Raw genomic sequence first — 43,734 nt, forward strand, 5'->3', positions numbered from 1 at the left:
TTTTCTATGATGATATTTTCTCCGCGATTAACAATAAAAGTCAGCTTAAGTGAGTTTGAGTTGCTGAGTTTTTCATTTTTGATTTCTACGATGGTATCGTAAAAACCTTTGGCTTGATAAAATAATTTAATCTTTTCAGCTGATTCTTTAGCTGAATTTTCATCATATAAAATTCCAGGTCTTAATCCAACAAGAGTTTCTATTTGTTTTCTATCATTACTTGCGATACCTTGAATATCAACTTTACCAATAGATGGTTTTTCTACTACTTTGAAAGTTAAAATGCCATTTTTTTCATTGACAACGATGTCTTTAAAATAATTTCTTTCAAAAAGATTTTTAATCGCCATGTCTATATTGGCATCATCGATTTTTTGTCCAATTTTTAATTTTGAAATCGCAATAGCGCTTTCTTTGGAAAGTTGCGATAAGCCTTCAAATTTGATATCTTTAATTGTTGTTGCACATAAAGAACTTGAAAGTGCAAAGAAAACAAACCATTTATTCATCATATTACCTAAATTTTTATATACAAAATCGTTATAATACCAAAATATTTTTAACTAATGCTTTTTAAGGAAAAATTATGGTAGTAGGGATAGTTGGGCTTGGTTTAATAGGCGGATCTTTAGGCTTGAGTTTAAGGGATAATAAGCTGATTGATCAAGTCTATGGATATGATATCAATAAAGCTTTTGAGCAAATTGCATTAGAAAGACAATTAGTAGATCAGATTGTCTCATTTGATGAGTTGAAAAAATGCGATGTGATATTTTTAGCAATTCCTGTAAGAGCCATAGTGAAAATTTTAAAAGATTTTCAAGATTTATCTAAAAATACGACAATCATAGAACTTGGAAGCACCAAAGCAGAGATTATTAAAAACTTACCTTTGGCTTTAAAAAGTCAATTTATCGCAGCTCACCCTATGGCAGGAACTGAAAATAGCGGACCCACTGCTGCGGTAAAAGATTTATATAAAAATGCAGTTTGTGTTTTGTGTGATGTGCAAAATGCTGATCATATTCATCAAAAAAGAGCTATAGAGCTTTTTTCTGATTTGGGAATGAAGCTTGTATTTATGGACAGCAAAGAACACGATCATCATGCTTCTATTATCTCGCATTTACCTCATGTGATTAGTTTTTCTTTGGCAAATTTTGTTATGAAAGAAGAAAATAAAAAAAATATAGCTCATTTAGGTGGCCCTTCTTTTAGGGATATGTGCAGAATTGCCAAATCAAATCCGCAAATGTGGAGTGGAATTTTTGAACAAAATAAGCAAAATTTGCTAAATTCTATTGATTTGTTTCAAAAAGAACTGCAAGAATGTAGAAAAATGATAGAAAAATGTGATATAGACGAGCTTGAAGCTTGGATTAAAAGCGCTAATAAATTAAGAGAAATTTTATAATTTTATGTATAATTTACTCTTAATTTGCCATAGCATAATATATTTTTAAAAAAATAGATTGAAAGTGATGAATTATGGTTTTTGCACGTAGAAGATCGAATAAAAAATGGATTTTTGTACTATTTTTAATTATTTTAGCCTTTTTAGTGTTTGTTTTAAATACAAAGTTGTTTGAAAAAAATCCTCCTGTGATAGAAGTTAAATCAGATGTTATTTATAGCAACTTAAATGATCCTGTTGCGATAGAAGTAAGCGATGAAAGTGCTTTGAAAGATATAAGAGTAACTTTGTTTAAGGCAAATGAGCTAAATGGTGAAGTGCTTGTGAATGAGCAAGTTAGAGGAGGAAAAAAGAATATCCATTTTGATCTAAAACTACCAAAACCCGCTTTCAAAGAAAAAGTAGATTTTTATAAGCTTATTATTGAAGCAAGTGATAGTAGTTTTTGGAATTTTTTCTTAGGTAATCAAGCTACCAAAGAGGTAAAAGTTATTATCGATACCAAAAAACCAGTGGTTGAAATTTTAGACAATTCATATCAGATTGAACAAGGTGGTGTTGGTAGTGTAGTGTTTAAGGCAAGTGATGAGAACTTGCAAGAAGTTTATATCACAACAGATAAAAATAAAATTTTTAAAGCAACTCCTTATGTAAAAGAGGGCTATTATGCGGCTTTGATTCCTTGGGAGGCAACTGATGAATATTTTAGAGCTTATGTTGTGGCAGTAGATAAAGCAGGAAATGTAAACAAACAAAGAATTCGATACTATTTTATCAATAAAAAATACCGTGTTTCTAAGATTAAAGTTAATGATAGATTTTTAGATGGAAAAATAGAATTCTTGGCTCAGCAATATGCTCCAAAAGATAGAGATTTAAGTAGACTTGAGAAATTTAAATTTGTAAATGAAGATCTAAGGGCTTCTAATGAAGTGATTATTCATGATGTTACTAGTAAAGTACCTGATAGTATGATTAATCATTTTAAAATCAATCTTTTCAAACCTTTGAAAAATGGACAAAAAGTAGCCGATTATGCCGATCATAGATTTTATTCTTATAATGATCAATCTTTTAGCAGTTCTTATCATATGGGACTTGACTTAGCTAGTGTTAAAGAAGCTCCTATTATCAGCAATAATGATGGCGAAGTCGTATTCATGCAAGAAAATGGAATTTATGGATTGAATATTATTATCTATCATGGTTTTGGGATTTATACCCTTTATGGGCACTGCACTAATTCAGATGTGAATGTAGGTGATAGGGTAAAAGCAGGTGATGTTATAGGCACTACGGGAACGACTGGGTTGGCACTTGGTGATCATGTGCATTTTGGTGTTTTGGTGCAAGGTGTTGAGGTGCGTCCTGAGCAATGGCAGGATGCAAAGTGGATAAAAGAAAATATCTACAATGTATTAGAATCAGGTAAAAAAAGAATTTTAAGCGAATAAACATGAATCAAACAACAATAGCAAGAGAAGTTAAAGGCGTTGGTATAGGTTTGCATAAGGGTGAGCCTATTAGTATAAAATTAGAGCCATTAGAGGCTGATAGTGGTGTAGTGTTTTATAGAAGCGATTTGGGAATTTCTTATGAGGCAAAGCCTGAAAATGTTATTGATACGCAAATGGCTACTGTGATAGGAGATCATAGAGGTTATGTTTCTACTATAGAGCATTTAATGAGCGCTATTAATGCTTATGGTGTTGATAATGTGCGTATTGTCTTAGATGCTAATGAAGCACCGGTAATGGATGGTAGTAGTATAGGTTTTTGTATGATGCTTGAAGAAGCAGGTATGAAAGAACTCGATAGGGCTAAAAAAATCCTAGTGGTAAAAAAACCCGTGGAGGTAAAAGAAGGTAATAAATTTGTACGCTTAAGTCCAACAGATATGCCTGTGATTAACTATACTATAGAGTTTGACAATCCTATCATAGGTAAACAAAATTATTGTTTTGAATTTAGTAAAGAAAATTATATCAACGAAATCGCAAGAGCAAGAACTTTTGGATTCTTAAAAGATGTACAAGCTTTAAGAGCTATGAATTTGGGTCTTGGAGGGAGTTTGGAAAATGCGGTTGTGATTGATGAAAATCGTATTTTAAATCCTGAAGGTTTGCGTTTTAAAGATGAGTTTGTTCGCCATAAAATTTTAGATGCTATTGGAGATTTGACTTTGCTTGGTTGTAGAGTTTTTGGAGATTATACCTCCTATGCGGGCTCACATAAACTTAATCATCTCTTGACTAAAGAACTCTTAAAAGACCCAAGCGCATATGAAATAGTAAGTCTAGAAAAGAGCGCGCATAAAGTCTATGAAAAGGTTTTTGCATAAAAAAGGTTACTTTGCTTTTAAATGCCATAGCAAAACCTTTAATGCTTGGTATTTATGAAGATGATAGATTGTTAGAAGTGATTGAGAGTGATTTAAAGGTAAGCGAAACCTTGCCTTGTATCATTCAAAAATTGTTACTGAAATACGAACTGCAAAAACTTATTTACGTACATGGTCCAGGTTCTTACATGGGGATAAAGATTTCATATGTATCTTTTCAAACCTTAGCCATAGTGAAAAATATTCCACTAGAAGCAGTGAGTGCTTTTGAGTTAAACAATAACACCCCTATACCTGCAAATAAACATTTGTGTTTTGTAAAAAAAGAAAATGATGAAATTGTACTTGAAAAAACACAAGCAGGGAGTTTTTTTATGCCACAGAGTTTAAAGGGCTTGGGTTTAAGTAAAGACAATGCACCTTTTTATGTTTTAGATGCGATTAATTAAGATAATGAATGAAAATTTTAATTCCTGCAACAAGTGCAAATTTGGGTCCTGGTTTTGACTGTTTAGGGTTGAGTTTAAAGTATTTTAATCAAGCCATAGTTGAAAAGTCAAAATTTTTTAGTATTAGCGTGCATGGAGAAGGTGAAAATAATATTTATCTTAAAAAAAATAACACCTTTGTTAATATCTTTTATGAAGTATATCAAAGACTAAGTAGTAGAAAAGATAACTTTCGTTTTGTTTTTCAAAACAATATTCCTTTGGCAAGAGGCATGGGGAGTTCTTCTGCTGTGATTGTTGGGGCAATAGCTTGTGCATATGAGTTAAGCGGGTTTAAGGCAGATAAAAATACAATACTCAATGAAGCTTTAAAGTATGAAAATCATCCTGATAATATAGCCCCTGCGGCATTAGGTGGTTTTGTGTGTGCGCTAGTCCATCAAGATAAAGTTTTGGCAATTAAAAAGAAAATAGATAAGAATTTAAAAGCTATTATCACAATCCCGAATGTACCTATGAATACACAAAAATCACGATCGGTTTTAGCAAAAAAAATCAACTTAGAAGAAGGGGTTTTTAATCTTTGCCATGCTTCATTTTTGACTGCATGTTTTTTAGAAAAAAAATATGACTTGTTAAAATACGCTAGTTTAGATAAATTACACCAATACCAAAGAATGAAGCTCCTACCAGAACTTTTTGAAGTACAAAAACTAGCATTAGATAATAATGCTCTCATGAGTACACTTTCAGGATCGGGTTCGAGTTTTTTTACTTTGGCTTATCAAGATGATGCTAAAAAAATCAAAGAAAAAATCAAAAATAAATTTGCTAAATTTAGAGTCGAGCTTTTAGATTTTGATGATGAGGGCTTTAAAATTTGCTAAAAATTCCAAAAAAAAGATATAATTTTGAAAAATCATATACCCATTAGAATGTGCATTGTTTGCAAAGGTCGTTATGAAAAGCAGAGTTTGCATCGATTTCAGATAAAAAATTCTCAAATTATCACTAAAGTGGAATTTGGTAGAAGTTTGTATATTTGCAATCCGTGCTTAGATAAAGATGAAAAAACACTGCAAAGAGCTTTTATGAGAGCTTGCAAAGGCAATTTTCATGGCAGTATAAACCAGCAGGATTTAAAGGAGATATTTTTTAATGGCAGATGTAAAAATTAGCGAGATCGCTCAAGAGTTAGGATACACTAGCAAAGAAATCATAGAAAAAGCCAATGAAATAGGCCTAGAAGATATAAAATCACCTAACAAAAAAGTATCTTCTGAAATCGCAGAAGCGATTTATCAATACGTTCAATCAGGCGAAATACTAGATGTGGTTAAAAAAGTAGCAAAACCTAAGAAAGAAAAAACAGTAAAAAAAGCTACTGTTAAAAAAGAAGAAGATAAAAAAGAAGAGAAAAAAATCACAGTCAAAAAAGAAAATAAAATCAATACAAAAACAGCAATTGAAAAAAAAGAAGAGTTAAAAACTCAAGAAAAACAGCCTGAAAATCCTATTAAAAACGAAACTATAGAAGCAAAAAAAGAAGAAGTAAAGTTAGATGAAAAACTAGGTTCTAATTTAAATTTAGCCAAAAGAAGAGGCTTGGTTATCGTTAAAAAGAAAAAAGAAGAAAACAAAGAAAATTTTGTCAACAAAGAAGAAAAAACTGATACACAAAGCACGCAAGGCTTAAGTCTTAGCATGATTTTTTCAAATTCAGATGAGAGTTTAAAAAGAAAGAAAAAAGAGAAGAAAAACCACCCTGTGGCAAGCAAAAAAGAAAACACCACTAAAATGGATCTTTTAGGAGATAAAGATTTTGCTGATATTTCTTTAGAAGATGATGATATGGTGGTTTTACCTGATTTTAGCGTTAAAGAAAACAAACCAACACAACCGGTCAATAAAAAACAACCAAGTATTTTAAAACAGTCTTTAAATAACTCTATCAACCCATTTGGTGAAGGCGGTATACAAAGAAGAAGTCGCAAAAAGCCACCTAAAAAAGTAGAGAAAAAAGAAAGTGAAGCGATCACAAGCGTGAGCATACCTAAAGAAATTCGTGTGTATGAATTTGCCGAAAAACTTGGCAAAAACACCGGTGAAGTGATCTCTAAACTTTTCATGCTTGGTATGATGACGACTAAAAATGACTTTTTAGATGAAGATGCTATTGAAATTCTTGCTGCAGAATTTGGCGTGGAGATTAATATCATTGATGAAGCTGATGAATTTGACTATGTAAAAGATTATGATGAAAATCAAACAGAAGAGAATTTAAGCCAAAGAGCTCCGGTCATCACGATCATGGGGCATGTGGATCATGGTAAAACTTCTTTGCTTGATTATATTAGAAAATCACGTATTGCAAGTGGCGAAGCAGGTGGGATCACTCAACACGTTGGTGCTTATATGGTAGAAAAAAATGGTAGAAAAATTACCTTTATCGATACTCCAGGCCATGAGGCATTTACTGCTATGCGTGCAAGGGGGGCTAGTATAACGGATATTGTTATTATCGTAGTGGCTGCAGATGATGGGGTAAAACCACAAACCAAAGAAGCGATCAATCACGCAAAAGCAGCTAATGTGCCTATCATCATTGCTATCAATAAAATGGATAAAGAAAACGCAAATCCTGACATGGTAAAAACCCAACTAGCGGAAATGGACATCATGCCGGTAGAATGGGGTGGAAGCCATGAGTTTGTACCAGTTTCAGCTAAAAAGGGTGATGGTATAGAGGATTTACTTGAAATTGTATTATTACAAGCTGATATTTTAGAGCTTAAAGCAAATCCAAAAGCCCATGCTAAAGCAAGCATTATAGAATCTTCAGTGCAAAAAGGTAGAGGACCTGTGGCTACTATCATTGTGCAAAATGGTACTTTAAGAGTGGGAAATACAGTCGTAGCAGGGGAGGCTTATGGTAAAGTACGTGCTATGAGTGATGATCAAGGCAAAACTTTAAAAGAAATAGGTCCAGGTGAATGCGGGGTGATCATAGGTCTTAGCGAAGTAGCTGATGCAGGAGAAACTTTAATAGCTGTAGATAGCGATAAGCAAGCAAGAGAATACGCCAACAAACGTCATGAATACAACCGCCAAAAAGAATTAAGCAAATCCACTAAAGTAAGTATAGATGAGCTTGGTGCTAAAATCAAAGAAGGTAACTTAAAAGCCCTTCCTGTGATCTTAAAAGCAGATGTGCAGGGTTCACTTGAAGCGATTAAAGCGAGTTTAGAAAAACTCAAAAATGATGAGATCAAGGTTAATATCATCCATAGTGGGGTGGGTGGTATCACTCAAAGTGATATAGAGCTTGCAAGTGCGAGTGAAAACTCTATCGTTTTAGGCTTTAATATACGACCAACCGGTGAGATCAAAGAACGCGCTAAAGATAAAGGCGTAGAAATAAAAACTTATAATGTTATTTATAACTTACTCGATGATGTAAAAGCCTTACTAGGTGGTATGATGAGTCCTATCATCTCTGAAGAACAACTTGGTCAAGCTGAAATTCGCCAAGTGATCAATGTGCCAAAACTAGGACAAATCGCAGGTTGTATGGTAACAGAAGGCACGATCAATCGTGGCGCGAAAATCAGACTTATTAGAGATGGGGTCGTGGTATTTGAAGGTAATGTAAGCTCACTTAAACGCTTTAAAGATGATGTAAGAGAAGTTGCAAAAGGCTATGAATGCGGTGTAGGTATAGAAGGTTGTAATGATATGAGAGTGGGCGATTATATAGAAAGTTACAAAGAAGTTGAGGAACAAGTAAGCCTATGAACCCAGCTGAGATCAAAAAGCTACGCACAGAAAGTATTTTAAAAGAGCTTATACCGGAAGCTTTAGCAAATTTAGACAACGAGGCTTTAAAAAACTTGTGCGTAGTGGATGTAGAGTGTAAAAAAGGCAGATATGATGCTTTTGTGTATTTAGATAAAATGTTTTTTAACACCCAAGAGCAAGAAATCATACTTAATCAACTTAAAAAAGCTGCCCGTGCTTTGCAAAATTACTGCATGAGTGAGCAAGGGTGGTATAGATGTCCGAATTTTCACTTTAAGTTTGATGATAGGTTGGAGTATCAAAACCACATGGATGCTTTGTTTGAAAAAATCAAAAAGGAACAAAATGAATCTTGAAGCACTTTGTAAAGAAGTAGGACTTAGCTTTTATGATGATGAGCTAACAAGTGAAAATGGTAGAAAGATTTATAGAATTTATGTGCAAAAAGAAGGCGGAGTAAATCTTGATGATTGTGCTAGGCTTAGTGAGATTTTATCGCCTATTTTTGATGTAGAACCACCCGTGAGTGGGGAGTATTTTTTAGAAGTATCAAGCTGTGGGCTTGAAAGAAAACTTAGCAAAATCGAGCATTTTGCAAAAAGTATTAATGAACTTGTAAAAATCACAACCAATGAAAAAGAAAAAATCGAAGCAAAAATCATCGCTGTAGATGGTGAAAATATCATTTTAGAAAATTTAGAAACTCAAGAAAAAACTACTATAAATTTTAGCGACATAAGAAAAGCTAAAACCTTCATACAATGGTAAAAATTTAGAAATCTAAATTTTTACTCATCTTTTGTATAATTGAATTTAAACATAAGAATAAAAAAGGCGTATAATGCTTGAAAATAAATATGATTATAAAATCAGTAAAGCAGATAAAAATGGTAATGTGTATTATCATTTTCCAAAAGATGAAGATGAATTTAAAGAAGCAGTTGTAAAAAATGGCGGCATGAGTGTGTATGTTTATCAAGATGATAAGTTAATAGATGAATTTCATACAAAAAGTCAAGGTTATAAATGGACTACACCTATTTTTACTTATTTGAAAAATATGAACAAAGATAGAGAATATTTTCGTAGATATTATAAAAATTGTAAATTTTTTGCAATTGTGGATTAAAGGAAAATAGTATGAATATTAATTTAAACGAAGAGCAAAAGAAAAATATAGAGAATAAATTTTTAGAATTTCAAAAAATTTGGACTTTAGAAAAAGTTAAAAGTATGAGTCTTGAAGAATATACTAGTATTAAAAAGGATAATCCAGATAGGAACGATTTTACTTTTTGGCTGGAAAATAAACTTGATGATATAGGAAGTATTTGGGGTGGTTCTAGTTTCAAATTTGGTATATATAAAAGAAATTTTAATGATGATAAAGAAAAATTAAAAGGTAAAATTTACAATGATAATTATGCTTGGCTATCCAAATATGGAAATAATCAAGATGAAGCTTTTGATAAAATAAAACAAACAATTGTAGATATAATACATGCAAGTAAAAATAATGACTTTGAAGCTATAGAAAATATAGATTTTGGAGATGCTACTAAATGGAAAATAGCTTTTCATTATCAAGATGTAAATAATATAAAAATAGTTGATATTTTTTCTAAAAATGTTTTAGATTTAATATCTTTGAATAAATTTAAAGAAAAATTAAAAATATATCAAATTTATGAGAAATTGTTGGAAAATAAAAATTTATCATTAATCAAAATGATAGAAAATATAGCTATTCCTTTATGGGTTGAGTATGGAATAAACATAAAAAAAATGAAAAAATTATTTTGTGAATATTTAAGTAAAAGAAATATAGATACTTCTAGCATAAAAAAATATGTTTCAGCTGTAGAAAATATATCTAATGAATTTTTGAAAGATAATTTATATAGTTGCAATTTGTATAATTTTGATCAAAATATAGAAAAATTAAATAAAAATAATAAATTTGTATTAAAAAACAATAATGGAAATAAAATGTACTCTATTGCTTTAAAGCATTATAGAACTTTTTTATATGATTTTGAAAGACAATTTTTAAATAATGAAATAATGGATAAGGAATTAAATATGAAAAATCCACCTTTAAATCAAATTCTTTATGGGCCTCCAGGGACTGGAAAAACTTATCATACTATAGATAAAGCTTTAGAGATTATATCAAAAGTAGAAAAAATACAAATTCCAAGTGAAGATGATAGAGCAAATAGAAAAAAGTTATTTGATGAGTATGTAGAAAAAGGGCAAATAGTTTTTACTACTTTCCATCAAAGCTATGGATATGAAGAATTTGTAGAAGGTATAAAACCTATAATAAATAACGATGAAAATTCTCAAGAATTAAAATATGAGATAAAAAATGGTGTTTTTAAAGAATTGTGTGATAAATCTTTGAAAAACTATATTTCATCAATACAAAATGAGAATGAAACTGACTTAGATAAATTAATTTTTGAATTTGCTAATTATATTAATCAAAATTTTCTAGACAAAGGAAATGAATTTCCTTTAGAAAATAAAGTTAATGTTAAAAAAATCCTTTTAAATTCCAAAGATGAATATCGTTCTTTTTTATTGGGCGGCTCAATTAAAAGTCCTCAAAGATTGACTATTGATGTTATAAAAAGAGATTATTTAGATTTTATAAATGGAAGAATTTTATCTTTTAAAGATATTAAGCCAAAATATGACAGTCAAAGTGATTACCATGGTAATGCAACTTATTATTTTATGTTTTATAAAAAATTAAAAGAATTTGAAAGTTTGCAAAATGAAAAATTTAAAATAAAAAAAGATAACTTAAAACCTTACATAATCATCATAGATGAGATTAATCGTGGTAATGTAAGTAAGATTTTTGGTGAACTTATAACCTTGATAGAGCCTAGCAAAAGAATAGGTGAAAAAGAAGAGTTGAGAGTAAGATTGCCTTATAGCGGTGAAGAATTTGGAGTACCTAAAAATGTTTATATCATAGGTACTATGAATACAGCTGATAGAAGTATAACTTCACTCGATACAGCTTTGCGAAGACGTTTTGAATTTGCCGAGATGATGCCTAAACCTAGTAAACTATCTAAAATTGAAGATATAGATTTACAAGAATTATTAAAAGCTATCAATATTCGCATAGAATACTTACTAGATAGAGAAAAGACTATAGGCCATGCATTTTTTATAGGTATTGATAGTTTAGATGACTTAAAAAAAGTTTTTCAAAATAAAATTATCCCGCTATTGCAAGAGTATTTTTACAATGATTATGCTTTGATAAATGCAGTTTTAAATGATAATGGTATGATTTTTGAAGATAAAAAAGATGATAAATATCTTCAAAAAAAGAATTTATATAATGTTGATAATGAGAGAAATATTTATACTATCGCTCCATTTGATGATAAAATTTGGAACGATATAAAAACATATCAAGCAATTTATGATGATAAAATAACAAATAAAACAAAAAACGAAAATGAATAACACCTTTTCTATCATTGAATACCAAGATTTTTCTAAAGAAGATTTAAAAGAAATTTTTAAAGAAAAAGCTGAAATATTTTATAAAGAGCTAGAAGACTTCGCAAAAAACAATGAAAGCCTTCTAGGCTTTAAAAACAAAAACACTTTAAAAGCTAAAAATTATGTCGGCATTATACAGACTAAAAGCGGTGTTTTAGAAATCTTGCCAAAATGCACAAATTTGGATAGCTATAAAGAAAAAAAAGATAAATCTTTGAAAGTTTCAAAGAGTAAGTTAAATTACGCCTATGCGATAAGTAACAACAATAAATTATATACTAATTTTAGTTATTTCCAAGAATATAAAATTGTGAAAAACATTAAAGTAAAGAAGTGGTATAGTATAAAAGAAATAAATTTCAACCCTAAAAATCTTTTAATCAATATGCTAAAAACCTTAAAAAATTCTTCCTTTAAAAAATCTCAAATTTCATCTTTACAAATTGCCAAAATGCCTTTGTTTGAAGTATTTATCACGATGTTTTTAGATGAATTTGATAGTGTGTATAAAAAAGGTTTGATGAGATCTTATGTAAGTAGCGAAGAAAATAGAACTTTTTTAAAAGGAAAATTACTTTTTAATGAGCATATAAAATCAAATTTAATACACAAAGAAAGATTTTTTACAAGTAGCGATGAGTTTGTTTTAGACATAGCTCCAAATCGCTTGATAAAATCAACGCTAAATTTTTTAAAATCCAAAACAAGCTTGAATAAATTTAAAATCATCAAAGCTATGCAAATGCTTGATGAGGTAGAATTTTCTAAAAATTATGAAAAAGATTTTAGTTTTAAAATTTCAAGACATTTTGATTATTATGAAAATATACTTTCTTGGTGTAAGATATTTTTGCAAAATAAAACTTTTACTCTATATAAAGGCAAAAACGAAGCTTTTGCTTTGCTTTTTCCTATGGAAAAACTTTTTGAAAACTATGTGGCTTATATGTTTAAACTTGCTAATCCTAATGAAAATATAAAAACTCAAAGCAGTGGAAAGTATTTAATCTCAAAAAATGATGAAAAGTGTTTTATGTTAAAGCCTGATTTATATATAGAAAATAAAATGATCTTAGATACCAAATGGAAAATTCCAGATGATAGTGAAGATGAGAAAAAACATGGTATATCGCAAAGTGATTTATATCAAATGTTTGCTTATGCAAATAAATACGAGATAAAGGAAATTTATCTTATTTATCCTCTATGTGAGAGAACTTTTGACTTAAGAGAGAAATTAAAAACTAAAGATATTAAGTTTTTAGCACAAGGTTTTTTAAAAGCTTGCGATGAACATGTAAAGCTTAAGGTGTTTTTTGCACCTTTGCCTTTTTAGGAAGTAACATGAATCACGAATTTTATATGAATTTAGCTATAGATGAAGCTTGGAAATATCAGCTTTTAACCTACCCAAATCCAGCCGTAGGCTGTGTGATCTTAGATAAAAATGGCAAAATTTTAAGCATAGAAGCACACAAAGAAGCGGGCAAGGCTCATGCAGAGCTTGAAGCAGTGAGTAAAGCCTTAAAAGCACTTAATCCAAATTTAGATTTACCGCAAAATGCAAACGATTTACATGAGTTTATTTGTCAAAATCATCGGGGGTTGTTAAAAGGTGCTAGTGCTTATGTGAGTTTAGAACCTTGCAATCATCAGGGCAAAACCCCACCTTGTGCGAAACTTTTTAGCACACTTGGCTTTAGTGAAGTTTTTATCGCTACTAAAGATGAGCATAAACTCGCAAGTGGTGGAGCAGGGTTTTTAAAAGATCAAGGCATAAAAGTTCACATGGGAATTTGCGAGCAAAGAGCCAAAGAGCTTTTAAAACCTTTTTTAAAATGGCAAAAGTCAAATTTTAAATTTTTTAAACTAGCCCTTTCTTTAAATGGCTCTGCTTATGGTAAAATCGTAAGTTCTAAAGCAAGTAGAACCTATGCTCATACATTACGTTCAAAGCTCGATTTACTTGTAGTAGGTGGAGAAACTATAAGACATGATAGGCCTATTTTAGATGCAAGGCTAGCTCAAGCTAAAGCACCAAATTTATGCATACTAAGCCGTCAAAATTTAGAAAGTTTTGATCCAAACATTCCTTTATTTAGCGTGCCTGAGAGAGAAATTTTTACAAACATTCCTAGTGAGGCTAAGCTCATCATGTATGAGGGTGGGGAGAATTTTTTAAAAGCCTTTAAAGATGAGTTAGATATGCTTTTGATTTTTTCAAGCTCAAATTTAAACACCTTTGAAAATGTTAAGTTAGATCTAAAGTTAAAGCCTTTATACAAAGGCTTTTTAGAAAATGATATTTATGGATTTTATGAGATTATTAAATCTTAGTAGATTTTTTGTGAGCTTACTTGTGTGAAAAACTGTGCTAAAGTGTTAGCAAAAAAGCTAGCGCTTTGCTCTTCTAATCGTTTTAAAAATTTATCGATAGCATCTTCTTTTTGCCAGATAGGATTTTGCACTTTGGCTAGTTTTTCTAACTCTTTTTGGCTTGCTCATAATTACCTATTTTATCAATGAGTTTTAATTTTAAAGCCTCGTTTGCTAAAAACACTTTTGCATCAGCCCATGAGTTTGTTTGATTTAAGTCTAATTTGCGATTTTTAGCAACAAATTGCGTGAAAAGCTCATAGCTTTGATTGGCTAAATTTTGTAAAAAGTCTTTTTCATCTTCGCTCCATTTACGCATGAAAGTTCCTGCTTCTTTATAGCTTCCTGCTTTGATGGTTTGTTCACTTATGCCAAGTTTTTGTGCAAGCTCACTTAGCTCAAAGCCTTGCATGATTACCCCAATAGACCCTACAAAGCTAGCAGGATTAGCGATGATCATATCAGCTCCCACTGCACTTAAATAACTCCCACTTGCTATAGTTCCACCTGCATAGACTACCACAGGTTTTTTGGCTTTAAGATCTTGTATAGCTAAAGCTATTTCCATGCTTGGCGCAAAAGCTCCACCAGGGCTATCTATAAAAAGTAAAACTCCTTTTATAGCTTTATCCTCTTTGACTTTGTAAATTTGTTTTAAAAGATTACTTGCATCGCTAATTTCGCCTTTAAGATTAATTTGTGCTAAGTTTGCGTTAGAAAGTTTGGCATTATCCCCGCTTGGAGCAAGGATTAAAAACACGATAAATAAAAACACAAAGGTTTTAAAATAAGTATTGATATAAGAAATGATTTTTCCAATTCCTTTAAAAAATGATTTTATAGCTTGCATTCTTTTCCTTCTATAAAAAGTTTTAACACTTCTTTGCTTTGTAAGATAAACTGCAAAGGAAGTTGTTTTAAATTCACACTATTTGGCAAAGCAAAAAGACTAAAATCAGCTATCTTGCCTTTTTGAATTTGCCCTAGGTTTAAATTTAAAGCTTTTGCGGCTTTGTTGGTCGCCATTAAAAGCAATATTTTAGCAAAATTTTCTAACTCAAAATCATCATGTATAAGTAAATTTGCTCTCATTTCATCAAGCATACTTAAAGAGGTATTTGAACTTAAACCATCAGTTCCTAGGTGGATATTAACACCATTTTTTAAAGCAGATTTTAATTTAAAAGTATTTTTACTCAAAAGTCTGTTTGAAAAAGCACAATGCGTGATAGAGTGTAAATTTTTATCTAATAAATCCCATTCTTTAAAATACACACAATGAGTAAATAAAGTCCTTTGATCTTTAAAAAGCTCTAAAAAGCTTTGCGGGGTGTAAAATGGCGTAGGATTTTTACTAAATTTAGCCAAGCTTTTTTTAAAACCGCCTTTTTTAAACCTTAGCCAGTTGTTTTCGTGATTGCTTTCAAGAAAATGCGTGCTTAGCAAATGATCATTCTCTCTAGCAAGTTTTATGGCAAATTTGGCAAGCTCTGGGTGAGTTGAATAAGGTGCATGCACTGAAATAGCAGGGATAAATTTAGAACTTTTAAAACTCATGCTTTTTTCATAACGAGTTAGAAATTCCTCTTTTTTGGCTTGGATAAAATCCTCACTAGATCCTAAAATTTCATTGAAAAATACCACTCTAGCTTGTGAGTTTACACAAGGAGTTAAATCACTTCCAAAGCTTGAAATTTCACCTACAGTAGAAGTGCCGCTTTTTAGCATTTTGTGGATATTTTGAGAGATTAATTTTTCTTTGGCTTTTTCATTGAGTTGTTCGCGGTTATTAAAAATACTATCAAGCCATTTTAAAAAATCTCCAAAGGATAAATTCCCATTATTTGCGCTAAATTCTAAATGTGCATGTGGATTGATAAATGCAGGCAAGAGTAGCGTATCTTTTGGGGTTGATATGAGTTTGGCTTGCGGGTAGTTTTTTTGTAAATTTTCTAAGCAATCAATTTCTAAAATCCGATCACCAAAAAGAACTGCCTTGTTTTCCAAAATGCTAAATTCATCATCACAAGTGAAGATAATCTTGGGTGCTATGATAAACATCTTACTTCCTTTAAAAAAGGTAAATTGTAGCTAAAATTTAGCTTTAAAATGCTATAATATAGTAAATTTTACTAAATAAAGGTTAGATTATGAAAGTTATGGTGATACAAGGACCAAACATTAATATGCTTGGTGTAAGAGAAACTCACATCTATGGCAATATGAAAATGGAAGATATCCACGAACAAATGAAAATAGCAGCAAAACAGGCTAATGCTGAGATTGAATTTTTTCAAAGTAATTTTGAAGGTGAATTAGTTGATAAGATTCAAGAATGTTTAGGTAGCGTAGATGGAGTGATCATTAATGCAGCTGCTTATGCACATACTTCTATAGCAATTCGTGATGCGATTGCAGCGATTAATTTACCAGTGATTGAAGTGCATATTAGCAATACCCACAGAAGAGAAGAATTTAGACAAAAAAGCATGATAGCACCAGTTTGTGCGGGTAGTGTGGTAGGTTTTGGTCCTTTTGGTTACCACATGGCTTTAATGGGACTTTTTCAAATTTTTGATCAAATCAATGCGTATAAAGCAGCTCAAGCAAAAGCACAACAAGCAAATCAATGAATTTTATCTTAAAAAACGAAAATGCACTTTTTTATGAGTGCGGCTATTCTTGTGATAATGCTTTATTTTTAAAACTTGAAGATGAAGCATTTTTCATCACCGATGCAAGATATAGTTTTGAAGCTAGCGAAATGATCAAAAATGCTAAAGTAGTTTTAGCACAAGATCTTTTTGCTAGCACTAGAGAGCTTTTAGAAAAAGCGGGGGTTGATAGGGTGTGTTTTGACCCAAAAGACTTTAGCTATTTTGAATTTAAAGAGCTTAGTAAAAGTGCAAATATCGTTTTTGAAGAAAAATTAGATCTAAGCAAAAATAAACGCATTGTAAAAAATGCTAAAGAACTACAGCTTTTGCAAAAGGCTGTAAATTTTGGCAAAGAATGCTTTGAAGAACTGGCTAAATATATCAGCCAAGAGGGCTTAGGTAAAAGTGAAAAAGAGCTTCATTTTAAAGCGTGTGAAATTTTTCAAAAAAAAGGCGCTTTGGGGCTTTCTTTTTCACCTATTGTGGCTATTAATGAAAATGCGGCTAAGGCACATGCTTTACCTAGTGATAAATGTTTAAAATATGGAGATTTGTTACTAGTTGATGCGGGTGTGGTTTATCAAAGGTATTGTTCTGATCGTACAAGAACAGCTTGCTTTGATGAAAATGGCATAGTCTTTGATAAAAATAAGCCAAATTTTAAAGACAAAGAAACGGCACAAATTTATGAAGTAGTTAAGCAAGCCCAGCTTCAAGCTATTGAAAAAGCACGTGTTGGTATGAAAGCAAGTGAGCTTGATTTGATTGCACGCGATGTGATTAAAAATGCAGGTTTTGAAAAAGAATTCATTCATAGCTTAGGGCATGGAGTGGGACTTGATATACATGAATTACCAAATATTAGCCCAAGAAGTGATTATGAGTTAAAAGAGGGTATGGTTTTTACCATTGAACCTGGAATTTATATTAAAGATAAACTAGGCATTAGGATAGAAGACATGGTTTATCTTGACAAAGAAAAGGCAGTGGTATTGTAACTTGCTGATTAAAGGAGCTAGAAGGGTAGAAAAAATTCGTTTTTTTCCTTTTTATTCAAAGGCTGATAAAAAAGGAAAATATATAGCCATTATAGGACTTGGAAGCAATATAGAAGATGAAAAAAAACGCTTTCGAGCTTTGTTTAGGCATTTGATGCAAGATAGACGCTTGCAAGTGTTGCAAACATCGCCATTTTTGATTAATAAGGCTTTTGGTTTTGAAGATCAAAAAGACTTTACCAATGCAGTGATGGTTGTAAGTACAAGCTTGCACGCAAGAGCACTTTTAAAAGTTTTATTTTTTTATGAGTTTAAATTCAGGAGAAAAAGAACTTTTAAAAATGCTCCTAGAACGCTTGATTTGGATTTGTTGTATTTTTCAAAAAAAGCGCGTAAAGATGAGTATTGTACAGTACCTCACGTAGGGGTAAATGATAGAATTAGTGTAACTTTGCCTTTGGGCTTATTAAGATAAGGAAAAATATGGGACAATTGATTCATACTTTTACAGTTGAAAGCACAGATGAGATTATACCTAAGGTTAAGCAAGATTATGGCGATAAAGCTTTAATCGTAACCAATAAGCAAATTCGTCCAAAAACTATTAACCAAAAGCCTTTGTATGAGGTTATAGTAGCGATTGAAGAAGCTGATTATGAAGAACATTTAAGACAAAACAATATTGCTAAACCAGCGAAGAAAAAACCAAGCACCGCGAGTTTTCCTGAGGCTAAAATTCAAGCTCCCCAACAAGAAGAAGGAAAAAAAGAAGAAGATGTGGTGCTTGAATTTTCTTCAAAAGCCAAGCAAAAACCTATTAATCCTTATTTAAATGCAAATAAAAAAGATGATAATTTCTTAAATTTAAAAAATAAACTTTCTCAAGTAAGTTCAGAAATTAGCAAAGTTTCAAATTATCAAGATTTTTCTATGCCAAGCCCAAATTATGATAAAAAAATCGAAGCCTTTGAAAAACAAATGAATAAACTCAATGATAAAATGAATTTATTAGTAGATATGATGTGGGATGATAAGGCAGATTTACGTAAGGAACTAGCTATACCACCTGAATTTGCAAGTATTTATAAGCAAGCTAAGGCAAGTGGCATGCAAGAAGCACATTTAGAAGCGATTATGAAAGCGACTATTGAAAATATGCCAAGCACTATGAAAGCAAATCAAGAAGCAGTGCAAAGATATTTTTACTCGCTTTTGCGTAATATGCTCCCTTGTCGCTTAGAAAGCGAAATTAAAAAGCAAAAAATTATGATGTTGGTGGGTCCCACAGGAGTAGGTAAAACTACCACTTTAGCTAAACTTGCTTTTCGTTACGCTTATGGAGATAGACGCTATAAAACAGGCATTATTACGCTTGATACTTATAGAATAGGCGCAGTAGAACAGCTTTTCCAATACGCTAAGATGATGAAGCTTCCTATTATTGATAGTATAGAACCAAATGATTTAGATGATGCGATTAGAAGCTTAAATACTTGCGAGGTTATTTTAGTCGATACAACCGGAAATTCACAGTATGATAAAGCAAAACTTGAAAAAACAAAAGAGTTTTTATCGCATTCTAATGCACAAATTGATGTAAATTTGGTACTTTCTGCCAATACAAAATATGAAGATTTGTTAGAAACTTATAATAATTTTTCATTTTTAAATATAGACACTTTAATCATTACAAAATTTGATGAAACTAAAGTGTTTGGAAATGTGTTTTCTTTGCTTTATGAAACTAGCACTCCGATGAGCTTTTTTTCCATAGGTCAAGAAGTGCCTGATGATATAGAAGTAGCAAATAGTGACTTTTTAGTACGTTGTGTGTTAGAAGGTTTTAGAAGGGATGAGAATGAGTAATCAAGCAGAAAAATTAAAAGATCTAGTAAAAAACGAAAATTCAAACACAAAACATACTCATTTTATCGCAGTTACTAGCGGTAAGGGTGGAGTTGGAAAAAGTACTTTTAGTGCAAATTTAGGTAATGTTTTAGCTCAAAATGGTTATAAGGTTGGACTTTTTGATGCAGATATTGGATTGGCTAATTTAGATGTGATCTTAAATGTACGTGTAGAGAAAAATCTTTTGCATGTTTTAAAAGGCGAATGCTCATTAGAAGATATCTTGATAGAAGTAAAACCTAACTTATGGCTTATTCCGGGTGAAAGTGGTGATGAAATTTTAAAATACAATGACAAAAATATCTATGAAAGATTTTTAAACCAAACAAGTATTTTAGATGATTTAGATTTTTTGATCATCGATACGGGGGCAGGTATTGGCGGTAATATAGGAAATTTCTTGGAAATGTCTGATGAGGTTATTGTTATCACTGTGCCTGATCCTGCAGCGATCACTGATGCATATGCTACTATCAAAACTACCTCAAAAACTAAAGAAAATTTATTGATGGTGTTTAATGTTGTTAAAAATGAAAATGAAGCAATGAGAATTTTTGATAATATTAAAAAAGTTGCAGATATCAACATCAAACATCATTTAAATTTGGAATTTTTAGGATTTTTAGGTCAAAGTAAAGATATTAGTTCTAGTATAAAAAAGAGAACTTTATTTAGTGATGAGGATACAAACTCAAGCGATGAGCTTAAAGCTATAGCCTCTAAGCTTTTGTATAGGTTGGAACAAAAAGTGCTTAATAATGTAGGAGATAAAAGCATTATGAGTTTTTTCAAAAAGCTTTTGGATCGTTTTTAGATTGAAGGAAAAAGATGAGACCAGAGAATTTTGTTGCTTTTTTTACTGTTTGTGGATTTTTTATAGGATTAATGTTTACCATAGTTAATATAGAAGATGCAGTAGAAATAGTCGTATACACTTGCTTGATTACTTTTGTGTTTTATGTGTTAATTCATATTGTGATTATGATCTTTGTAGATGTGCATAAAATTAGCGGAAGAAGCTTTAATAAAGAAAAATACGAAAACGAAAATAATAGCTTTATTGCAGAATTAGCTGCAAGAGAAAAGAAAATGGATTATTTACTTGAAAAACTACAAGAAGAGCGTGAAGATGTTAAGAAAGCTGAAGGCTCGGTAAAGAGAAAAGTAAAACATGCAGCCGCATAATGCCTACGCTTCTACGCTAAAAAAAGAACAAGATGGCTTAGTTATCTCTTATATGCCTGCATTAAGAGCTATGGCTTTTAGACTCAAAGAGCGTTTGCCGGCTAGTATTGATGTGAATGATTTAATCAGTATAGGCGTAGAAGAGATGATCAAGCTTTCACGTCGTTATGATAAAGAACAAAATGATAATTTTTGGGGTTTTGCAAGAAAAAGAGTTAATGGAGCTATGCTTGATTATCTAAGAAGTCTTGATGTGATGAGTAGAAGCAATAGAAAAATTATCAAGGATATTGATGCTATTGTGGATGAGTTTTATCAAGACAATGAAAAAGAACCCGATGATGAATATTTAGCAAAAAGACTTAATCTAGAAGTAGAAAAGGTTAAAGAAGCAAGAGCAGCTCATGCTATATCGCTTGTAATGCCTTTAGATGAGCAGTTAAATTGTTTTAATGATAGCAATATCATAGAACAAATAGAAAAAGAAGAATTGATCGAAAAAATCAATGCGGTTTTAAATGAATTTAAAGAAAGAGAAAAGCTAGTGATTCAACTTTATTATTATGAAGAGTTAAATTTAAAAGAAATTGCAGAGATTTTGGAGATTAGCGAGTCGAGAATTTCGCAAATTCATAAGCGTTTGCTTAAGAAGATTCGAGAAAGGCTAGTTTAATGGCTGAGATACTTTCACAAGAAGAAATTGATGCTCTTTTAGAAGTTGTTGATGATGATGGCGATGATGGAGCAACGTCTTCTAAATTAGAAGATATAGAAGATAAAAGAGATATTGTCGTATATGACTTTAAGCGTCCAAATAGGGTTTCAAAAGAACAGCTTCGTTCGATTAAGGGTATTCATGATAAATTAGCAAGAAACCTTGCTTCACAAATTTCATCTATGATGAGAAGTATAGTGGAGATCAAGCTGCATTCGGTGGATCAGATGACTTATGGTGAATTTTTGATGTCTTTGCCTTCGCCGACAAGTTTCAATGTTTTTTCGATTAAACCTTTAGATGGAAACTGTGTTTTAGAGATCAATCCAAGTATCGCTTTTCCTATGATAGATAGGCTTTTAGGTGGTCAAGGGGAGAGTTTTGATACTTTAAGAGAACTAACAGAAATCGAGCTTAATTTGCTTGATTCTATTTTGCGTATTATTATGCAAAGACTTAAAGAAAGTTGGATGAATGTTACAGAAATTTATCCAAGCGTAGAAGCAAAAGAATCAAGCCCAAATGTCGTGCAAATTGTTTCTCAAAATGAAATTGTTATCATGGTGGTAATGGAGATCATCATTGGAAATTCAAGCGGTATGGTGAATATTTGTTATCCGGTTGTACATTTAGAGAGTATTTTAAGCCGTTTGGCAAATCGTGATATTATGATGGGTGAAACTTCGGCTAAGAAATCAAGAAATAAAGAGCTTAAAACTTTAATCGGTCGTGCTGAAGTGATTTATGAAGCTATGCTTGGTAAGACTTTTATCAATGTAAATGAATTTTTGGACTTAAAACAAGGAGATATTTTAAAGCTTGATAGAAGCGCAGATGATAAAGCCATAGTTGCTATTGATAAAAAAGAGGTATTTTTAGCTCAAGTGGGGCTTCATAGATTTAGAAAGTCAATTAAGATCTTAGAACTTATCAAAACCGATAAAGATGAGATCAAAGAAATGCTTGAAAAATATGAAGATGAAAGAAGAGCAAAAGCAAATTCGTACGATGATAATGAAGAACTAGAAGAGGAAGACGATGATCAATGATTTTTTAGGCATATTTGTCAATGAATGTGTAAGTACAATAGAGGGTTTAACAGGAAAAAGTGCTGAATTTAGCGAGTATTATGAGTATGATGTAAATTCTCAAGACTCTATGACTCCACCATTAGTAAGTGCTACTTTTAATGTAAACAATGAAATGAAAATCAAAATCCTAGCTAGTGCGGTTTTAATGAGTGCAATTGGCGAATGGATGATGGGAGAAGAAGAGATCTCTAAAAATAGCGAGCTCAATGAAGATGAAATGGATGCGGCTAAAGAAGCTATACAAAATATCGTTTCAGCTTTTTCTACTACTTTGGGAGCGCAAAAAGAAATTCCTAAAATGGATTTTAGTTTAGAAAGTTGTGAATTTATCGCAGATACTTTAGAGCTTGGCGGCTTTCATAAATTATATTTATACAATGTACAAATTGCAGATTTAGAAGAAAAAGTTGCTTTGGTTTTTGATGAAAAAATTTATAAGGTTTTAACTAAAACTGATCTAGAAGAGATCGTAGCAACGAATGAAGATCACCCACAAGATCATAAAGCTTTAGCTAATGTTGAAGAGTTAAGAAATATCGGTTTGATCATGGATGTGCGCTTACCTATAAGGGTGCGTATTGGTAGTAAAAAAATGCTTTTAAAAGATGTTTTGACTATGGATATAGGCTCGGTTATCGAGCTTGATCAATTAGCTAATGATCCTTTAGAAATTTTAATAGGCGACAAAAAGATTGCCTATGGGGAAGTGGTTATCGTAGATGGAAACTTTGGAGTGCAAATCACCGAGATTGGATCTAAAAAAGAAAGATTAGAACAATTAAGATGAAAAAATGCATTATCGAAGATGTCGCGCAGCTTCAAGCTTTAGACAAAATTCAAAATGCTGTAACTTTTTTTGGTTCAGCTAGGTTAAAAGAAGAAAATGAGTATTGTATTTTAGCTTCAAATTTAGCTACCAAGTTAGCTGATAAAGGGTATAGTATCATTAGTGGTGGTGGCGGTGGTATTATGCAGGCTGCAAATTATGGAGCTATGCAAAGTAATGCCGAGCATTTAAAATCTTTTGGATTTAATATACATTTACCATTTGAGCAAAAAGCAAATGACTTTTTAGAGTATAATATCACTTTTAAGAGCTTAGCCATTCGCAAAATGGCTCTTATTCAAAAGAGTCTAGCTTTTGTGATTTTCCCAGGCGGCTTTGGGACATTAGATGAATTGTTTGAAATTCTTACGCTTAAACAACTTAGTTTTAAAAAAGATGTTCCTATTATTTTAGTTGGGCAAAAATTTTGGCAACCTCTTGATGAATTTATCAAAACTTCTTTACTAGGACTTGGAACTATATCTAAAAATGATGAGTTAAAGTATAGTATAAGTGATGATTTAGATGAAATTATAAGAATGATAAAGGAAAAAGATGAAAATTCTTGTTGCAATGAGTGGGGGTGTGGATAGTACTGTAACTGCTTATAAATTAAAACAAGCAGGACATGAGGTGATTGGTTGTTATATGAAACTTCATGGAAAACCTAATTATCACGAAGAAAACATACAAAAAGTAGAAAAAGTTGCTAAATTTTTAGGCATCGAATATCATATTTTAGACTTACAAGAAGACTTTAAAAATCAAGTTTATATGCCTTTTGTTAATACTTATAAAGAAGGTAAAACACCAAATCCTTGTGCTTTGTGCAATCGTTTTATCAAGCTTGGTAAACTTTTAGAATTCGCAAAGAGCCTAAACTGTGAAAAATTAGCCACAGGTCACTACGCAAGGATAGAAAATGGTTTGATTAAAACCGCGGTTGATGAGAGTAAAGACCAAAGTTACTTTTTAGCTAATGCAGACAAACAAGCTTTAGAATATTTGATTTTTCCTCTTGGAGAAATGAAGAAAGAAGATGTGAAAAAATTTGCATCAACGATCGATGTTTTAAAATCTTTTGCAACACAAAAAGAAAGTTCAGAAATTTGTTTTGTGGAAGATACTTATGTGCAAGTTTTAGATCAATTTATGGATACTAAAATTCCAGGTATTGTGAGAGATAGTAGCGGCAAGGAAGTAGGTAAACATGAAGGTTATATGCACTATACCATAGGTAAAAGAAGGGGGTTTGAAGTGCGTGGGGCTCATGAACCTCATTTTGTATTAAAAATTGATCCTAAAAAAAATGAAATCATAGTAGGTAAAAAAGACGAGCTTAAAATCAGCGAATTTGTTTTAGATACTATTAATTTATTTGTTGATGCTAAAGAATTAGAGTGTGAGGTAAAAATACGCTACAGATCAAAATCAACCCCATGCAAGGTTTTAATCAATGAAGATAAAAGTGCTAAGATTATCTTACAAGAACCTGTTTATGGGCTTGCTAGCGGACAAATGGCAGTATTTTATGATAAAGATTTAGTGCTTGCTAGTGGATTTATAAAATAATGCTAAAGAGATTAGCCTAAACCTCTGCCAAAAGCAGAGAGTTTGTTTTGATATTGACATAGCCTATTTTGTTGTATTTGTTTAATAAAAAAAGAAAATAAATAGTTTTAACTATTTATTTTCTGAAGTAGCTATTATTTGATTTATTTTTTCCAAAACCTCTGGTATTTTTAAAAGCTCTTCAATGAAATAATTGAAATTTTCTTCCATGTCATTTTTTCGAATATTTATAATCTCTTGATAATCAATATTTAGCAATTGACAGAGTTCTTTACCAGTCATAATATGTTCTAAATCAAATTCATTTTTCATTCCTTCTCGAATAATTTCTTTGTTATTTTGATTAAAACAGCAAACATAATAATCTGTAGAAAATGGTATTTTTGCCCCAAATTTTTCAGAAAATGTTACAAGATTAGCTTTTTCACCTTTCACTTTTTTTGTATCAAATGTATCCCCGTCTTTTAATTCTATTATTTTACACAATCTATAATTGCTAACGATGAAAATTATCATATCTGGTTCAATACCTTTTATCACATCTTTATAATCTTGTGTCTTTTTTAAAATTTTTTTAGTACAAAGAAAAGTCCCTTGGTTTATATTGCTCGTTGTAACTTTTTTAATAAATATGTCTATATTATCAATTGTAGAGCATCTATCAATCAATAATTTTTCTAACTCATTACCATTAGAGATTACACAAGCTTGAACTCTCGAAAGAAGTTGTCCTAACTCATCATTTCCGACAGCTCTTGTGTATCCAGATACTCCACTCTTTTGAACGTTTCGTCCTTGTTGATTTGATATTTTACTCATATAAATCTCCAAATTTTAAGTCACATCCTAGAAATTTTCGATTGGTTTCTTCGCAAGCTTTTAAAACAGAGTAGCCTCCACTAGCGGGATCGACAACAATATCTTCTTCTTGTGTCGTTGCTAAAATTAATTGTTTTTGAAGCTCTACCGGTTTTGAGTGCGTATGAATTTTGTTATTTATCTTTTCATCCCAAACATCTGGAATATTATGAATATTCCAAGTGGTTTTAGCTTTTCTTGGGCTTTTTTGAATTACAATTAGATATTCACATCTTCTTCTAGAGCGGTATCCCATGCCAATTTTTTGTTTATCCCAAGTTATCATATCTACTATTTCAATAGATTTAAAATTGTCTATCCAATCTTTACATTCGAACAAATGGAATTTATCTACCCACAGAAATAAATATCCACTAGGTTTTAAAATTTGTTCTATTTGGTTAATAAAGGCTAATATAATTTCTTTTGTCATTTGAGGTAATTCGGAACGTTCCCTGCCTCTACTTTTTCCTTCATTACCATAAGAAAGTTTGTCTAAAACACCTCTATATTGCGGATCAAAAAAAACCACTTTTATGCTTTCTTTGTCAATTAATTTTAATAATTCTAAGCCATTCATTTTATTTTTTTTGTTCATAATAGCTTTGTATGACATTAATAATTTTCCTTTAATTTTTCAAATAAATACAATAACATTTATGAAGCTAAAATATCTCCATGATGCTTATATCAAACCACAAAAGATCAAATTTAAGCAAAATTCCATAAATCACCGCAGAGAATAATCCTGCGAAAATCCCCGCTAAAACATCATCTAGCATTACACCTAAACCACCTTTGGTTTTTTTGTCAATTTTACCTATGATAGAAGGTTTTGTAATATCAAAAAATCTAAACAAAACAAAAGAAAGTAAAAAGGTAAAAACACTCTGTCCGCAAATTGCTAAGGCTAAAAACACCCCGACAACTTCATCTATAACGATGTGTTTATCATCGTGTATGCCTGTTTGTTTTTCGTATTGGTCGATGACTTTAATAGAGATTAAAAAAAGTAAAATCGCTACTAAAATCAAAGTTTCTATACCCAAATACCTTAAAATAAAAAAAGCAGGAATTAATGCTGCTATTGTACCAAAGGTTCCTGGGGCTTTATTGACACTACCTGAATAAAAAAAAGTTAAAAATAATTTTTGCATAGTTACACCATATATGACATTTGATGAAGTTTTATAAGTTGTTCGTAAAATTCTTTGTCGCTTCGATATTCTAAAATACCATGCGTAGGGAAAAGATTGCTATAGATATTTTGTTTATTATGAAAGCGATTTGGGAAAAGCTCAGATAAAATCAAAGCCGAAATTTCTCTCCTTATAAAAACTGCTGGCGGAATGATACCAAGTCTAAGTAAATTTTTTAAAGAATCTCCGTGGTATTTCATATGATGATGTGCACCGTGTGGGCATGATTTAGTGCTTACTATCATCTTGCATTCATCGCAAAATACAAATTCAGGAAGTATGGTAACTTCTATGTTGTAATCTTTTGCAAAATCATCAAGCACAGTAAAGGCTCTGTTTTGGTTAAAATACATTCCAAGTCCTGCGTGATTTTGCCCTACAAAAACCTTGTTGCAGTCAAAGCTTTTAGCTAAAGCACATTCAAGCACAGGATTTAAATGCGAGGCAAAAATTTTGATATTGTGCAAAGGTATGAGTAAAACTCTAGAAGATGGCAAATAATTTTGCGCAAAAACATCAAAGCAGCGTTTTTTAAGCTTCAAACTTAAACCGTTGTTTTCATAAGACTCTATGAGAAAGATGATCACTAAGTCAGATTCTTCTATAGCCCATCTTAAAATTCTCTCGTGAGCTCTATGAAATGGATCAAAGCTTGAAACAATGGCAGTGATGTTGGAAGGATTGAGTCTTTTTTTGATTTTTTCAAAGTCTTCTTTTATAGCTTTAATGTGATTGTGATAAATTTCAAATTCACCGCTAATGCAAGTTTTTCCAAAGTCTTGAATCAAGCATGCATTTGGTCTAAAAATATCATTGCTGTTTTTATCATTTTCAAATTTGCTTTCTAAGATGATATGCCCTATGGCTTTATCATTACAGATAAAGTCTATTTTGTCGCCTACTTTTGCATTTTCTAAAACCGCATTGTTTTCTTTGGTGCTAGCAGGTGCAAAGGTAAGAGTGTAAGGAATTTTTTGGTTATGGATCATTCCTGTAGCTAAAACTTCATCTCTTTCTTTTTGATTCATCAACTTGGTAAAAGAGCCGAAAATTCCTTGTTTGATGAAACATAAAACCTCGTATTCTTCTTCTGAAATTATAATGCTATTTTTTCTTTGTGATGCCATATTTTTTCCTTTTTTCCCATAAAGACTTTCTTGAAATTCCTAACTTTTTAGATAAATCAGTATCAGGGAAAATGTTTTGATAGCTAATGATAATATGCTTAACATAATCATCAATAGTTAAAATTCCATTGCTTTCAAAGTTTTTTTCATCTTCGCCTAATTCTAAAATTTGAAAATCATTATGTTCGACATTTGTACTTGTATGTATAATAACAGCTTTTTTTAAAGCAAGGTTTAACACCTTTTCTTTTTCCAAAGGTTTGAGGGTTTGAAAATTTACAAGATAATGCAAAGAATTGTCTTTGAAAATTTTATCTAAATTTTGTTGGTGTGAAAGGTCGATGTAGACATTTGCGATATTATGTTCGTTAGTATAGTTAAACACAAAATGGTCTGCAAAAATTTGATTGTTAGCTTTTATGATCAAAGGAAGTTTGATTTTTTTATAATCAAAAATAGGTAATTTTGCAGTTTCAAATTTATGTTTTAAATATGACTGATAGGTGTGGTTTAAGATACTTATTTTTTTAAATTCTTGAAAATGCTTGATTTTACGCACGAGTTCTTCTATCATAAAAGGTTTTTGTATGTAGTCACTTGCACCAGCTTTTAGCGGTGCTAAAACGGTATCTGAGCTGATGTAGGATATTAGTAAAATGATGATTTTGTGCTTAAAAATCTCGATAATATGCTCAAAATTATTCATACTTGTTGAAAGTAAAATAACCTCATAATCACGGTGGGAAAGTTCATTTACATTTGCGATAATGTCACATTCATAGCCTATAGAATTAAGCTTTGAACCTATGCTTTGCGCCAAATAAAATTCATTTTCTACTATTAAAACTTTCATAATTTCATCCAATCAAAATATTTTAAATTTGCACTTGCTAAAACAGCGATCCCTTCTTTGCGTCCAATAAAACCTAAGTGTTCTGTAGTGGTAGCTTTGATGTTGATTTTGTTAGGTGTGGTTTTTAGTGTTTTGGCGATATTAAAAGCAATGGCTTCTTTAAATTCTTTCATCTTGGGAGTTTGAGCGATGATGGTAATATCAGTATTTACAAGTTCAAAACCATAATTTTGCACCAAAGCATAAGCTTTTTGCAACAAAAGCATAGAATCAGCGTTTTTATACTGCATATCATTATCTGGGAAAAGCTCTCCTATATCCCCAAGCCCCGCTGCTCCTAATAATGCATCGACTAAAGCATGGGCTAGCACATCTCCATCAGAGTGTGCTTTTAATCCCATGCTTTCATGTACTTTAACTCCGCCTAAAAGCAAAGGTCTTTCTTCTCCAAATTCATGCACATCAAAACCATTTCCACTGAAAATTTCCCAAGAAGGTGTGGGAAGATTAAAGCTTTTTAGATCTTCTTTGAAGGTGATTTTTTTAGCAAGTTCATCTCCTTGTACATACCAAATTTTACCGCCAATAGCTTGTATTGCGGTGCTATCATCAGTAAAATTCGCGTTTTGCTCCAAAGCTTTTTTAAGCATACTTGTACGAGAAAGTTGTGGGGTTTGTACGAGCTTGATTTTATCTCTATCAATGGCTTCTTGCGCATAAATTGTTGTATCGCTTACTTTTAGCACAGGTGTGATACAATCTGCTTTGTCATAATTTTCTACGATATTGTTAAAAAGATTTTTAGAAATCAAAACCCTTGCTACATCGCTAACTAAAACATACTCGCTTTCAACCATACTTAAAGCATTAAGTAAAGATTGAGCTCTTGTGGAGCCACCTTGAACAAAATGATATTCAGGAGCAAATTTTTTCATGTGAGAAATATTACCAGAAGTAACAACTATTTGTTTAAACGGGTAAAAAGAGCTTAAATTTTTAGTTGCATAAAGCCATAAGGGTTGATCACCTAGCCTTAAAAATTGTTTTTTTACTGGAGCGTTAAACCTTGAAGACTCCCCAGCTGACAGCATAATCAAGGAAATATCTAGCATTTGTTGCACCTTAATTTTTTATTAATGTTACGATATTATACACCATAAAAGCCAAAATTTATATTTATGTTAGTAGAATTAATCATTTTAAATAATAAGGAGAAAAATTGAAGGATAAAATTGAAGAAAGACTAAGACAAGTTATATATCCAGGATTTAAAAAAGATATTGTTAGTTTTGGTTTTGTAAAAAAGATTGAAGCAAATGAAAATCAAGCGCATATTGTAGTGGAGATAGTTTCAGCTAATGCACAAATTGCTCAAGAGCTTAAACTAAATATCGCAAATGCTTTAAAAGATTTGAATTTAGAGCTTAATTTAGAAATCATTCAGCCAAAAATTCCTGAAGAAAAAAGCAACACAAGAAGTGGAAAAAATATCGCCCCACAAATTAAAAACTTCCTTATGGTGTCAAGTGGAAAAGGTGGAGTAGGTAAAAGTACGACAACTTTAAATTTAGCAATTTCTTTGGCAAAAATGGGTAAAAGAGTAGGACTTTTAGATGCAGATATTTATGGACCAAACATACCAAGAATGTTAGGTGAGAGCAAGAGTAAGCCTGAAATTGTAGGGCAAAAGATTCGACCTATTTTATCTCATGGTGTTTATATGATGAGTATGGGTGTATTGATAGAAGAAGGCAAAGGTTTAATGTGGCGTGGTTCTATGATCATGAAAGCGATTGAGCAGCTTTTAGCTGATGTGTTTTGGCCTGAACTTGATGTGTTGTTGCTTGACATGCCTCCTGGAACTGGTGATGCGCAAATTACTTTAGCTCAAAGTGTGCCAGTTAGCGCAGGTGTATGTGTAAGCACTCCTCAAGTGGTATCTTTAGATGATAGTGAAAGAGCTTTGGATATGTTTGAAAAATTACATATTCCTGTTGCGGGTATTATAGAAAATATGAGTGGATTCTTATGTCCTGATAATGGCAAAGAATACGACATCTTTGGAAAAGGTACGACTGAAGAAATGGCAAAAGCTTACAATTGTGATGTTTTAGCTCAAATTCCTATCGAGATGAGTGTAAGAGAGGGCGGAGATAGTGGAAAGCCTGTGAGTTTTTATATGCCTGAGAGTGTCAGTTCTAAAAGATATCTACAAGCAGCTGAAAAAATTTGGGAATTTATCGAAAAAGTAAATCAAGAAGGCATGGTGGATAATTCTGCTATTCAACCTGTGATGAATGGTAAAAGTGCGTGTTCGCAATAGGGAGGAAAGTATGGCAATAGAAAGCAAAGAGGAATTTTTAAATTTAATTAAACAAATTGAACAAAGAATCAACTATAAAAAACCTAAAGCTTTTGGGATAGCTAGACTTGATCTAAGTCAAGTAGATCCTAGTAAAAAACTACAGGCTAGTTTTGGTGTGATCAATTTTGAGCAAAATTACGCAGCCGCAGCGGTGATGTTTGAGGCATTTTTTAGAAGAGGGGTTGATGTTGATTTTAGTGAAAGTGAATTTGTAGCTACTTTGATCAAAGAGGATTTGGAATTTGCTTTAGAATGTTTTGCACCATTTTTACAAGAAGCAGGTCATAAAAACATAGAAGTAATCCAAGCTGTAAAAGAAAATTTTAGAGAAAATGCCTTCTCTTTTGTTTGTATTTTTGAAGATGAGGCACCAAAAAGCTTAGAAAGTGTATATTTAAAACTTTACTTGCTTTCAAATAAAAAAGTACCTTTGAGAAGTTTAAATTTAACAGGTGCTTTTGGAATTTTACCTAATGTTGCATGGAGTGATAACAAGGCGATTGATTTGGACTTTTTAAGAGAAAATGAGATCGATTTGAAAATGAGTGGAAGATATCCAAGGATTGATTATGTAGATAAATTCCCAAGATTTTTAGCACATGTAATTCCTGAAGATAATACTAGAATTTTAGAAAGTTCTAAAGTAAGAATGGGTGCGGTTTTAGCTGCGGGTACTACTATAATGCCAGGAGCTGCTTATGTGAATTTTAATGCAGGTACAACGGGTGCTTGTATGGTGGAGGGGCGTATTAGTTCTTCTGCTATTGTGGGCGAGGGCAGTGATGTAGGAGGCGGTGCTTCTATACTTGGTGTTTTAAGTGGTACTAGTGGCAATGCTATTAGCATTGGTAAGGCTTGTCTTTTGGGTGCAAATTCGGTAACGGGAATTCCTTTGGGGGATAATTGTATCGTTGATGCAGGCATTGCTGTTTTAGAAGGAACTAAGTTTGCTTTAAAAAATAAAGAAGAATTGCAAAAAATCAACCCTGATTTTAAATTCGACAAAGATATATACAAGGGCCTAGAGTTAGCAGGCTTAAATGGTTTGCATTTTAGACAAGATTCGCAAAGTGGAGTGATGATAGTTGCTTTAAATAAAAAAGCAGTGAAACTTAATGAAGATTTGCATTAATTCTTAACCCTTATGGGTTAAGAATTCTAAATAACTCATGTAGCTTATAAATACACACACTAGGATGGTGTTTAACATTGCCTGTGTGGAGTAAAATTTCTTGACTGTTTTTGTGATACAACTTTTGCACAAAATTAAAATTCCACCATTTATAAGTTTTAAAATTGAGATTGTGGGTGGTATTTATATGGAAATTTTTATAAGAATAAGCTTGAAAATTTTGTTTTAAACCTGGTGCTTGAAAGGCATAGACTTCTTTTACTGCATTAGGAAAGGATCTTGCAAAAGCTTGAGCTAGATATCCTCCTAAAGAATGTCCTATAATGATGAGATTTTTATCGATAGGATATTTTTGTTTGAGTTGATCGTAAAAATAATACATCGATTGAATTTGACCTTTAGGATTTTTTCCAAGTAGAATGAAAAAATCACTGTAAAAGTCTTTAAAATCAAAACATAAGGGATTTAGATCGCTTCCTGCAAAAGCTAAGATATAATTTTTTCTTTTTTTATCATAAATAAAATTAGCTCTAAAACCCATTTTAGAGTAAGAGTGCTTTTCGTTGATATGTTCTAATATCTCATAGTTTTTGATAAAACGATAAGCCAAAAACGCGTTGTTAAATCCGCCTACTGGAATTTTGTCTTTTTTGTAGAATGGGTTGGTTAAAGCTTGAAGAATGAACTTGTTTTTTAAATAAGCTTGTTTTGGCAAACTTTGACCTAAAAATACATTTGCACAGTATGCTACTAAACTGTAATCATATAGTTCTTGCAGTAAATGTATATTTTCTTTAAATTTGTTTTGGATTTGAAGAAGTAGTGTTTTTTCGTGAGGGTTTAAAGTAGTTTTTTGACTTAGAATGATGAAATTTTGTAAGTCAAAAAACATTGTAGGGTTTTAAAACCCTACATAGTGCAAGTATTTTGGATAGTTGAGTTAAGCATCCAAAGAACTTTTTCATATTTTGCAATATTTTCTTGTGCAAAAGCTGCAGTTGTAGTATCACTTGCTTTTTCAGCTTCTTCGTTAAGTTTTTTAAATTCAGCTAAAAGATATTTATAGTCTTCTCTAATAAGCTCTAGTACTTCTACAGGAGTAAAGCAGTCTTTTTGAGCTTTTGGTGCTTTTGCATTTTCTAGTAAAGTGCTTGGGCAAACGATAGCTTTTTCTCCAAGTTGTAAAGCTCTTTCAGCACAATCATCGAAAAGTTCTGCCATTTCTTCATAAGCTTTTTCTGTATACTCATGGATAGAAAAGAACTGTAAGCCTTTTACATTCCAGTGATAGTTATGAAATTTAATCCACAAGCTATGTGCATCTGCTTGTAATTGTAATAAATGTTTTGTTACTGACATGTTATCTCCTTTTTTTCATTTGTAAAATTATAACATAGAATTCTTAAATAATAATTATTATTATCTAATAAATTTTATATTATAAAATACTGATGTATTCATTATACTCTTTTTTTGCAATAAAACCAATTTATTTACTAAGCATATTTTTGAGGATTAATTTTCCTACTTCAACACCAGGTTGATCATAGGTGTTTATCCCTAGCATAATACCACAAGCTGAGGTAAATAGTTCATAATAATACATCAAATATCCACAGTGATATGCATCTAGTTTTTCAAGTTCTATTACATCTACACTTAAATTTTCAGCAATCAAAGCATGCATGGTTGCATCACATTGGGCATTTAAAAGATCATGCAGGTTAACTTCATTAGTGAAGTCACAATTTTGCAAATGATTAAAACTGATATTTGGGATATTGGGTGATTTTTGACTGTCTTTGATTTTTAAAAAAGTAACAGTTTTATCTTTAGGTCCATCCATGATTAGTTGTAAAAAACTGTGCTGATCTCTAGCTCCAATTAAAGCAATAGGAGTTAATCCTATGCGTTTAAAGCCTTGTTTTTTACCTAAACTTTCAGCAATGAGTTGAATATACCATTCATTAAAACCTTTAAATGCATCGCCATAGGAAAAAAGCACATTAATATGTGCACTTTTGTGAGTACAATAATGATAAGCTTTTTGTAAAATTTGATCGCATTTTTTTTCAAAAAAATCTACATAGCAAGCTTTTGCACCCTCTAGCAAGGCTTTGGTGTCATAGCCACAAAAAGTCAAAGGAACAATACCAATCGCAGATAAAACACTAAATCTACCCCCTACATTTTTAGGTATGAAAAAGCATTTTATGTTTAACTCATCGCCTAACTTATGAAGTTTGGAGTCAAAATCTGTGATAAATACAAAGTTTTCGTGTAAATTTTCTTTTTGTAAGTCAAAATGCGCCATGATAAGCTTAAATAAAGAAATTACTTCTATAGTTGTGCCTGATTTACTTGCAATGATAAAAAGCGTAGTTTTAGGATCAAGCATATCCATAGTATGTGTAAAGGTGTGCGAGGAGGTATTGTCTATAATAAAAAGTTTTTTTTCTTCTACATGATCAAATAAAAGTTCTTTTAAAGCTTTAACCCCACAACTTGATCCGCCCATACCTACTAAAACAATGCTATTTATATGGGGTTTGGTTGCGATATATTCTTTGCTTTCTTTAATCAAGTCTAAGCTTGTATCTACTAGATGATAATACCCCACATCGCCACTTTCTAACTCATCATTCATTCTACTAGCATAAGCGGTAATTTTTTTAAAATCTTGACTTTTAAAAAATAAAGTATTATTTAGCATTTTTGCTTTTCTCATAAAAATAATTTGTCGCTTCTACAAAGCCTTCTACACTTCCACAATCAAATCTTTTGCCTTTGAATTTATAAGCTAAAACCATATTATTAGTTGCTTGTGAAAGCAAGGCATCGGTAAGTTGTATTTCACCATTTTTGCCCGCTTTGGTGTTTTCTAAAATACCAAAAATATCAGGTGTTAAGATGTATCTTCCTATGATCGCTAAATTACTTGGCGCATCTTTTGGATCAGGTTTTTCTACCATAGAATTTACCATGATTAAATCCTCTTCCACAGCATTTCCAGCGATCACACCATAGTTTGAAACTTGATCAGGTTCAACTTCCATCACGGCCACAACAGAGCAACGATATTTTTCATAAATTTTGACCATTTGGGCTAAAACATTAACTCCGTTTTCATTGACACATAAATCATCAGCTAAAATCACTCCAAAAGCTTCATCTTGTACCAAAGGTTTTGCTTTTAAAACTGCATCTCCTAAACCTTTCATTTCATTTTGTCTTGTAAAAGTAAAAGTACAACGATCAATAAGCTTTCTAATCTCGCTTAAAAGGTATTCTTTTTTAGTGCCTGCGATTTGGTGTTCAAGTTCATAAGAAATATCAAAATAATCCTCCAAAGCTCTTTTTCCACGCCCTGTTACAAAGCCCATGGTTTCCATGCCTGCTTCTAAAGCCTCATCTACTCCATAGTGAATCAAGGGTTTAGTTAGTATAGGCAGCATTTCTTTAGGTAGGGTTTTGGTCGCAGGTAGAAATCTAGTACCATAGCCTGCTGCAGGAAAAATACAAGTTTGAAGCATAGTTTATCCTTAAAATTTTATAAGTTGTTTTGATTATAATTTTATTTAAATATTATAGCTAATTTTAAGGAAAAAATGAAAACAATTGATCAGATTTATCAAGCAAAAATAGAAATCAAAAAATCGACTTTTTTATCTTTTTTATGTCCTTTTGAAGATTTTCAAGCATTAATGCAAAGACTAAGAAGTGAACATTTAAAAGCTGTGCATTTTGTATATGCTTATAGGTATTTAAATGAGTTGGGTCAAATTGTAGAAGATAAAAGCGATGATGGGGAGCCAAAGGGAACTTCTGCAATGCCTTGTTTAAATGTTTTAAGAGGGGCTTTACTGGTTAATTGTGCGGTGATTGTGGTGCGTTATTTTGGTGGGATAAAACTTGGCACAGGCGGGCTTGTTAGAGCTTACAGTGATGCGACAAATGAAGCGATTTTAAAAGCTAATCTTATAGAGTTTGAAACCAAAAATATCTTAAATTTAAATATCCCTTTTCATTTTTATGCACGATTTGAGCATTTTTTAAACAAAAATAATATCTCTTGTAAAAAGACGTTTTTGGAAAATGTCGAACTTAGCGTGAGTGTCAACGCTAAAGAAGAAGAAGAATTTAAAAAATTTGCAAAAGAATTTGAATTTAGTGGACTTGTTTGGAAGTAAGCAAATGCTTACTTCGTTTTATAAAGAATTTAAAAGATCTTTTACCATATCTTTTTGTGGTTCTTGTTTTTCTTCTATGTTATTTTGTACACTAGTTTCGTTTTGACCCCTAAAGCGGTAATTATAGATATTTGACATATTAGAGCTAAAAATTCCCGTGCTAAATTGATCTTGATTCATAGCTTTTGAGAAAAGCTCATCTAGTTTTAAACTTTGTTCGTTTAAATTTTCATTGCTACTTTGATTTAGCAAGGACATAAAGTCTTCGCCAGAACTTTGTGTGCTTTTATAAGCACTGCTTTGACCATACCCATACTCCTTAACCGATAAATTATCATGGTTAACTTGCATGTTTTCTCCTTTCAAAAAATATTACAAGGAAAAAACAAGCAAAAATTATTCCTTAATCACCATGCGTAGGGTAATATTCTGCGTCGATTTCATTGTTTTTTATAAATTCTTCTCTCGCATTTGCACAACGCTCATCTCTTAATTTTCTATACGCATTTCTGCTTTCTAGCTCTTGAGCATTTAAAGGACGATCTTCTAAGAATGAAATATGAAAATAAGTATCATCTTTTTTGCTAAATTTTTCATAAAATTCTACATAATCAAAATAATCTTTTTCGCTTTGAAAATCTATACTTTCTTCGACATAAATTGTTGGTCCAAAACCTCTGTGGTTTTGAGTAAAATGCCCAAAACCAGCTGCGTATTTTATTTTAAACGAATTCATTCTAAACCTCCTAAAAATTCGTCATAACTTCCTTTAAAATCGGTTAGTTTTCCATCTTCTAAAAACCATATGCGATTTGCAAAGGCACTAATTAGCTCTCTATCGTGGCTTATGCATATTACACAACCTTTAAAGTTGTATAAAGCTTCTCCTAATGCGATGATACTTTCAAGATCTAAATGGTTATCTGGTTCATCTAAAAGCAAGAAATTTCCGCGTTCTAGCATTAGTTTTGAAAGCATTAAGCGATGTTTTTCACCCCCACTTAAACTAGAAGCCATTTTTTCTTGATCGCTTCCGCTAAATAGCATTCTACCAAGACATTTGCGAATTTCGTCTAAATCTTTGAATTTTTCGCTCATCAGCCATTCATAAAGTTTCAAATCTTCATTGATTAAGTTGGTTGTATCTTGTGAGAAATATCCCATTTCTATAGTAGCACCAAGGTGAATATGACCGCTATCAGGTTCTAATTTTGAGGCAATGATTTTAGCTAAAGTACTTTTTCCAACGCCATTTGCACCAATTAGGGCGATTTTATCACCTTTTTCTAATTTTAATTCTAAATTTTCAAATAAAGTTTTATCGTAAGCTTTGCTAATGCCCTTTAGTTCTAAAACTTCATTTCCAATTTCTCTATTAGTTCTAAAAACGATACTAGGATCGCGTCTGCTTGAAGTTTTAATCTCTTCAAGTTCAAGTTTTTCTAAGGCTTTAGCTCTACTTGTGGCTTGTTTGGCTTTTGAAGCATTAGCACTAAAACGGCGTATGAAATTTTCTAATTCTTCTCTTTCTTTTAAAGTTTTATCGCGCTTGAGTTCGGCTTGTTTAGCAAGTAAGGTCGAAGCCATGTACCAATCATCATAATTTCCAGCAAAATCTCTAATTTGCTTAAAATCAACATCTAAAATTCTTGTGCAGACTTTATTTAAAAAATGTCTATCGTGGCTAATTACTACTAAGGTTCCTTCATGTCTTAAAAGTTCATTTTCAAGCCAAGAAATAGCTTCTAAGTCAAGGTTGTTTGTAGGCTCATCTAAAAATAATACATCAGCACCTAAAAATAACACTTGCGCTAATAAAACTTTAAATTTATCTGCACTTTGTAAAGTACTCATAAGCGCATTAAAATCTTTAATGTTTAATGAGCTAAGAATTTTTTCACATCTAAGTTTACAATCATAGTTTGGATCCTCTTCTGCTGTTATGATTTCAAGCTCACTTAGCCTATCATTGATTTCATCGGTAAATTCTTCGCTCATATATAATTTTTCTTTTTCTTTTAGCGCATCATATAATCTTTTATTAGCGCACATTACTGCATCTTTGATAGTGTAATTTTCAAAGGCAAATTGGTCTTGCCCTAATACGGCGATTTTTAAATTCGGATCTATGCAAATTTCACCGCTACTTGATTCGATTTCGCCTGAGAGAATTTTTAAAAAAGTTGATTTTCCTGCCCCATTTGCACCTATAAGGCCATATCTTTCACCACGGTTTAGCTTTAAATTTACATCTTCAAATAAAAGTTGATTTGCAAAACGCATTGTGAGATTTTTTACTTCTACCATTAATATCCTTAAAATATTTTTGCTATAATTTTAACAAAAAAAGGTTTATTATTTTGGATTTTTCATATTTATTGTTAAAAACATTGCCAAGTATGACTTTGGTTTTTAATATTTTAGCTTTATTTTTAGCTTATTTTTTAAAGCAAAATAAGATTTTTTTCTTACTTTTGTTGATTTTATGCGCTAGAGCTTTATCTTTGGTAGCAAGTGAATATCAAGCGCATTTATTTATCTCGGTATTTTTACCTTTTTCTTTTGTGCTTTTTGTGTTTTTACAAGATAGCAAGCTTGTATTTGAAAGAATTAACCTTATTAAATTTGCTTATTTAGCTTTTATGGGGTTGGTAGCATTGATACTTAGCACAAGCACCAACTTTAACGCAAGTATTACAAGTGAAATTTTTGGTTTATCAACGCATTTTTTTACCCCTATTAGTGAGTTGAGTTATTGCGTGTTTTGGGTGGGATTTATATTTTTATTATTTTCATATTTTCAAAATAATGATTTTCATTTTTTACTAGCTTATATGGGTTTAAGCGTGCAGTTTTTATTTTATAATAATATTGACCTAGGTTATTATGAATTTGCCTCTTTAGTGTTGATAGGGTTTTTAGCGTATAAAGCTTATAAAATAGCTTTTTTTGATACTTTAACTAATTTGCCAAACTTAAAAGCTTTAAGAAGATATGCACAAGGACTTGAAAATTTTCATTTAGCATTGGTGGAAGTTAAAAACATCAATGAAATTTACCACCAAAATGGTTTGAAAATGGGAGAGTTTGTGTTGTATAACTTTGGAAGAATTTTAAAAAAAGCTTTACATGCTAGAATTTTTAAAGATGATAAGGATTGTTTTATCATTGTTTTTGAAAATGAAAATATAGCTTTTGTGCAAAGTAAACTTCAAATGCTTGAAAATTTCATACAAAAATACACTTTTGAACTGAAAGAGCAAAAAGCAAAGTTAGACATTAAACTCTGCTTATCAAGCAAAAATGAAAATTTAGAAGAGAGTTTAAGACAGGCAAAATTAGAACTTAGAAAACAAAAGGATTAAGATGTTGGATTTGATTTTTAGAGAGTATGATATAAGAGGACTTTACCCGAGTGAACTTAATGAAAAAAGTGTAAAAGCTATAGGTTATGCTTTGGGATTGGAAATGAGAGCAAGAGGTTGTGAGAAAGTTAGCGTAGGTTATGATGCAAGATATAGTGCTAATGAACTTTTTAATTATTTAATTAGTGGTTTAAATAAAGCTAATATGCAAGTGTTTGATATAGGCTTAGCACCAACTCCTATGGGATATTTTAGCTTGTTTTTCGATGAGATTTTTGACGCAAATATCATGATAACAGGCTCACATAATCCAAAGGAGTATAATGGGTTTAAAATCACAATCAACAAAGAAAGTTTTTTTGGTGCTGACTTAAAAAAGCTTTCTTTAAAAGTGCAAGAGTATTTAGAACTTGAAATAAATGATGACTTAAGATATGAAAACTATGATATAAAAAGTTTATATATAGATTTTTTAGTGAAGCATTTTTCACATCTTAAGGATTATAAAGAAAAAATCATCATTGATTGTGCAAATGGGGCTACTGGAGTGATTATAAAACCTTTGGTAGAAAAATTAAACCTTAATGCACAAATTTTATTTGAAAATCCTGATGGAACCTTTCCAAATCATGCACCTGATCCAACAGAGCTTGAAAATTTACATGCATTGCAAGTTGCGTTAAATGAAGATGAAAACGCAAAAATGGGTTTTGCTTTTGATGGAGATGGAGACCGTTTGGTAGTGGCAAGTAAAGACTATGTATTTAAAGGCGATGAACTTTGTTATTTGTTTGCTAAAAATATTGAAAATCCTAGAGTTTTAGGTGAGGTAAAATGTTCTAAAAATCTTTTTGATGAGGTGACAAAAATTGGTTTTATTATGATGGGTAAAACCGGACATTCGAATATTAAAAAAATGATGAAAGAGCAAAATATCGACATTGCAGCAGAGCTTAGTGGCCATATTTTCTTTAAAGATAGATATTTTGGTTATGATGATGGAATTTACGCATTTTTAAGAACTTTAGAGCTTTTGGCGAATGAGTATGATCTAGAAAAACTCATTAAAAAACTACCAAAACTGTATGCAAGTGAAGAGATCAAGCTTAAAGTAAGCGAAGAAAACAAATTTCAAATCATAGAAAAATTTAAAGAAAAAGTAAAAGCTAATGCTTTTGAAAATGTGCTTGATTGCAATGAAATTGATGGAGTTAGAATCACTTTTAAAAAAGGCTGGGCGCTTTTGCGTGCTTCTAATACTAGTCCGTATCTTATCATGCGTGTTGAAGCTACAAGTGTTGAATTTAAAGACTTTTTAGAAGCAAGAGTAAAAGAACTTTTTGAAACTATCACAAAAGAGCTTGTATAAGCTCTTTTGTATCAATGTTTTTTGTATATAAATATGCTCTTAAGAGTTTAGGAATTTTTGCTTTTCTATAAATTTCTTTCAAGTCTTTTGGTATTTTTTCACAACTTACAAAAGGAAAAATCAAAACTTTTTCTTGCATATAAACAATGCCTATTTTATGTGAAATTACCCCATCGCCTTTTAATGCTTCTTGCCTTTGTTTGGCACTTAAAAGCACTCCGAGTTTCTTAAAGCATTTTGCGATTAAGCTTTCATCTTTATGGGTAATGTAGATATTTTTAAATTCGCAAATATCTTCTTCTTTTAAATCTTTTTCAAGGTAGGTAAAACTTTTTTTAACCCCATTTGAATAAAGCTTTAAAAACTCATTTGCAAAATTTTTGCGTATAAAATTTCTAAAATATCTTTCATCATCATTACTCTCATCATGAAAATAGCTGATATTATTTTCTTTTAGATAGTTTGAAATTTCTTCTTTTGGGGTTTGAAGCAAGGGTCTTATAATGGTAAAATGTTTTCTTTTTTCAATATCTTTAAAGCCAAGTAACTCTCTAAGCCCTGCGCCTTTGGAAAATTGCATTAAGAACCATTCTAGTTTATCATTTAAATGGTGAGCTAGTAAAAGATTGTCATAACAATGGCTTTGACAAAGTTCTTCAAAAAAATCATAACGTAAAGCTCTTGCATGTGCTTCGAAATTTTTAGTTATTTTGGGTGCGGTTTTGATATAGATTTTTTTATGAAAACGCTTGGCTAGTTCCTTAGCGCTTTGCTCTTCTTTGTCACTATTTTTACGAGTTTTATAGTTTATAAAAGCAAGATCAAAATCTATGTTTTTTTCTAAAAGAATGAAAAACAAAGCACTAGAATCACTCCCATGAGAAAATGCTAAAAGATTTTTCCCTTGCTTTAAATGATTTAAGTATTTGTTATCAATCATCAAGCTTTCTTAAGGCTTTTGCAATGAGTTTTTTGTCTAAGCTTTGTGTAATTTCACACTCATAAAGTTCACCCATTTCTAAATCTCCACAATCACTTTCATTAATGAGAATTTCTCCATCTATATTTCTATCCCAACGCAAGTCTTTTGCACCGATGAAAAATTCTCCTTCAGAGCTTTGACCTTCACAAAATGCTAAAGTTTTTTTGCCAACTTGTTGGTTGAAGCTTTTTTCTATGCACTCATCAACGATTTTTTCTATAGTTTTTAACCTTGCATTGATGATTTTATTTGGAATTTGCTCCATATTAAAAGCTGCAGTATCTTCTTCTTTAGAATATGCAAAAACACTAATTCTATCAAAACCAAATTCTTTGATAAAGGTGCATAATTCTTCAAAGTCCTCATCGCTTTCTCCGGGGTGACCCACGATAAAACCTGTACGCAAAAAAGAATTTGGTGCTTGCTTCATTAAATTTAAAAGTTCGATTAATTTAGCTTTATTGGCTCCACGCTTCATGATTTTAAGCATATTGTCGCTAATGTGTTGCAAAGGCATGTCAAAATAATTTACAAAAACTTTTGATTGGATGATCTTTTTTATCACTTCTTTGCTAATGCTTGTTGGATATAGGTATAAAATTCTAGCAGATTTTACACCTTGGATATTTTCTACGGCTTCAATGAGTTTTAAAAGTCCATCTTTTTGACCTTGATCAAACAAATATGAACTTGTATCTTGAGCGATAAAAGAAAAGTCTTTATAGCCTTTTTTAACAAGTTCTTTTACTTCATTTATAATGCTTTCTAAGCTTCTTGACTTGAGTTTTCCTTTAAAGCTTGGTATAGCACAAAATGAACATTTTTGATTACACCCTTCAGCTATTTTGATAAAGGCATGATAGTTAGAGCCTGTGATCACGCGATTAGTATTTTTATCTTGTAAGTAAGTAGAATTAGAAAAAAGATTAGTTTTTTTAAGTATCATCTCATCAATTTTTTCATAATCTCCCACACCGGTAAAAAGATCAACTTCAGGAAGTTCTTTCATCAATTCTTCGCGGTAGCGTTGCATTAAGCAGCCTGTTACAACTAGCAATGAATCTTTTTTTCTTTGCTCGTGTAAGTCTAAAATCGCATTTATACTTTCTTTTTTTGCACTATCGATAAAGCCACAAGTGTTAACAATCAAAACATCAGCTATACTTGGCTCATCACAAATTTCATAATCACTCAATCTTCCAAGCATGATTTCACTATCAACTAAATTTTTATTACAACCTAAAGACATTAAAAAAAGTTTTGGCATATTTCTCACTTTAAATATTTTATAATTTGCTTTAAGAAATTATATCCTTATTTTTTTAAATCTCTCGCTAATTTCTAGTTTTTGAACAATTTCTACTTTAGTTGGTATTTTATAACTAGCTAATTTATCTTTACAAAATATTCTTATCTTTTTTTTAGCTTCTAGT

Annotated in this window: 46 protein-coding genes and 1 pseudogene (1 of these 47 only partly in view); 29 read left to right on the forward strand and 18 right to left on the reverse strand. The window is 31.3% G+C overall.

Annotated elements, in window-relative coordinates; translation table 11 throughout:
- Window positions 1-509: the start of an outer membrane protein assembly factor BamA gene (gene bamA / locus CKA54_RS04375; protein ID WP_120760302.1), read on the reverse strand. Its footprint begins 1,708 nt before the window's first position; only the first 509 of its 2,217 coding nucleotides appear in the window; it begins with the start codon at window positions 507-509; its stop codon lies off the left edge, out of view.
- 77 nt (window positions 510-586) lie between these two features.
- On the opposite strand from bamA, the gene CKA54_RS04380 reads away from it, so the two are divergent.
- The 13 genes from CKA54_RS04380 (at window position 587) to ribD (ending at window position 13,870) form a co-directional block, all read left to right on the forward strand.
- On the forward strand, window positions 587-1,414 hold the full coding sequence (locus tag CKA54_RS04380; RefSeq protein WP_120760304.1) for a prephenate dehydrogenase: 828 nt from the start codon (window positions 587-589) through the stop codon (window positions 1,412-1,414).
- Between the two features lie 74 nt (window positions 1,415-1,488).
- A complete protein-coding gene (locus CKA54_RS04385) occupies window positions 1,489-2,868 on the forward strand; it encodes a M23 family metallopeptidase (protein ID WP_120760305.1) in 1,380 nt (459 codons plus the stop codon).
- Between the two features lie 2 nt (window positions 2,869-2,870).
- Window positions 2,871-3,755, forward strand: coding sequence for a UDP-3-O-acyl-N-acetylglucosamine deacetylase (gene lpxC, locus CKA54_RS04390; protein WP_120760307.1), 885 nt, complete (start codon window positions 2,871-2,873; stop codon window positions 3,753-3,755).
- A gap of 41 nt (window positions 3,756-3,796) precedes the next feature.
- Window positions 3,797-4,204 carry a tRNA threonylcarbamoyladenosine biosynthesis protein TsaB gene (locus CKA54_RS04395; RefSeq protein ID WP_120760355.1) on the forward strand — a complete coding sequence of 136 codons (408 nt, stop codon included), beginning with the start codon at window positions 3,797-3,799 and terminating at the stop codon, window positions 4,202-4,204.
- Window positions 4,205-4,212: 8 nt separating this feature from the next.
- Window positions 4,213-5,091: a homoserine kinase gene (thrB, locus tag CKA54_RS04400; protein WP_120760309.1), complete on the forward strand. Its 879-nt coding sequence runs from the start codon at window positions 4,213-4,215 to the stop codon at window positions 5,089-5,091.
- 24 nt (window positions 5,092-5,115) lie between these two features.
- Window positions 5,116-5,382 (forward strand): DUF448 domain-containing protein, encoded by a 267-nt coding sequence (locus tag CKA54_RS04405; RefSeq protein WP_120760311.1) that lies wholly within the window; start codon window positions 5,116-5,118, stop codon window positions 5,380-5,382.
- A complete protein-coding gene (infB, locus tag CKA54_RS04410) occupies window positions 5,363-7,999 on the forward strand; it encodes a translation initiation factor IF-2 (RefSeq protein ID WP_120760312.1) in 2,637 nt (878 codons plus the stop codon). Before CKA54_RS04405 ends, infB begins: the two co-directional genes overlap by 20 nt.
- Window positions 7,996-8,358 (forward strand): 30S ribosome-binding factor RbfA, encoded by a 363-nt coding sequence (gene rbfA, locus CKA54_RS04415; protein WP_039617407.1) that lies wholly within the window; start codon window positions 7,996-7,998, stop codon window positions 8,356-8,358. Before infB ends, rbfA begins: the two co-directional genes overlap by 4 nt.
- Entirely contained in the window at window positions 8,348-8,770 is a 423-nt protein-coding gene (gene rimP, locus CKA54_RS04420; RefSeq protein ID WP_120760314.1) for a ribosome maturation factor RimP, read from the forward strand. Before rbfA ends, rimP begins: the two co-directional genes overlap by 11 nt.
- 73 nt (window positions 8,771-8,843) lie before the next feature.
- On the forward strand, window positions 8,844-9,131 hold the full coding sequence (locus CKA54_RS04425) for a hypothetical protein (protein ID WP_115644966.1): 288 nt from the start codon (window positions 8,844-8,846) through the stop codon (window positions 9,129-9,131).
- A gap of 11 nt (window positions 9,132-9,142) precedes the next feature.
- Window positions 9,143-11,494, forward strand: a complete 2,352-nt coding sequence (locus tag CKA54_RS04430) for an McrB family protein (RefSeq protein WP_120760316.1) — start codon at window positions 9,143-9,145, stop codon at window positions 11,492-11,494.
- Window positions 11,487-12,869, forward strand: a complete 1,383-nt coding sequence (locus CKA54_RS04435; protein WP_120760318.1) for an McrC family protein — start codon at window positions 11,487-11,489, stop codon at window positions 12,867-12,869. Before CKA54_RS04430 ends, CKA54_RS04435 begins: the two co-directional genes overlap by 8 nt.
- Window positions 12,870-12,877: 8 nt before the next feature.
- A complete protein-coding gene (gene ribD, locus CKA54_RS04440; RefSeq protein ID WP_120760319.1) occupies window positions 12,878-13,870 on the forward strand; it encodes a bifunctional diaminohydroxyphosphoribosylaminopyrimidine deaminase/5-amino-6-(5-phosphoribosylamino)uracil reductase RibD in 993 nt (330 codons plus the stop codon).
- Here ribD and sppA read toward each other — a convergent pair.
- Both sppA and CKA54_RS04450 read right to left on the reverse strand, forming a co-directional pair.
- Window positions 13,867-14,759 (reverse strand): annotated as a pseudogene (gene sppA, locus CKA54_RS04445) (signal peptide peptidase SppA). The gene ribD and the pseudogene sppA overlap by 4 nt on opposite strands.
- A complete protein-coding gene (locus CKA54_RS04450; protein WP_120760321.1) occupies window positions 14,747-15,970 on the reverse strand; it encodes a metal-dependent hydrolase in 1,224 nt (407 codons plus the stop codon). The pseudogene sppA and the gene CKA54_RS04450 overlap by 13 nt, the downstream one beginning before the upstream one ends.
- 89 nt (window positions 15,971-16,059) lie before the next feature.
- Here CKA54_RS04450 and aroQ point away from each other — a divergent pair, with 89 nt between their 5' ends.
- Genes aroQ through mnmA form a run of 11 tightly spaced genes read left to right on the forward strand, consistent with a single transcriptional unit; the run spans window position 16,060 to window position 24,861 of the window.
- Window positions 16,060-16,542 (forward strand): type II 3-dehydroquinate dehydratase, encoded by a 483-nt coding sequence (aroQ, locus tag CKA54_RS04455; RefSeq protein WP_043019356.1) that lies wholly within the window; start codon window positions 16,060-16,062, stop codon window positions 16,540-16,542.
- Entirely contained in the window at window positions 16,539-17,564 is a 1,026-nt protein-coding gene (locus tag CKA54_RS04460; RefSeq protein WP_120760323.1) for a M24 family metallopeptidase, read from the forward strand. Before aroQ ends, CKA54_RS04460 begins: the two co-directional genes overlap by 4 nt.
- Before the next feature lies 1 nt (window position 17,565).
- Window positions 17,566-18,039 (forward strand): 2-amino-4-hydroxy-6-hydroxymethyldihydropteridine diphosphokinase, encoded by a 474-nt coding sequence (gene folK / locus CKA54_RS04465; RefSeq protein ID WP_039662649.1) that lies wholly within the window; start codon window positions 17,566-17,568, stop codon window positions 18,037-18,039.
- Window positions 18,040-18,047: 8 nt separating this feature from the next.
- Window positions 18,048-19,430 (forward strand): flagellar biosynthesis protein FlhF, encoded by a 1,383-nt coding sequence (gene flhF / locus CKA54_RS04470; RefSeq protein ID WP_120760324.1) that lies wholly within the window; start codon window positions 18,048-18,050, stop codon window positions 19,428-19,430.
- Complete coding sequence (flhG, locus tag CKA54_RS04475; protein WP_039662653.1) at window positions 19,423-20,286, forward strand: flagella biosynthesis ATPase FlhG; 864 nt, start codon at window positions 19,423-19,425, stop codon at window positions 20,284-20,286. Before flhF ends, flhG begins: the two co-directional genes overlap by 8 nt.
- Before the next feature lie 14 nt (window positions 20,287-20,300).
- Window positions 20,301-20,657, forward strand: coding sequence for a hypothetical protein (locus tag CKA54_RS04480; RefSeq protein WP_039662656.1), 357 nt, complete (start codon window positions 20,301-20,303; stop codon window positions 20,655-20,657).
- Window positions 20,644-21,330 carry an RNA polymerase sigma factor FliA gene (locus CKA54_RS04485; RefSeq protein WP_120760326.1) on the forward strand — a complete coding sequence of 229 codons (687 nt, stop codon included), beginning with the start codon at window positions 20,644-20,646 and terminating at the stop codon, window positions 21,328-21,330. The genes CKA54_RS04480 and CKA54_RS04485 overlap by 14 nt, the downstream gene beginning before the upstream one ends.
- Window positions 21,330-22,421 carry a flagellar motor switch protein FliM gene (gene fliM / locus CKA54_RS04490; RefSeq protein ID WP_039662661.1) on the forward strand — a complete coding sequence of 364 codons (1,092 nt, stop codon included), beginning with the start codon at window positions 21,330-21,332 and terminating at the stop codon, window positions 22,419-22,421. Before CKA54_RS04485 ends, fliM begins: the two co-directional genes overlap by 1 nt.
- Complete coding sequence (gene fliY, locus CKA54_RS04495; RefSeq protein ID WP_043019360.1) at window positions 22,411-23,250, forward strand: flagellar motor switch protein FliY; 840 nt, start codon at window positions 22,411-22,413, stop codon at window positions 23,248-23,250. Before fliM ends, fliY begins: the two co-directional genes overlap by 11 nt.
- Window positions 23,247-23,882, forward strand: coding sequence for a TIGR00730 family Rossman fold protein (locus tag CKA54_RS04500; protein ID WP_039662666.1), 636 nt, complete (start codon window positions 23,247-23,249; stop codon window positions 23,880-23,882). Before fliY ends, CKA54_RS04500 begins: the two co-directional genes overlap by 4 nt.
- Window positions 23,845-24,861: a tRNA 2-thiouridine(34) synthase MnmA gene (gene mnmA, locus CKA54_RS04505; protein ID WP_120760328.1), complete on the forward strand. Its 1,017-nt coding sequence runs from the start codon at window positions 23,845-23,847 to the stop codon at window positions 24,859-24,861. Before CKA54_RS04500 ends, mnmA begins: the two co-directional genes overlap by 38 nt.
- A 111-nt stretch (window positions 24,862-24,972) precedes the next feature.
- On the opposite strand, the gene CKA54_RS04510 is transcribed toward mnmA, so the two are convergent.
- From CKA54_RS04510 to CKA54_RS04535, 6 genes are read right to left on the reverse strand one after another with little or no spacing between them, the layout of a single operon-like run.
- Window positions 24,973-25,680, reverse strand: coding sequence for a restriction endonuclease (locus CKA54_RS04510; protein WP_120760329.1), 708 nt, complete (start codon window positions 25,678-25,680; stop codon window positions 24,973-24,975).
- Complete coding sequence (locus tag CKA54_RS04515) at window positions 25,673-26,335, reverse strand: site-specific DNA-methyltransferase (protein ID WP_120760331.1); 663 nt, start codon at window positions 26,333-26,335, stop codon at window positions 25,673-25,675. The genes CKA54_RS04510 and CKA54_RS04515 overlap by 8 nt, the downstream gene beginning before the upstream one ends.
- A gap of 49 nt (window positions 26,336-26,384) precedes the next feature.
- Entirely contained in the window at window positions 26,385-26,876 is a 492-nt protein-coding gene (locus CKA54_RS04520) for a phosphatidylglycerophosphatase A (RefSeq protein ID WP_039662675.1), read from the reverse strand.
- A 2-nt stretch (window positions 26,877-26,878) separates the two neighbouring features.
- Window positions 26,879-28,045, reverse strand: a complete 1,167-nt coding sequence (locus tag CKA54_RS04525; protein ID WP_120760333.1) for a sulfate adenylyltransferase — start codon at window positions 28,043-28,045, stop codon at window positions 26,879-26,881.
- Window positions 28,023-28,898, reverse strand: a complete 876-nt coding sequence (locus tag CKA54_RS04530) for a response regulator transcription factor (RefSeq protein ID WP_039662679.1) — start codon at window positions 28,896-28,898, stop codon at window positions 28,023-28,025. The genes CKA54_RS04525 and CKA54_RS04530 overlap by 23 nt, the downstream gene beginning before the upstream one ends.
- Window positions 28,895-30,010: a bifunctional 2-C-methyl-D-erythritol 4-phosphate cytidylyltransferase/2-C-methyl-D-erythritol 2,4-cyclodiphosphate synthase gene (locus CKA54_RS04535; RefSeq protein WP_120760335.1), complete on the reverse strand. Its 1,116-nt coding sequence runs from the start codon at window positions 30,008-30,010 to the stop codon at window positions 28,895-28,897. Before CKA54_RS04535 ends, CKA54_RS04530 begins: the two co-directional genes overlap by 4 nt.
- A 107-nt stretch (window positions 30,011-30,117) precedes the next feature.
- Here CKA54_RS04535 and CKA54_RS04540 point away from each other — a divergent pair, with 107 nt between their 5' ends.
- Window positions 30,118-31,221, forward strand: coding sequence for an Mrp/NBP35 family ATP-binding protein (locus CKA54_RS04540; protein WP_120760337.1), 1,104 nt, complete (start codon window positions 30,118-30,120; stop codon window positions 31,219-31,221).
- 10 nt (window positions 31,222-31,231) lie between these two features.
- Window positions 31,232-32,395 carry a tetrahydrodipicolinate N-succinyltransferase N-terminal domain-containing protein gene (locus CKA54_RS04545; protein WP_120760339.1) on the forward strand — a complete coding sequence of 388 codons (1,164 nt, stop codon included), beginning with the start codon at window positions 31,232-31,234 and terminating at the stop codon, window positions 32,393-32,395.
- 10 nt (window positions 32,396-32,405) lie between these two features.
- Here the strand turns inward: CKA54_RS04545 and CKA54_RS04550 are convergent, their stop codons facing one another.
- From CKA54_RS04550 to galU, 4 genes are all read right to left on the reverse strand, one after another.
- A complete protein-coding gene (locus CKA54_RS04550; protein ID WP_120760340.1) occupies window positions 32,406-33,287 on the reverse strand; it encodes an alpha/beta fold hydrolase in 882 nt (293 codons plus the stop codon).
- A gap of 17 nt (window positions 33,288-33,304) precedes the next feature.
- Window positions 33,305-33,754, reverse strand: a complete 450-nt coding sequence (locus CKA54_RS04555; RefSeq protein ID WP_039662691.1) for a DNA-binding ferritin-like protein — start codon at window positions 33,752-33,754, stop codon at window positions 33,305-33,307.
- Window positions 33,755-33,884: 130 nt separating this feature from the next.
- On the reverse strand, window positions 33,885-35,108 hold the full coding sequence (locus CKA54_RS04560) for a glucose-6-phosphate isomerase (protein ID WP_120760356.1): 1,224 nt from the start codon (window positions 35,106-35,108) through the stop codon (window positions 33,885-33,887).
- Entirely contained in the window at window positions 35,098-35,928 is an 831-nt protein-coding gene (gene galU, locus CKA54_RS04565; RefSeq protein ID WP_120760342.1) for a UTP--glucose-1-phosphate uridylyltransferase GalU, read from the reverse strand. The genes CKA54_RS04560 and galU overlap by 11 nt, the downstream gene beginning before the upstream one ends.
- 75 nt (window positions 35,929-36,003) lie before the next feature.
- Between galU and CKA54_RS04570 the strand changes: the two genes are divergently transcribed.
- Window positions 36,004-36,585, forward strand: coding sequence for a YigZ family protein (locus tag CKA54_RS04570; RefSeq protein WP_120760344.1), 582 nt, complete (start codon window positions 36,004-36,006; stop codon window positions 36,583-36,585).
- Between the two features lie 18 nt (window positions 36,586-36,603).
- On the opposite strand, the gene CKA54_RS04575 is transcribed toward CKA54_RS04570, so the two are convergent.
- From CKA54_RS04575 to CKA54_RS04585, 3 genes are read right to left on the reverse strand one after another with little or no spacing between them, the layout of a single operon-like run.
- Window positions 36,604-36,936 carry a hypothetical protein gene (locus CKA54_RS04575; RefSeq protein WP_039662697.1) on the reverse strand — a complete coding sequence of 111 codons (333 nt, stop codon included), beginning with the start codon at window positions 36,934-36,936 and terminating at the stop codon, window positions 36,604-36,606.
- 52 nt (window positions 36,937-36,988) lie between these two features.
- On the reverse strand, window positions 36,989-37,321 hold the full coding sequence (locus CKA54_RS04580) for a hypothetical protein (RefSeq protein WP_039662700.1): 333 nt from the start codon (window positions 37,319-37,321) through the stop codon (window positions 36,989-36,991).
- The gene (locus CKA54_RS04585; protein WP_120760346.1) at window positions 37,318-38,892 is read right to left on the reverse strand and encodes an ABC-F family ATP-binding cassette domain-containing protein; all 1,575 of its coding nucleotides are present in this window, start codon (window positions 38,890-38,892) and stop codon (window positions 37,318-37,320) included. Before CKA54_RS04585 ends, CKA54_RS04580 begins: the two co-directional genes overlap by 4 nt.
- Before the next feature lie 53 nt (window positions 38,893-38,945).
- Here CKA54_RS04585 and CKA54_RS04590 point away from each other — a divergent pair, with 53 nt between their 5' ends.
- Window positions 38,946-39,950, forward strand: a complete 1,005-nt coding sequence (locus CKA54_RS04590; protein WP_120760348.1) for a diguanylate cyclase — start codon at window positions 38,946-38,948, stop codon at window positions 39,948-39,950.
- Window position 39,951: 1 nt separating this feature from the next.
- Window positions 39,952-41,319, forward strand: a complete 1,368-nt coding sequence (locus tag CKA54_RS04595; RefSeq protein WP_120760350.1) for a phosphomannomutase/phosphoglucomutase — start codon at window positions 39,952-39,954, stop codon at window positions 41,317-41,319.
- Here the strand turns inward: CKA54_RS04595 and tilS are convergent.
- Together tilS and rimO are read right to left on the reverse strand one after the other, a co-directional pair.
- Entirely contained in the window at window positions 41,300-42,262 is a 963-nt protein-coding gene (tilS, locus tag CKA54_RS04600; protein WP_120760352.1) for a tRNA lysidine(34) synthetase TilS, read from the reverse strand. The genes CKA54_RS04595 and tilS overlap by 20 nt on opposite strands.
- Window positions 42,252-43,568: a 30S ribosomal protein S12 methylthiotransferase RimO gene (gene rimO / locus CKA54_RS04605; RefSeq protein ID WP_120760353.1), complete on the reverse strand. Its 1,317-nt coding sequence runs from the start codon at window positions 43,566-43,568 to the stop codon at window positions 42,252-42,254. Before rimO ends, tilS begins: the two co-directional genes overlap by 11 nt.
- Window positions 43,569-43,734 lie beyond the last annotated feature (166 nt).

This window comes from Campylobacter sp. P255, assembly GCF_003627915.1.
GTDB lineage: Bacteria > Campylobacterota > Campylobacteria > Campylobacterales > Campylobacteraceae > Campylobacter_D.

Coding starts and splice junctions, on each gene's coding strand:
- CKA54_RS04380 (WP_120760304.1), top strand. CDS start 587: ATGGTAGTAGGGATAGTTGGGCTTGGTTTAATAGGCGGATCTTTAGGC.
- CKA54_RS04385 (WP_120760305.1), top strand. CDS start 1,489: ATGGTTTTTGCACGTAGAAGATCGAATAAAAAATGGATTTTTGTACTA.
- lpxC (WP_120760307.1), top strand. CDS start 2,871: ATGAATCAAACAACAATAGCAAGAGAAGTTAAAGGCGTTGGTATAGGT.
- CKA54_RS04395 (WP_120760355.1), top strand. CDS start 3,797: ATGCTTGGTATTTATGAAGATGATAGATTGTTAGAAGTGATTGAGAGT.
- thrB (WP_120760309.1), top strand. CDS start 4,213: ATGAAAATTTTAATTCCTGCAACAAGTGCAAATTTGGGTCCTGGTTTT.
- infB (WP_120760312.1), top strand. CDS start 5,363: ATGGCAGATGTAAAAATTAGCGAGATCGCTCAAGAGTTAGGATACACT.
- rbfA (WP_039617407.1), top strand. CDS start 7,996: ATGAACCCAGCTGAGATCAAAAAGCTACGCACAGAAAGTATTTTAAAA.
- rimP (WP_120760314.1), top strand. CDS start 8,348: ATGAATCTTGAAGCACTTTGTAAAGAAGTAGGACTTAGCTTTTATGAT.
- CKA54_RS04425 (WP_115644966.1), top strand. CDS start 8,844: ATGCTTGAAAATAAATATGATTATAAAATCAGTAAAGCAGATAAAAAT.
- CKA54_RS04430 (WP_120760316.1), top strand. CDS start 9,143: ATGAATATTAATTTAAACGAAGAGCAAAAGAAAAATATAGAGAATAAA.
- CKA54_RS04435 (WP_120760318.1), top strand. CDS start 11,487: ATGAATAACACCTTTTCTATCATTGAATACCAAGATTTTTCTAAAGAA.
- ribD (WP_120760319.1), top strand. CDS start 12,878: ATGAATCACGAATTTTATATGAATTTAGCTATAGATGAAGCTTGGAAA.
- CKA54_RS04450 (WP_120760321.1), bottom strand. CDS start 15,970: ATGTTTATCATAGCACCCAAGATTATCTTCACTTGTGATGATGAATTT.
- aroQ (WP_043019356.1), top strand. CDS start 16,060: ATGAAAGTTATGGTGATACAAGGACCAAACATTAATATGCTTGGTGTA.
- CKA54_RS04460 (WP_120760323.1), top strand. CDS start 16,539: ATGAATTTTATCTTAAAAAACGAAAATGCACTTTTTTATGAGTGCGGC.
- flhF (WP_120760324.1), top strand. CDS start 18,048: ATGGGACAATTGATTCATACTTTTACAGTTGAAAGCACAGATGAGATT.
- flhG (WP_039662653.1), top strand. CDS start 19,423: ATGAGTAATCAAGCAGAAAAATTAAAAGATCTAGTAAAAAACGAAAAT.
- CKA54_RS04480 (WP_039662656.1), top strand. CDS start 20,301: ATGAGACCAGAGAATTTTGTTGCTTTTTTTACTGTTTGTGGATTTTTT.
- CKA54_RS04485 (WP_120760326.1), top strand. CDS start 20,644: ATGCAGCCGCATAATGCCTACGCTTCTACGCTAAAAAAAGAACAAGAT.
- fliM (WP_039662661.1), top strand. CDS start 21,330: ATGGCTGAGATACTTTCACAAGAAGAAATTGATGCTCTTTTAGAAGTT.
- fliY (WP_043019360.1), top strand. CDS start 22,411: ATGATCAATGATTTTTTAGGCATATTTGTCAATGAATGTGTAAGTACA.
- CKA54_RS04500 (WP_039662666.1), top strand. CDS start 23,247: ATGAAAAAATGCATTATCGAAGATGTCGCGCAGCTTCAAGCTTTAGAC.
- mnmA (WP_120760328.1), top strand. CDS start 23,845: ATGAAAATTCTTGTTGCAATGAGTGGGGGTGTGGATAGTACTGTAACT.
- CKA54_RS04510 (WP_120760329.1), bottom strand. CDS start 25,680: ATGAGTAAAATATCAAATCAACAAGGACGAAACGTTCAAAAGAGTGGA.
- CKA54_RS04515 (WP_120760331.1), bottom strand. CDS start 26,335: ATGTCATACAAAGCTATTATGAACAAAAAAAATAAAATGAATGGCTTA.
- CKA54_RS04520 (WP_039662675.1), bottom strand. CDS start 26,876: ATGCAAAAATTATTTTTAACTTTTTTTTATTCAGGTAGTGTCAATAAA.
- CKA54_RS04525 (WP_120760333.1), bottom strand. CDS start 28,045: ATGGCATCACAAAGAAAAAATAGCATTATAATTTCAGAAGAAGAATAC.
- CKA54_RS04530 (WP_039662679.1), bottom strand. CDS start 28,898: ATGAAAGTTTTAATAGTAGAAAATGAATTTTATTTGGCGCAAAGCATA.
- CKA54_RS04535 (WP_120760335.1), bottom strand. CDS start 30,010: ATGCTAGATATTTCCTTGATTATGCTGTCAGCTGGGGAGTCTTCAAGG.
- CKA54_RS04545 (WP_120760339.1), top strand. CDS start 31,232: ATGGCAATAGAAAGCAAAGAGGAATTTTTAAATTTAATTAAACAAATT.
- CKA54_RS04550 (WP_120760340.1), bottom strand. CDS start 33,287: ATGTTTTTTGACTTACAAAATTTCATCATTCTAAGTCAAAAAACTACT.
- CKA54_RS04555 (WP_039662691.1), bottom strand. CDS start 33,754: ATGTCAGTAACAAAACATTTATTACAATTACAAGCAGATGCACATAGC.
- CKA54_RS04560 (WP_120760356.1), bottom strand. CDS start 35,108: ATGCTAAATAATACTTTATTTTTTAAAAGTCAAGATTTTAAAAAAATT.
- galU (WP_120760342.1), bottom strand. CDS start 35,928: ATGCTTCAAACTTGTATTTTTCCTGCAGCAGGCTATGGTACTAGATTT.
- CKA54_RS04570 (WP_120760344.1), top strand. CDS start 36,004: ATGAAAACAATTGATCAGATTTATCAAGCAAAAATAGAAATCAAAAAA.
- CKA54_RS04575 (WP_039662697.1), bottom strand. CDS start 36,936: ATGCAAGTTAACCATGATAATTTATCGGTTAAGGAGTATGGGTATGGT.
- CKA54_RS04580 (WP_039662700.1), bottom strand. CDS start 37,321: ATGAATTCGTTTAAAATAAAATACGCAGCTGGTTTTGGGCATTTTACT.
- CKA54_RS04585 (WP_120760346.1), bottom strand. CDS start 38,892: ATGGTAGAAGTAAAAAATCTCACAATGCGTTTTGCAAATCAACTTTTA.
- CKA54_RS04595 (WP_120760350.1), top strand. CDS start 39,952: ATGTTGGATTTGATTTTTAGAGAGTATGATATAAGAGGACTTTACCCG.
- rimO (WP_120760353.1), bottom strand. CDS start 43,568: ATGCCAAAACTTTTTTTAATGTCTTTAGGTTGTAATAAAAATTTAGTT.